A 46,577-nucleotide genomic window follows, 5' to 3' on the forward strand; every position below is an offset into this window, starting at 1 on the left:
TCTATGCCGGCCACATGAGCGAGGTGGCGCGCCGCCTCGGCATCGGCCGCTCGACCCTCTATCGCAAGGTCCGCGAACAGGGCCTCGAGGACCTGGTCAAGGGCGGCGAAGCGGCCGACGAAGCCGCGGCCTGATAAGCTATGTCATCCCGGAAAGCGTACAGCGCTTATCCGGGACCCATACGCGCGGGATTATCCGGATGAATCTGTGCCTATGGGTCCCGGCTCTCCGCTTCGCTGCGGCCGGGATGACACCCTAGGTCTCGGCCCTAGCTCCCCCAGACCTCGCGGTTGTCCGCTCGCTCGACGCGGCGGACGGGCTTCAGCTCGACCATCCGCGACAGCCCCGTCTCAGCCATCAGGGCGGCGGCGCGGGCCTGGTCGGCCGGCGCCATGGCGTCAAAGGCGTCCTGCACCTTCTGCAGCAGCCAGACGCGGTAGGGGAACACCCCCACGGTCAGCTTCACCCCGCGCCAATCAAACTCGGTGAAGCCGATCACCCGCTGGCCGGGCCGCCCGCCGATCACCGCGCCGGCCTCGACCTCGGGCGCGCCAGCCGCTGCGTTGAAGAAGGCCATGAAGGCCTCGACCTCGGGCAGGTAGTCCTCGGCCACGTAGGACAACAGCGCTTTCACCGTGTCCGGCACCGCGTCGCCCTCCACCAGCGCCTGCGCCACCTCGCCATACTCGCCGGCGTCCTGGTTCGGCGCATACATCCGCTCCACCCAGCGCCAGACCCGCCAGGCGGTGGTCTTCATCAGGGTCGCCGGATGCGGGTCGCGGGCCAGGTGGGCGTGCAGTGGGGCGAACAGCCCGTAGTCGCCCAGGCTCGGCGCCCCGCCCAACAGGTAGGGCTGGGTCTCCAGGTGCGCCTCGAACAGCTTCAGGAACTGGGCGTAGGAGGCCTCGATCAGCGGCGCGCTGTCGGCGTTCACCCCGAAGATCCGCGCGGCCTGGCGCATCCGCCCGCTGGAGGCCGCGAACGACTCGGCCCGCGCGGCGGCGTCGCCGCCCAGCACCATCGGCCCGGTGAAATCCTGGGACAGGAAGGGAATGTTCTCGGCGTCGAAGTTCCAGCGATAGTGCATGGCCGGCCTGACCATCCCCTCGCCGCCGAACAGCTCGAAGATCAGCCCCACCAGCCGCTGCACCGGCCCGCCCGCATAGGCGGGCAGCCGCGCGAGGCCTGCAGCCTCGCCATAGGCGATGATGTCGGAGCCGTCCTGGATGAAGCGACCGTCCGGAGTTTCCAGCACCGGGATGATCCAGCGCCCGATGCTCTTACGCGCCTCATCGAACCGCGGATGGCTGGGCGCCCGCTCCTCGAAGTCGATCCGCTGCTTGCGCAGATAGGCCCTGGCCTTGCCGGAATAGAGCGAACCCGGCATCGCGTAGAGATAGTGGGTCATCGAGGGCCTCCCTTATATTGGCGTTCTACGTGCCATTAAGGGGCGCGACAATGACCACCCGCCACACGGCCGCCGTCCCGCTAGCTAAGAAGGACCGCAAAGGACACGAAGGCGCGCTATGCGCGCGAGCTGAACCCTGGCGCGGCCTGGGCCCACAAAGACGCCCTTTGTGTTCTTTGCTGTCTTAGTGGCCTTTGTGTCCTGTCAGTGCGAGATGAAGCCCAACCCACTCTCGGGCTACTCGCTGTCCTCCCCCTCCGCCTCAGGCTTGCGCCCACGCCGCATCGGCCGGCGAGGCGGCTTGTCCTCGCCCTTGGCCTTGGCGGTGATTTCCTTGAGCTTGCGGTGCTGCATGGCCGATAGGGCCTGGCCGGGCGCGCCCTTCTCGGGATCTCCGAAGGCGCGGCCATAGGTCTTCACCCGGTCCTCGACCGAGCCCAGGAATTCACCTTCCCAGTCGGAGAGCTTCACGCCCGCGCGGTCCGCCTGGCGGCGCGCGCGGCGCAAGGCGTTCAGGGCCGCGCGCTTGGCGGCGGCCTTCTGGTCTGGCGGGCCGCGCTTCAAACCTCTCCGAGCGCCGACAGGTACAGGTCGAGGATGGCCTCTTCCTCCTGCCGCTTGGCCCGGTCCTGCTTGCGCAGGCGCACCACCTTGCGCAGCACCTTGACGTCGAAGCCGTTGCCCTTGGCCTCGGCGAACACTTCCTTGATCTGCTCGGCGATCTCGGACTTCTCCAGCTCGAGCCGTTCGATGCGCTCGATGATGCTCTTCAGCTGCGACTGGGCGGTCGAGTTCATCACATCGATGTGGCCGGCGTCGTCCATGGAAAGGAGCCTCTTTGAAGGTCTGGGCAGGGGCGCGGAACCTAGCCGCGAGGGCCTCGCCTGTCATGCGAGAAAAACGCGTCTCAAGGCGTGACAGCCGAAAGTGGCCGCCGGCCTCGGCAGCCCTCACGCACCGGGTTCTACAGGAGACCGTGAGCCTCGAGCGCCGGGCGCAGGGCGGCCGGATCCGTGAAGTGCAGCACGCGGAAACCCAGGGCCTGCGCCGCCTCGATATTGTGCGCGCTGTCGTCCACGAACAGGGTCCGGGCCGGGTCCAGGCCGAAGCGCGTGGCTGCCCGGCGGAAGATTTCCGGCTCGGGTTTGATCACCCCTTCGTCGCCCGAGACCACGAAGCCCGCGATATGGGCGAAGGCCGGGCTCATGGCGATGGTGCCCGCGAACGTCTCAGCCGACATGTTGGTCAGGCCGTATTGCGCCACGCCCCGGTCCGCCAGGGCGTGAATGGCCGCCTCGGTCTCGGCGATGGGACCAGAAAACATCTCCCACCACCGGGTCTCCCAGGCGTGGATCTGCTCGGCGTATTCGGGAAAGCGGGCCAGCAGGCCCTGCCGATTCTCGGCGAAGGTCACACCCCGGTCATGGGCGAGGTGCCAGTCCATGGTGCAGACATGGCTAAGGAACCGGTCGAGTTCGGCCGGTTCCTCAAAGACCTTTTCGTAGAGCGTGCGCGGGTTCCAGCGCACGATGACGTTGCCGACGTCCCAAAGCAGCGTCGTCGCCGCCGGGACGCCCAAGACGTCCTCAGCCCTGCTTGGCTTTGAAGCGCGGGTCGGTCTTGTTGATGATGTAAACCCGGCCCTTGCGGCGCACGAGCTTGCAGTCGCGGTGGCGAGTCTTGAGCGACTTAAGCGAGCTTCTGACCTTCATGACCGTATTCTTCTGCGGGGCCGTCGCCGGCCCGGTGGTGAAACAGGAGGGCGCGCATATACGGTCGCAGGCCTTTTGAGTCAACGGCGTCACGGGCTCCGATGACGATCTGAGAGGCCGCGCCTGGGACATCTATCCACGAACCACACGAACCACACCAACAATGTCATCACAGTCCGGCGCGCAGCGCCCATTTGGCGTTTCGCCCCCAAGAACCCACGTTCGTGTGGTTCGTGTGGTTCGTGGACCCACCCGTCTTGCTTCCCCCCTGACGGGCTTGTGATTGAGGCGCCCGTCCCCACCGGCTAGGGTCACTCCCATGGCCCGACGATCCTTTGACCGCCGAACCTTTGTCGCCCTGCTGCTGGCAGGCTGCGCGGACCCGACGCCGAACCTGGTGCCGCAGGTCACGCCCCTGCCGCAGACCCCGACGCCGCAGCAGCCCCAGCCGGTCGCCCCGCCCACCGAGTCGGGCTCGATGAGCTTCGACGCCTGGTCGCGGCAGTTCTATGAGCGCGCCGTCCGCGCCGGTCTGCCCGCCGACCTCTTGACCCGCGAGATGGCCGGCCTGGTCCCCGACCCGCGGGTCATCACCCTGGACAGCCGCCAGCCGGAATTCGCCAAGCCCTTCGGCGACTACATCAAGGGCGTCATCAGCGACGACCGCATCGCCATCGGCCAGCGCAAGCGCGTCGAGCTGGCCCCGATCACCGCCGACATCGAGGCCAAATACGGCGTCCCCGGCGACGTGGTGCTGGGCATCTGGGCCGTGGAGACCGCCTTCGGCGGGACCATGGGCAGTTTCGACGTCATCCGCTCCATGGCCACCCTGGCCGCCGACGGCCGCCGCCGCCAGTGGGCCGAGGACCAGCTGATGGCCGCCCTGAGGATCATCGGCCAGGGCGAGTTCCCCAGGTCCCAGCTCTATGGCTCCTGGGCCGGGGCCATGGGCCAGACCCAGTTCATCCCCACCACCTTCCTGTCCACCGCCGTGGACGAGGACGGCGACGGCAAGCGCGACATCTGGGGCTCCCGCGAGGATGCGCTGGCCTCGGCGGCCAACCTGCTCTCCAAGGGGGGCTGGGTGCGCGGCCAGGGCTGGGCCCGCGAGGTCACGGTCCCCGACGGCTTCGACTACGCCCTGACCGAAGGCCCGCGCGAGACCCCCGACTGGTGGGCGCGCCTGGGCGTGGTCCGCGCCGACGGCCTGCCCTGGACCACGGCGGACCAGACCGCCAAATGCATGCTGATCGCCCCCACCGGCGCCCAGGGGCCGAAGTTCCTGCTGCTGCCGAACCACTTCGTGATCCGCAAGTACAACAACGCCACCACCTATGCCCTGGGCGTGGGCCTGTTGGCCGACCGCTTCGGCGGCATGGGGCCGCTGGTTCAGGCCTGGCCGTATGAGACGGCCCTGTCCACCGCCGACCGCATCGCCTCTCAGAAGGCCCTGGCGGCTCTGGGCTTCGATCCCGGCCAGCCGGACGGGGTGATCGGGGTCAACACCCGCGCCGCCCTGCGGGCCTGGCAGAAGTCCCGCGGCCTGATCGCCGACGGCTATCTCTCGATGCAGATGGTCGGCCTGCTCAAGGCCGAAGTCCCCTGGGTCTCGCCCACGCCGCCGCCCGCGGATCCGGTTCCGCAGGCGCCGACGCCCGGCCCTGCGCCGCAGGCGCGGCGCTAAGGCGCCGAGCCTTAGGCCACCTACATCCCCCCCTCGTCCTCCTTCTCCAGCGTCGCCGCCGCCTGGTCTTCCAAAGTCGCGGGCTTGGGGTCGGCGTTGCGCAGCTGGGGGTTCACGAAGGCGTAGGCCAGCATGGCCAGCATCATGGTCATGTTCAGCAGGAAGGGCGCGGAGTGGTAGTGCTCGTAGAGCCAGACAAAGGCCGGGGCGAGCACCACATTGACGCCGTTCACCGCGGCGATGGCGCCGGCCACCCGGGCCTGTTCGCCCATGTCCACCGCCAGAGACGAGCCGGCCGTGAAGCCCGGCCGGGCGAAGCCGAAGCCCAGGCTTGAGATGGCGTAGCCCGCCACCACCGCCCAGTAGTCCGGCGCGAACGCCACCAGCAGATTGCCCGCCGCCGCCACGCCGACGCCCCAGCGCAGCAGCTGGCGCGGCGTCATGTCGAACATGCGGATGATGCCCCACTGGGCCAGCAGGCCGGCCACCGCGCCGAACATCATGGCGATGGCGATGAAGCCCTGGGCCTGGGTCGGCGACATGCCCAGCTTGTCGATGATCAGGAAGCCCAGAGTCTGGCCCTGGGCGGTCTGGCTGACCGCGACGATGAAGCCATAGATCAGGAAGGGCGTGATCCGCGGATCGCGCCACATGGGCCGCTCCTTCTCGCCGGCGAAGGCGTGGGTGCGGGCCTCGTACTTCGGCCGATGCTCGCTCTCGGGCAGCTTGCGCCAGACCACCACCAGCATGGTCAGGGCGATCAGCGAGAACATGGCCATCGGCCCGGCCAGGCCCAGGACCGGCAGGATGAACAGGGGCGCGAGGAAGGGGCCGATCACGGTGCCCAGACCGAAGGCGCCGGCCAGGCTCGACATCGACTGGGTCCGCTGGGCGACCGGAGTGTGCTCGGCCACATAGGCCTGGGTGGCCGGGTTCGAGGCCGCCCCGAACAGGCCGAATAGCGCCCGGGCCAGAAGGAACAGGACGAAGATCACCATCCAGTTGGCCAGCTTGTGCAGGCCCGCCGAGACCACGATGGCGCAGGCGGCCATGGACACCGCAAACCCGCTCAGGCCCAGCAGCATCAGCGGCTTTCGACCGTACTTGTCCGAGGCCTGGGCCCAGAAGGGCGACGAGAACGCCCACAACAGGGCCGACAGCGAGAACACCCCCGCCACCAGGAAGTCCGGAATGCCGATGGAGCGCCCGATGGCCGGCAGCACCGAGATCATGCCGGTATTGCCCATGGCCGTGACCAGGGACACGCAGAAGATGATGGCGAAGGACTGCTTCGGCAGACCTCCCGGGGCGGCGAGGGTCTTTTCCATGGGCCTAGGCTGTTAAGCCGCGCCGGGCCGGTGCGCAAATCTAGATGTCCTTACGACGCATTAAGCATTCCGCCCGATGCTTTAGCCTGTTCGGCTCCCGGGGACGTCTTCCGCATGTTTCAGATCATCGGCATCGTGCTGCTGTTCGGCCTGGTCTTCGGCAGCTTCCTCATGTCGGGCGGCAGCCTGGCGCCGATCATCCACGCCGCGCCGCACGAACTGATGGCCATCGGCGGGGCCGGCGTCGCCAGCTTCCTGATCGCCAACTCCATGACCGTGGTGAAGGGCGCGGGCGCTGGCATGGGCAAGGTCTTCGCCGGTCCCAAGTGGAAGGCCAGCGACTATCGCGACCTGCTCTCCCTGCTGTTCCTGCTGACCAAGACGATGAAGTCCAAGGGCGTCATCGCCCTGGAAAGCCACATCGAGAACCCGCACGATTCGACGATCTTCTCGCGCTACCCGAAGATCATGAAGGACCACTTCGCCATCGACTTCATCTGCGACACCCTGCGGATGATGACCATGAACCTGGAGGATCCCCACCAGGTCGAGGATGCGATGGAGAAGCAGCTCGAAAAGCACCACCACGAGGCCCTGGCCCCGGCCCACGCCATCCAGTCCCTCGCCGACGCCCTTCCGGCGCTGGGCATCGTCGCCGCCGTGCTGGGCATCATCAAGACCATGGGCGCCATCAGCGAGCCGCCGGAAGTCCTGGGTGAAATGATCGGCTCGGCCCTGGTCGGCACCTTCCTGGGCGTGTTTCTGGCCTACGGCCTGGTCGCGCCCTTCGCGACCCGGATCAACCAGATCGTCGAAGAAGAAAGCGCCTTCTACAAGATCATCCAGGCGGTGCTGGTCGCCCACCTGCACGGCAACGCCGCCCAGATCTCCGTCGAAATCGGCCGCGGCAACGTCCCCTCGGGTTCGCAACCGAGCTTCCTGGAACTCGAAGAAGCCCTCTCAGCCATCCCGAACGAGGCGTAACGCCTCCACAGCGTCACCGGCCAAGGCATAGACCCCAATCCGCAATTCATTCGCATTTGCGCGAATTGGGGTTCAATACCACTTCATCAAGCGGCTAAATCTGCGACGTCTCAGAGCGGCCGCAGCCGGTTCACATGGCCCATCTTGCGGCCAGGCTTGGTCTCGCGCTTGCCGTAGAGGTGCAGCCGCGCGTCGGGCTCACCGGCCAGCTTGGCCCAGTGATCGGCCTCTTCGCCCAGCAGGTTGATCATCTCCACCCGCGCCAGCGCCGCCGTCGGGCCCAGCGGCCATCCGGCCACGGCGCGGATCTGCTGCTCGAACTGGTCCACCTCGCAACCGTCCTGGGTCCAGTGTCCGGTGTTGTGGACGCGCGGCGCGATCTCGTTGACCAGCAGCCGTCCGTCGGCCAGCTCGAACAGCTCGATGCCGATCACGCCCACATAGTCCAGGCTGGTCAGGATCTGGTGGGCGATCCGCTCGGCCTGGGCCGCGGTGTCCGCGCTGACCTGCGCCGGCGCCATGGTCTGGCGCAGGACGCCCTTCTCGTGGTGGTTCTCACCCAGCGGATAGACCGCGATCTCGCCGTCGCAGCCGCGTGCGGCGATCACCGAAAGCTCGCGCACGAAGTCGGCGGGGGCTTCGACGATCACCGGCTTGCCGCCCAGGGCCGCAAAGGCGCGGCCGGCGTCGGCGGCGTGCTCCACCCACATCTGGCCCTTGCCGTCATAGCCGTCGCGGCGGGTCTTCATCAGCGCCGGCGCGCCGATCTGCTCCAGCGCCTGCGCCGCCTCCAGGATGTCGTCGGCCTTCGCAAACGCCACCGTCGGTGCGCCGGCCTCGTTCAGGAAGGTCTTCTCGGCCACGCGGTCCTGCGCCACCGCCAGCGCCTTCGCGCCCGGCGCCACGCGCACGCCCAGGGCCGTCAGCCGCTCAACTGCGCCCGCGGGCACGTTCTCGAACTCGAAGGTCACCACGTCGGCCAGCTCGGCCAGGGCCGTCAGGGCGCGGGGATCATCATAGGCGCCGACGATGGCGTGCGCGGCCACCCGCGCCGCCGGGCTGTCCGCCTCGGGCTCCAGGATCGCCACGTCGAAGCCCAGCCTCGCCGCCGCCAGGGCCAGCATCCGTCCCAGCTGGCCTCCGCCAAGGATGCCGATGGTCGAGCCCGGGGGAAGCGGCGTCATGCTCAGTCCTCGACCGTCTCGGCCACGCTGTCGGTCAGGGCCTTGCGGAACAGCGCCAGGCGCTGGGCCAGGGCGTCGTCGGACAGCGCCAGGATCTGCGCCGCCAGGAGCCCTGCGTTCTTGGCGCCAGGCTCGCCGATCGCCAGGGTGCCCACCGCGATGCCGCCGGGCATCTGGACGATGGAATAGAGGCTGTCGACACCCTTCAGGGTCTTGGACTCGATCGGCACGCCCAGCACCGGCAGGTCGGTCAGGGACGCCGTCATGCCCGGCAGGTGCGCCGCGCCGCCGGCGCCGGCGATGATCACCTTGAAGCCCGCGGCCTTGGCGCCCTTGGCGAAGGCGTACATCCGGTCCGGGGTGCGGTGGGCCGAGACCACCTTGGCCTCATAGGCCACGCCGAGCGCGTCCAGCATGTCGGCCGCAGCCTTCAGGGTCGGCCAGTCAGACCGGCTGCCCATGATGATGGCGACGGGCGCGGGCGAAGCGCTCATGAATTGGCCCCTTTCCGGAAAGGCGGGGAGTATAGGCGCCGGCTTTGCGCCCGCAACCAAGGACGGCTAGGATTCTTAATGGCCCGGCTTCCGGGTGATTCTGACGGAACAACGATCTGATGAAGGTCACCGGCGCCCGCAGCGAGACGTTCTCGGCGATCCGCAAGCGCGCCCTCGCCAAGGCGGGCGCCTACGCGACCGCCGCCGCGCCGGCGCCGGCGGACAAGACCGCCTTTCTGGGCCTGACCGAGGCGGACCTGACCCCGGCTGTCCAGCAGGCGGTCAAGACCTTGCTCACCGAGATCGACGACCTGCGCGGCGAGGTCTCGCGGCTGAAGGCTCGCCTCGCCGAGGCCGAGGAGCTGGCGGATCGCGACGCCCTGACCCCGGTGCTCAACCGCCGCGCCTTCGTGCGGGAGCTGGGCCGCATCCGCACCTTCGCTCAGCGCTACGGCTCGCCCGCCAGCCTGGTCTATTTCGACATCGACGGCTTCAAGGGCGTCAACGACCGCTATGGCCACGCCGCCGGCGACGCCGCCCTGCAGGCCGTCGCCGCGCGCCTGGCCGCCAATGTCCGCGAAAGCGACATCGTGGGACGCATGGGCGGCGACGAGTTCGCGGTCATCCTGGCCCAGGCCGATCGCGCCACCGCCGAGGCCAAGGCCCGGTCCCTGGCCCACGAGATCGAGAAATCGCCCATCGAGTTCGGCGACTGGACGGCCCCGATCCACATCTCCTACGGCGTGCGCGAGATCAGCCAGACCCAGGAGCCGGAAGAGATCGTCGCCGAGGCGGACGCGGCCATGTTCCTGCGCAAGCGCGAAGTCCGCGCGGGCTGAATCGCCTCAGGGCGCCGCAAAGATCTCGCCCGCCGCCGCCATCAAGGTTGAATAGTGCGACTGGCCGGTCAGGACCCGCACCTGTCGCCGCCCTGGATCTTGCGCCGCCAGGGCCTGGCTCATGCCCAGCGGCGCCCAGGTGTCGGCCGCCCCGTGCCAGAGGGTCATGGGCGCGCCTAGGCCGGCGAACCGGTCAGGCGGCGTGCGGACATAGGCGCGGAGATCCCGCCGGTAGCCGACCGCGCCCTGCCCCAGGCTCTGGTTCATCGCGGATGTCAGGATGCGGCGGAACTCCGCGCTGCGCGCCAGGCCGGCGTCTTCCCCCGCGGCGGAGGCGAACAGCTGGTCGAGCAACAGGTCCGGCGCGCCGCGCGCCACAAGACCCTGCGCCCAGGTCAGGACCCGGAACGCCATGGCGTTGTCCCTGGCCAGCCGGAAGACCGGGCCCCCCGCCATCTGGGGCAGGAAATCGCCAAGGCCCAGGGGCGCGGCGGGCGAGATCAGGTCCAGCGCGGGGTCGCGGTCGGAAAGCCTGAGCGCCACCTCACAGGCCACGAAGGCGCCAATGGAGAAGCCGACCAGCCGCAAGCCGCCGTCGGGCCAACGCCGCCGGATCTCCTGCGCCAGGTGGTCATAATAGCGCTCAGCCGAAAGTTCGGGGCGATCCCGGTTGCGGTCCGGGGCGAACAGGTCCGCGGGCAGCGGCGGCAGGAGCCCAAGCTCCAGCCGCGCGCCGGGCTGGCCATGGAAGTAGGCGGCAGGCCTCAAGCGATCAGCCCTAGGCGATGATGTCCGGGGTCAGCAGGTCCTTCAGACGCGCGATCTCGTCCTTCAGCAGCAGCTTCTTCCGCTTCAGGCGGCCGATCACCATCATGTCGGGCATGGTCATGGCCGCGATGGCCTGCACGGCCACATCCAGGTCCGCATGTTCCTGGATAGCCGTGTTGAGCCGGGCCCGGATCGCATCTTCGGGCTCGTCGGCCTGGTTCTCGTTCATACGCACGCCCCGCTACGCCAAGCTCAATGATGGGGAAACGTAACCGTTACGGCAAGCGGCGTGACACCCGGTTCAGGTGAGCGGCCCGGCCAGCCGCGCCAGGGCGTCCAGGGGCGCCGTGCGGCCCCAGGCGGCGGAGGCGGCTTCCAGGGCCGCCAGCGCCGGGACGCCGCCCTTGTGCTGGCCCACCAGGTCGGCGAGCGTCTCCATGAGCAGCCGTTCGGCGTGCAGTTCGGCGGCCTTGATGTCCTCGCGCAGGGCCAGGCGGGCGCCCGCGTCCACGGGCGCGAAGTCCGCCTTCAGCCGCCGCCGCACGGTGCGGATGGGCGACAGCACCTCGGCCTCCCAGGCCTTGGCGAGCGCCGCGCCCTTGGCCAGCACCTCGGCCGGCGGGCCCTCGGCCCAGATCGCCCAGAGCAGGAAGGGCGTGTTCTGGCCGTGGGCGTCCTGCAGGGCCAGGCAGGCGTCCGGCACGTCCGGCCGGGCATAGGCTTCAAGGGTCCAGGACCAGATCGACATCAGGCGTCTCCCGCGACAGGGCCCACGTCCTGGCCCCAGCGCTTCACGCCGCGCCAGGACAGGCCGAACAGATCCAGCGACCGGCCGACCGACTGGTCAACCATCTCCTCCAGCGACTGGGGCTGGGCGTAGAAGGCCGGCAGGGGCGGGGCGATCACCGCGCCCATCTCCGCCAGCCGCACCATGGTGCGCAGGTGGCCCAGGTGCAGGGGCGTCTCGCGCACCATCAGCACCAGGGTGCGCCGCTCCTTGAGCGTCACGTCGGCGGCGCGGGTCAAAAGCGACGAGGTCACGCCGGTGGCGATCTCGCTCATGGTCCGGACCGAGCAGGGCGCGATGATCATGCCCAGGGTCGGGAAGGAGCCGGAGGCGATGGAGGCGCCGATATCGCCGGGCTTGTGCGACACTTCAGCGCGGGCCTGGACCTCCGCCAGGGTCAGCTTGGTTTCCTGAGCGACCGTGAGGGCGGCGGCCTTGGACAACACCAGGTGGGTCTCGACGCCCAACTCCTTGCAGGCGTCCAGCACGCGAAGCCCATAGATCACGCCGCTGGCCCCGGAAATCCCCACCACCAGGCGCTGTGGTTCGGGGCGATCACGTCCGGATTCGGCCATTAAGGATGCTCCCGCGCCTGCAAATCGGGCGCCCGGTTCGCCGGGGCCTCTGCAAAGATATGTGATCTGACAGGCCAGACCAGCGGGTGTTCACTTCGCAGGTCGTTCAATGGAAGGAGACTTGTAGTCATGGCCGTTGAAGCCCGCATCCGTAACCTCGGAACCCGCCACCAGACCCTGGACGAGGCGATCCGAGACGAGACGAACCGGCCGGCGTGCGACGATGTAAGGCTCCGAGAGCTCAAACGGCAAAAGCTGAAGCTCAAGGAAGAGATGGAGGCCCTGAAGGCCCGCATCCACTAGGTCCAGTAAAGGCCAGGCGCCCTCCCCCCGCGCGGCGGCGGGAAGGCGCCTAAGGGCCCATCAGTCCTCTTCGCCGTCCTCGTCGTCGTACAGGGGCTCTTCAGCCACATAGGGCTGTTCCGCCTGATCGAGGGGCACGCCGGTCTCAGAGGCCGGCTCCAGGGTCGGGCCGTCGACGATCCCGCGGCGGGCGTCATCCTTGGCCTTCCTTTCCGCCGCCTTCTTCACCACCGCGTCCAGCTCCAGCTGGGTGGCGAGACCGAGGGTCACGGGATCCACCGGCTTGATGTTGGCCGAATTCCAGTGGCTGCGGGTGCGCACCTGGTCGATGGTGGCCTTGGTCGTGCCGAGCAGGCGCGCGATCTGGGCGTCCGCCACTTCCGGGTGGTTGCGGATGAACCAGGCGATGGCGTCCGGACGGTCCTGGCGGCGCGACACCGGGGTGTAGCGCGGCGCCTTCTTCACCGGCTTAAGCAGCTCGGCATGCCGACTCTTTTGGGCTCGCATCCGGTACTTGTCGTTGTTCTGGGCGGCGTCCAGCTCCTCGCGGGACAGTTGGCCATTGGCGATCGGGTCGGCGCCGCGGATGTCGCGCGCCACTTCACCGTCGGCGATGCCCTTCACTTCAAGCGGGTGCAGGCCGCAGAAGTCAGCGATCTGATCGAAGGTCAGCGAGGTGTTGTCGACCAGCCAGACGGCGGTCGCCTTCGGCATCAGAATGTCGGTCATGGCGTGTTCCTAAAATGACGGCGCCCGGCCTTTCGGCCGGGCGGTGCATTAAGCGGGTTCTCATATAGGCCGGTTTGCGCCCAAGGAAAACGCAGAATCTGAAAGCCTTTACGCGCGGCGACGCCGCCCCGTCGAGCGGTAGGCCTTGGCCATGGTCACCCGCAGGCCCGGAACCCCGTGGCGGTCGAACATCATCAGCCAGTTGGCGATCTCCTCCATGGTCAGGCCATAGCGGGCCTGGGCGGCCTCCAGGGTGATCAGACCCGATCGGATGGCGACCACCAACTCGGCCTTGCGGCGCGGCACCCAGCGGTCGATGTCCGCGGGCGGAAGGTCCTCGGCCTTCAGCCTCAGGCCGAGCGGGCCGATCACCGACATGGGTGGGGGTGCGACGCGCTGTTCAGAAACGGACACGGTGGCGCAGCTCCATGAGGATGTCGTCCCGGTGTCCGAAGATGACGCCGACGAAGGCGGTCAGGGCGGCGAGCGCGACCAGCACCCAGGCCGAAAGGGTGACCAGCCGGTCGCCGCAATCGCGCCAGCGCCGGCCGCGGGCCGACCGCGGGGGGGCGGCCGGCCCGGGCCCGCTTACCGGTCCCGGCGACTGGAGAGGTCCCGGCCGGGGCGGCGGCGCGGACTGGGGCGAGGCGTCGTGGCGAACGCCCCTCAGTTCCGCGTCGAGCAGCACCCAGACTTCGCGCAGGCGGGCGGCAGTCTGGAAGGCGGTGGTTTCGCCATCGAAGGCGGCCAGGCGGATGGAGGCGACCTCGTCCTCGATCTGCGGCCGCAGGGCCTGGACGCCGTTATAGGCGTAGAGCGCGCCCAGCTCGATCACATGGGCGCAGGCGTTCAGCACCCGCCGCGGGGGCTCATCGGCCACCCCATCGACGATCACCACCCGCCCGCGCACCGTCTCATGCAGCAGGGCCAGGCCCGCCAGGGCCCGGTTGGACGGGATCCAGGTCTCGCTGACCTCCGCGGACCTGAACCAGCCGGCGCTGAACTCCAGCACCCGCTCGGCGAACACGTCGACCACGCAGTACTCGATGACCTTCTGGTTATAGCCCCGGTATTGGAGCCGCTCGCAGAAGAACAAGGGGTTGCGCGGGAACACGGGGCTCACGCGGTGCAGGGGGAAGGGAATGACCTTGTCCGCCGCCGCGCTCACGAGGCGCCGCCCCCGGGACGCAGGCCGCGGGGCTGCAGCGCCTCCAGCAGGCGCCCGCGCTCGATCCGCACCGTATAGGAGGCGCCCGGACCGGCGGAGAGGACGCCGTTCTGCTCCAGGAGCCGCAGCTTACGCCGCACGGTCTCGCGCGGGATCCCGGTCATGTTGGCGATACTGAAGGCCGAGAGGCTGGCCTGGACCTCGGCCAGGGAGACCACCCCGCCGTGCGAGGCCTCGTTCACCGCCTCGGTGGCCGCGGCCAGGATGAAGGCCATGTAGACGAAGACGGCGTCGGAATCGTTGCCGCACCGCCGCCGCCAGGTCAGGGTCAGGTGAAAGAGCAGGCTGGCGTTGTGGTGAAACTCATAGGCCCTGGAGCCATCGTGGCGCGAGAGAAGGCCGTGCGTCGGCCCGAGTTCCGACAGCGCATTGAAGCCCATGACAACTCATCCCTCGCGAGAACTTTTCCCGTCTCGCGAGAAACCCGGATTGGGTATGCGTGGCAATAGGCTCGGCGCCCAACTTGGACAGATTGTCGCTCACAGTGAGCAGAATCAGGCTTTCGAAGCTAATTTTCTCAAGTACGCGGCGCCGCCGTATAAGAATTCCATAGGGATCGACCTGCCTATCGCCGCTTCCGGCGATACTGTCCCAGCCGCAAGCGCACCAAATATTGTGCGGCGACTCTTATGGCCAAGCTTGGCGCTTTGGGAAAGGCGCCACTTCTGGCGCCTGACCTCAAGTATGATCTGAACGACTTAGAAGAACGTCGTTCTTCGCATCCTCATCCCAGGGTCTGGCGACCCAGGATGCGCAGACCGTAACCGGCCGAGCCAGGCAGGACGGTGGAGGAGTTGGAGAGCAGGGTGATGTCGCGCACCCCCAGGTCGACCAGGATCTGGGCGCCGACGCCGTAGTCCCGCAGGACGTTGGCGCCGTGGTCCACATTGGCGCCGGCGCCATAGCGCTCGGACAGCCAGGCCGGGTTGCTGTCGCGGATGAACACCGCGACACCTGCCCCGTCATAGTCGGCGATGGCCTGCAGGGCGGCGGGCACATAGTCCCGGCGCGCCTCCACATGGCCCAGCATGTCGGCGGCGAAGTCGACGCGGTGCATGCGCACCAGGGTGGGCTTGTCCGCCTCGATCCGGCCCTTGGTCAGGACCACGTGCTCGGTGCGGTCCAGGATGTTGCGATAGATGACCATCCGGAACTTGCCGCCGAAGGCGGACTCGAACGGGGTCTCCAGCACCCGCTCCACCTGGCGCTCGGTGCGCCGGCGATAGGCGATCAGGTCGGCGATGGTGCCGATCTTCAGCCCATGCAGCTGGGCGAAGCCGACCAGGTCGGGCAGGCGGGCCATGGACCCGTCGTCCTTCATGATCTCGCAGATCACGCCGGCGGGGTTCAGGCCGGCCAGGCGGCTGATGTCCACGGCGGCTTCCGTATGGCCGGCGCGCACCAGCACCCCGCCGTCGCGGGCGACCAGCGGGAAGACGTGGCCGGGGGAGACGATGTCGTCCGGGCCCTTGGTCGGGTCGATGGCCACGGCCACGGTGTGGCTGCGGTCATGGGCCGAGATGCCGGTGGTGACCCCTTCCTTGGCCTCGATGGAGACGGTGAAGGCGGTGCCCATGCCCTCGCGGTTCTCCGCGGCCATGGGGGGCAGGCGCAGGGCGCGGGCGCGCTCCTGGGTGATCGACAGGCAGATCAGGCCGCGGGCGAAGCGGGCCATGAAGTTGATCTGGTCCGGCGTCGCGAACTGGGCCGGAATGATGACGTCGCCCTCGTTCTCGCGATCCTCGGCGTCGACCAGGATGTAGGGCCGGCCGTTGCGGGCGTCCTCGATGATGTCCTCGATGGGCGAGATCGCCGAGCGGACGGCGTCCTCGGCCGATTGGGAGATCGTCATCTGGGCCTTCCTTTACTGCTGCGCGGCCAGGCGCATCTTGGCGAACTCCAGCACCTGCTGGCCGACGGTGGCCAGCTGCCAGGCGTCCTTCGGATCGACGGGCTCGCCGTCGGGGCCGAAGGAGGAGGAGGTCGCGTTGAACGCCGCGCCATACGGCGTCGGCCAACCCCGCAGGGCATGTATGACCGACCGCAGGGTGGTCAAGGAGGTTCCCGCCGCCTGCCAGCCGTTGGCGGTGATGATGCAGCCCACGGCGCGGTCGGTGAAATAGGGCCGCTCGTCCTTGGCCAGGGCCTCCAGGGTGTCGAGGGCGTTCTTGATCACGCCGGAGATCGAGCCGTGATAGCCGGGGCTGGCGACAATGACCCCGTCGGCCATGCGCACCGCCTCGATCAGCTCCAGCTGCTCCGGGGTGGTTTCAGGCGCGGATGGGTTGAAGATCGGCAGCCTGGCCAGGAACTCGCCGCCCAGCAGAGTGGTCTCGGCGCCGTCGGCTTCCGCGGCCCGCAGGGCGACCAGGAGCGCGCGCTCGGTGGAGGAGCCGGGACGGATGGTCCCTCCGATGCCGATGATCTTCGGCCGGCGCGCGCTTGAGGTCATTCCTGCTCCTCGAATACCTTCTTCAGCTCGGTCTTGAGGATCTTGCCGTTGGCGTTGCGAGGCAGGGTCTCAGGCCAGAAGGCCACCTTGACCGGCACCTTGAACGCCGCCAGCCGCTGCCGCACCCAGTCGCGCAGCTCGGCCTCGGTGGCCGAACCGCCCGATTTCAGGTGCACCACGGCCGCCGGTTCCTCACCGAGCGTCTTGTGGGGGACGCCGACCAGGGCGGCGTCCATGACGTCCGGATGGTCGTACAGCACATTCTCGACCTCGACGCAGTAGATGTTTTCACCGCCCCGGATCAGCATGTCCTTGGCCCGGTCGATGATGAAGCAGAAGCCCTCCTCATCCACCCGGGCCAGGTCGCCAGTGCGCAGCCACCCGTCCTTGAAGGTCTCGGCGGTGGCCTCGGGCTTGTTCCAGTAGCCCTTCACCACGTTGGGACCCTTGACCCACAGCTCGCCGACCTCGCCGACGGCCAGCTCTGTCGCGCCGTCGAGGCTCAGGATCTTCATCTCGCCCGTAGGGGCGGCCGGTCCGCAGGACTCGGGGCGCACCTCATAGTCCTTGCCCAGGTGCGAGGCGAAGGTGGCCGAGGTCTCGGTCATGCCCCAGCCATTGCCCGGCAGGGAGCCGGGGAAGGTCTCGACGATCTTGCGCACCAGCTCCGGCGCCGAGGGCGCGCCGCCATATGTGACCTGGTTCAGGGAGGACAGGTCGAACCGTTCGCGGGCCGGATGCTCGATCAGCTGCCAGGCGATGGTCGGCACCCCGCCGGTGGCGGCGACCTTCTCGCGCTCGATCAGCCGCATGCCCTCCTCCGGCTCCCACTTGCGCATGAAGACCAGCTTGCCGCCGGCGTTCACCGCTGGCGACAGGGTCGCGTGGCACCCGGTGGCGTGGAACAGCGGCACCACCAGCAGGGTCACCCGCTGAGGCGCGGTCAGGGGATCGACCTCCGGCGGCTCCTCCCCGCGGCGCAGGAAGTTGCGGGCCGCGGCGATGCCGCTGGCCATGATGTTGGAGACGATGTTGCGGTGGGTGCCGAGCGCCCCCTTGGGCTTTCCCGTCGTGCCGGAGGTGTAGAAGATCGTCGCGTCGTCCTCCGGCTCCAAGGCCACGTCGGGAATGGGCGCGTCGGGCAGGTTGGTCCAGGCGTTCACCGGGCCGATCACGTCCTCCAGCCGCCGCACGATGGCGGGGGGCTTAGCGCCGGCCGGCAGGCGCGAGACATAGGCGCGCACGAGGTCCGGACAGTTGGCCAGGTGGTCGCCCAGGCGCTCCATCCGCTCGGCGTCCATCAGCACCACCTTGGTCCCGGAATCGGTCAGGCCGTATTCCAGCTCCGCGCCGGTCCACCAGGCGTTCAGCGGCGTGACGATCGCGCCCACCAGGGCGGCGGCGAAGAAGGCCACCGGAAACTCCGGCAGGTTGCGCATGATCACGGCGACCCGGTCGCCCTTGCCCACCCCGTCGGCCTGCAGCTGGCGGGCCAGCGTCAGGGTGGCGCGGGCGAAGGCGTCGAAGGTCGCGCGCTCATCCTCGTGCACCATGAACTCGCGCGGCCCAAAGGCGCGACCGTTCAGGAACACCTCGCGCAGGGTGGCCGGCGCGTTCTTCCAGGTGCGGGTGGGAATCCCGCGGATGACCTTCTCCTCCATCTCATAGCGCTGGCCCGGCGCGGTCAGGCGGGCGTGGGCCTCGGCGATGGTCATGGCGGGCCAGGCGGCGGTGTCGGCGGGCATTCGGCGTCCTTGAAATGCTCGATATCGAAAATGGCGGCTTTAAATGCAGAGGGCGGCCCCGCGAACGGCGCCGCCCTCCTCAGTTAAGCTTGGTCCGGCGTCGCCGGGAAGCCTCAGGCGTCGGCCTTGCCCCGCTGGGCGGCGTAGGCTTCCTTGATCTCGGTCAGTTCCTTGGCGTAGCGGGCCTGGGCTTCCTCGCGCAGCTTCGGGATGTGGTAGTTCGGGAACAGGTCGTTGTCCGGCCGATAGTCCTTGAGCACCTGCTTGGCCAGGGTGACCTTGTGCACCTCGGTCGGCCCGTCGGCGATGCCCATGACCAGCGAGCTGGTGACCATGTGCATGAAGGGCATTTCGTTGGAGACGCCCAGCGCGCCGTGCAGGTGGGCGGCCTTGGTGGCGATGTCGTTATAGACCTTGGGCATCGCGACCTTGATGGCGGCGATGTCCTTGCGGACCATGTTGTAGTCCTTGTGCTTGTCGATCAGCCAGGCGGTGCGCAGCACCAAGAGGCGGAAGCTTTCCAGGGCGATCCAGGAATCGGCGATCTGCTCCTGCACCATCTGCAGGTCCGACAGTCGGCCGTCGCGGGTGGTGCGCGAGACGGCGCGGCGGCACATCAGATCCAGGGCGTGCTTGCAGGCGCCGACGGTGCGCATCGCGTGGTGGACCCGGCCGCCGCCCAGGCGAACCTGGGCGATGACAAAGGCCGCGCCGCGCTCGCCCAGCAGGGCGTCGTAGGGGACCCGCACATTGTTGTAGCGGACATAGCCCTCGTTACCGCCGCCGATCTCGCCGCCCGCGCCCACGGCCACGTTGCGGATGATCTCCACCCCGGGGGTGTCGGTGGGCACCAGGAAGATCGAGGTGCGCCGGTAGGGGTCCTTGGCGTCCGGATCGGTGATCGCATAGACCACCAGCACCTTGGCCCACTTGGCGTTGGTCGAGTACCACTTCTCGCCGTTGATCACCCACTCATTGCCGTCCAGCACGGCGCGGGTCTTGAAGGTCAGCGGATCGGAGCCGCCGGTGGGCTCGGACATGGAGAAGGCCGAGCGGATCTCGCCGTTCAGCAGCGGCCAGAGGTACTGTTCCTTCTGCTTGTCGGTGCCGTAGTGGGCGATGATCTCGGCGTTGCCCGTGTCCGGCGCCTGGCAGCCGAAGATGGTGGGGGCCAGGCCGTTGCGGCCCAGCTTCTCGTTCATCAGGCCGAGCTTGAGCTGGCCATAGCCCTGGCCGCCGAGCTCCGGACCCAGGTGGCAGGCCCACAGGCCCTGCGCCTTCACCTTCTCCTGCAGCGGCCGGATCAGCTTCTCGCGGCCGATGTGGCCGTGGGCGACGATGCCGAGGTGGCTGATCGGCTCGACCTCCTCGCGCATGAACTCCTCGATCCAGTCGAGCTTCTTCTGGAACTCCGGATCCGTCTCAAAATCCCAAGCCATGACGACCTCCCATATCGCGCCGTTGAATCGGCAAAATTTAGAAAACTGGGTATGCAATGAAGCGCATGCATCCCAAAAAGCCTCGACCCGCCAGCCCCTTAAGCTTTCGGATCATACCCTAGTATCAAACCGTCGTTTGAAATGCGCAACGCTAGGGAAGCCGGAAAATCCACAAAATCGGCGCCGGCCCGTACCTGATCATTGAAAACTTGCGCGCCTTGGCCTCACCTCGCGGCCAACAAGACGAACAGGGAAGGAAGCCCCATGACCAAGCCCGAAGCCCTGGGCTTCTCCAGTGAACGCCTGCGCAAGCTCGACGCCTTCCTGGCCGCCAAGTACGTGGAGCCGGGCCTGATGCCCTGCGCCCAGGTGCAGATCGTGCGCAAGGGCCAGTTGGTCCACCAGACCGTGCTGGGCCACGCCGACCGCGAGCGGGGCCTGAAGGCGGCTGAGGATACGGTCTATCGCATCTATTCCATGACCAAGCCGATCACGAGCCTGGCCTTCATGATGCTGGTGGAGGAAGGCGCCGTGGCGCTGGATGATCCGGTCGCCCGCTTCATCCCGGAGTGGAAGGCGCTGGGCGTCTACGCGGCCGGGACCGGCCCCTATATGTCGACCCCGCCCGCGCGGCCCATGCAGATGGTCGACCTGCTGCGCCACACCTCGGGCCTGACCTACGATTTCCAGAGCCGGACCAACATCGACGCGGCCTATCGCAAGGCCAAGATCGCCCAGATGCATGGCCCCCTGGACTTCGACGGCACGGTGGCCGAGCTGGCCAAGATCCCCCTGGAGTTCTCGCCGGGCGAGGCCTGGAACTACTCCATCTCCACCGACATCCTGGGGATCCTGGTGGAGCGCATCTCGGGCCAGAGGTTCCAGGATTTCCTGGCGCAGCGGATCTTCAAGCCGCTGGGCATGACCGAGACCGGCTTCCAGGTCCAGGAGCATCAGCGCGCCCGGTTCGCCGCCTGCTACAACGCCGTCCCCGGCGGCCTGAAGCTGCAGGACGACCCGGCCACCAGCGCCTATCACAACACGCCCAGCTTCCACTCGGGCGGCGGCGGTCTGGTCTCCACCGCCCACGACTACATGCGATTCTGCAAGATGCTGGCGAACGGCGGCGAACTGGATGGCGCCCGGCTGATCGCGCCGCGCACCCTGAAGCTGATGGCCTCCAACCACCTGCCCGGCGGCCAGGACCTGACCCATCTGTCGCGGTCGCTGTTCTCCGAGGCCACCAACGCCGGGGTCGGCTTCGGCCTGGGCTTTGCGGTGACCTTCGATCCGGTCAAGGCGATGATGCCGTCCAGCCCCGGCGAGTTCTATTGGGGCGGCGCGGCCTCCACCGCCTTCTGGATCGATCCGGTGGAGGACATCGCCGTCGTCTTCATGACCCAGCTGATGCCCTCGTCGACCTATCCTATTCGGCGGGAGCTGCGGACCCTGGTCTATTCGGCGCTGATGGAGCCGAACCAATAAGCGCCTCGCGGGAGGCCTCGGCCGCGGCTTCGGCGGCCTCGGTCTCCTCGACGCCTCCGGGCAGGCTCTGGCCCAGGTCGGGGACCTCCCCGCGGGGCGTGGTGTCCAGCAGCCGCGCCTTGCGCCACGGCCCCCAGCGGTACCAGGACGTCGACATCAACAGGAGGGCGCCCGCGCCCACGGGGAAGCTCCACCAGATGGCGTTGGCGCCCAGGTGCGGCTCCAGCAGCATGGCGAAGGGGATGCGGATCACCCAAAGCGCGATCAGCATGGCCACCAGCGGCGGCGTCACCGAGCCGGTGGCGCGCACGATGCCCGACAGGACAAACGACACCCCCATCGGGATGAAGGCCCACAGCACGATCGAGTTGATGTGGATGGCGATGGGGATCGAGGGGCTGCCCGCCGGCAGGAACAGCCGCATGACGATGGGCTCGATCACATAGATGATCAGGATCGGCCCGGCGCTGAGCGCCGCGGCGTAGCCCGACCCGATCAAGGCCACGCGGTCCACCCGGTCCATCCGGCCCGCGCCGACGTTCTGGGCCGCCATGGACGACACCGCCATGCCCAGGGCCATGGCCGGCATTTGGACATAGTTCCACATCTGGATCGCCGCGCCGTAGGCGGCCGCGGTCTGCGAGCCGTAGCCGTTCACAAACCGGGTCATGATCAGGGCCGCGCCGGAGACCACCAGCATCTGCATGCCCATGGGCAGGCCCTTGGTGACCAGGCTGCGCATGATGGTGAGATCAGGCTTGAGCAGGGGCCAGTCCTGGCGCTTCAGGATCAGGATCGAGTCCTTGCGCCACAGCCAGGCGATGATCAGGCCAAGCGTGATGGTCTGGCTGACCAGGGTGGCGGTGGCCGAGCCGGCGATCCCCATCTGTGGGAACGGGCCGATGCCCAGGATCAGCAGCGGGTTGAGGGTCACCTCCATCGCCACGGCGAACAGCGAGAAATAGAACGGGGTGCGTGAATCCCCCGTCCCCCGCTGCGCCATCTGGATGAAGGAGAAGAAGTACATGAACGGGATCGCCATGAAGATGACGCGCAAATAGATGATCGCGTCGATCTTGGCGTCCGGCGGGGTCTGCATGGCCGTCAGGATGGCCGGGGTCAGGGTGTAGCCTAAGAGGCCCACCAGCATGGACACGCCCAGGAAGAAGACGATGGCCGTGCCGATCACCCGCTTGGCCAGCGACCGGTCTCCGGCGCCGATGGCCTGGCCGATCATCAGGTTGGCGGCCATGGTGATGCCGAACACGGCGCCCAGCATCAGGAAGAAGATGGTGTTGGCGTTGGTGGTGGCGGTCAGCGCCGCCGGCCCCAGGGCGTGACTGACCCAGACCGCGTTGGCGGTGCCGTTCATCGACTGCAGCACATTGGTGCCCAGCACGGGCAGGGCGAACATCACCAGGGTCCGGCCGATGGGACCGGTGGTCAGGTCCGGCATGCCGCGTCGACCACCAGGACCGCCGGGACGCATGCCATGGGGACCGCCCGGGCCGGGGGCGGCCGCTTCCTGCTTTACTGACGCGTTCAATCCCGTCCCCTTGCCGGCGCAGGTGCGCGCCACCCGAGGTCCGCGCACGTGATCGGCTAAATGTCCGCGGCGCGGCCGACTGCGCTTCGGATATGCGAAGGCCGGGCCGACGCTAAGTCTAGGCGCCCGCCCCTGTGGCCTCAAGCACGGGCGTTGCGAAAAAGCGTCCCACGGCTCTGCGGGGGCGTGGGATTTGAGCGCGGCCCCCAGACCTGTTAATGCCGCTAGCCCCTGGAAATCAGGTGGCAAAACCGTCGCCATCGCTTACGAAAGTCGGCATGAAAGTTCTGATCACCGGCGGCGCCGGGTTCATCGGGTCCGCGGTCGTGCGCCGCGCTGTCGCCGAGGGCCTGGAGGTCGTCAACCTGGACGTCCTGTCCTACTCGGCGAACCTGGAGAACGTGGCGAGCGTCGCGGACTCCCCGCTCTACGCCTTCGAGCAGGCCGACATCTGCGACGGCGAACGGGTCAAGGCGATCTTCGCCAAGCATCGCCCCGACGCAGTGATGCATCTGGCCGCCGAGAGCCACAACGACCGCGCCATCGACGGGCCGCTGGACTTCGTGCGCTCTAACGTCATGGGCACCGCCGTCCTGCTGGAGGCCGCCCGCGCGCATTGGCTGAGCCTGGAGGGCGCGGCCAAGGCGGCGTTCCGCTTCCACCACGTCTCCACCGACGAGGTGTTCGGGGCCCTGGGCGAAGAGGGCGCCTTCACCGAAGAGACCCCCTACGATCCCAATTCGCCCTATTCGGCCTCCAAGGCCGGCGCCGACCATCTGGTGCGCGCCTGGGGCCGCACCTTCGGCCTGCCGGTGGTGATCACCAACTGCGCCAACAACTACGGCCCGTTCCAGTTTCCGGAAAAGCTGATCCCGACCGTGGTGCTGCGCGCCATGGAGGGCAAGTCGATCCCGGTCTATGGCGACGGCCGCCAGGTCCGTGACTGGCTGCACGTGGACGACCACGCCGACGCCCTGCTCACCGTCCTGCGCAAGGGCCGACTGGGCGAGACCTACTGCATCGGCGGCGACTCCAACCTGCGCAATATCGAGATCATCAAGATCCTCTGCGCGCACCTGGACAAGCTGGCGCCGGCCAACGTCAAGCACGAGACCCGCATCGAGTTCGTGGCCGACCGTCCGGGCCATGACTTCCGCTATTCCATCGACGCCTCCAAGCTTAAGCAGGAGCTGGGCTGGGAGCCCAGGACCCCCCTGCCGGAAGGCCTGGAGGACACCGTGCGCTGGTACGTTGAGAACCGCGCCTGGTGGCAGGGCATCCGTGAGCGCGGCTTCCACTCCGAGCGCCTGGGCCTTACCCCCGCATGAGCCTGCGCATCCTGCAGTTCGGCGCGACCGGGCAGCTGGCGCGCGAGATGCTGGCCCGCGCCAGCGCAGGCGTCGAGGTGACCGCCCTGTCCCGCGCTGAGGTCGACCTGACGGAGCCCGACGCCATCGCCCGCGCCATCGGCGAGGCCGGCGATATCGACCTGGTGCTGAACGCGGCCGCCTACACCGCCGTCGACAAGGCCGAGAGCGAGCCGGACCTGGCCTATGCGGTGAACGCCTGGGCGCCCCAGGCGATGGCCAAGGCCTGCCAGGCCCGCGGCGTTCCCCTGGTTCACATCTCGACCGACATGGTGTTCTCCGGTGAGAAGGCCGGCCCCTATCTGGAGACCGACGCCCCGGCCCCCCTGCACGTCTATGGCGCCTCCAAGCTGGCCGGCGAGATGGCGGTGCTGGACGCCTGCGACCGCGCGGTCGTGGCCCGGGTCTCATGGCTGTTCTCGGCCTTCGGCCAGAACTTCCTGCAGATGATGCTGAAGCTGGCCCAGACCCAGCCCAAGCTGCGGATTGTCGACGACCAGCGCGCCCGGCCCACGGCCAGCGGCGACGTGGCCGCCTTCCTGCTCAGCCAGGCCCAGCGCCTGGCCGCGGCGCCCAAGGGCGCGCGCGAATGGGGCCTGCTGCACCTGGTCAATGACGGCGAGGCCAGCCGCTATGAAATGGCCCAGGCGATCTTCGAGCTGGCCTGGGCTGGCCGCGCTGCGCCGGTCATGGAGCCGGTGCCGACCTCGACCTTTCCCACCCCGGCGCGCCGGGGCCTGAACTGCGTTCTCGACGCCGGCCGACTGAAGTCGGTCTATGGCCTGTCCCTGCGCCCCTGGCGCGAGGCCCTCGAGGACGCCATCGCCGACCTGACGCCCGCGGAGGCCTGAATTCCATGAGACGCGGCATTGTCCTGGCCGGGGGATCCGGCACCCGCCTGCACCCGCTCACCCTGGCGGTCTCCAAGCAGCTTCTGCCCATCTACGACAAGCCGATGATCTACTATCCGCTGTCGGTGCTGCTGCTGGCCGGCACGCGCGAGATCCTGATCATCACGACGCCGGAAGACCAGGCGGGCTTCAAGCGCCTGCTGGGCGACGGCTCCCAGCTGGGCGTGCGCTTCGAATACATCGTCCAGCCCAGCCCTGACGGCCTGGCCCAGGCCTATATCCTGGGCGAGGAGTTCGTGAACGGCGACCCCAGCGTGATGATCCTGGGCGACAACATCTTCTTCGGCCAAGGCTTCTCGCAGATGCTGCGTTCGGCCGACGCGCGCACCGACGGGGCCACCGTGTTCGGCTACCAGGTGCACGATCCGGAGCGCTATGGCGTCGTCGAGTTCGGCGAGGCCGGCAAGGTGCTCAGCATCGAGGAAAAGCCCAAGGCGCCGAAGTCCAACTATGCGGTGACCGGCCTCTATTTCTACGACGGCAAGGCCAGCGAATACGCCAAGACTCTGAAACCCTCGGAGCGGGGCGAACTGGAGATCACGGCCCTGAACCAGGTCTATCTGGACGCCGGCCAGCTGAACGTCGAACTGCTGGGCCGCGGCTTCGCCTGGCTGGACACCGGCACCCATGACAGCCTGATCCAGGCCGGCGAGCTGGTGCGCACCTTTGAGCAGCGCCAGGGCCTGCGGATCGGTTGCCTGGAAGAAGCCGCCTATCGCATGGGCTTCATCGACCAGGCCCAGCTGGCGGACCTGGGCCGCGCCCAGGCCAAGAGCGAGTACGGCCGCTATCTGCGCCAGATCGCCGAGCGCCCGCCGGGCGTCGACGAACCGGGCGAGTAGGCCGGGATCAGGTCCCGGCCAGGCGACTGCGCGTGCGTCCGTAGGCCAGGTAGACGATCAGGCCGACGCCGTTCCAGACGAAGAACAGCACCTGGGTCACCGCCGCGAGGCTGGTGAACAGGTAGACGCAGCCCAGCACCGCCAGCGGCCCGACCAGGAACCACAGCGGCGTCTTGAACGGGCGCTCCAGGTCCTTGCGCTGCACCCGCAGCACCATCATGGCGATGGCCGTGGCGATGAAGGCCGCCAGCGTCCCGGCGTTGGCCACCTCGGCGATGAACTTCAGCGGCAGGAAACCGGCCATGGCCGCGGCGCAGACCCCGGTCAGGATGGTCACGGCGGCCGGCACGCCCCGGCTGTTCACCGCCGACAGGCTCTTGGGCAAGAGGCCGTCACGGGACATGGCGAAGAACACCCGGCTCTGGCCGAACATGAAGGCCATGATGACGGTGGGCAGGGCGATGACCGCGGCGGCGGCGATCAGCACCGCGGCCATGGAATGACCGTGCTCGCGCAGGATGAAGGCCAGGGGCTCGCCGGACTTGGCGAAGACCTCGAAGGGCGAAGCGCCCAGGGCCGCGGCGGCCACCACCATGTAGATGGCGGCGCAGACCAGCATCGAGCCGACGATGCCGATGGTCAGGTCGCGCGACGGGTTCTTGGCCTCTTCCGCCGCCGTGGAGATCGCATCGAACCCGTAGAAGGCGAAGAAGATCACCGCCGCCGCCGCCATGACGCCGCGCTTGACCCCGTCGGCGTCCACATGGGCGTTGAAGCCATAGGGCATGAAGGGCTGGAAGTGCCCGGCGTTGAACTCCGGGAGGGCCAGGATGACGAAGGCCGCCAGGGCGATGACCTTGAAGATCACCAGGTAGAAGTTGATGGTCGCGCTCTCCCGCGTGCCCACCAGCAACAGGCCGGTGACCGCCAGGGTGATGACCACCGCCGGCAGGTTTACGAGGCCGGGAACATCCCCCCAAGGGCCGGCGGCCAGCGCGGCGGGCAGGCCCCAGCCGTGGCTGACCAGGAAGCCCTGGGCATAGCCGGACCAGCCGACCGCCACGGTGGAGCAGACCACGGTGTATTCCAGGATCAGGCTCCAGCCGATGATCCAGCCCACCAGCTCGCCCATGCCAGCGTAGGAATAGGTGTAGGCCGAGCCCGCCTGGGGCATCAGGGTGGCCATCTCGGCGTAGCAGAGCGCGGCGAAGGCGCAGACCGCGCCGGCGACGGCGAAGGACAGGATCACCGCCGGACCCGCCTGGCCCGCGCCGACCCCGATCAGGGTGTAGATGCCGGTGCCGATGATCGCGCCCACGCCCAGGGCCGTCAGGTGCGGCCAGGACAGGGTCGCCTTCAGGCGATGCTCGCCCTCGTGGTGATGCGGCGCAGAGATCGGCTTGCGCCGGGTGATGAAGCTCATCGGGATCGTCCCCCCAACTCCCAGACAGGGGCGGAGCATGAGCAGCGTTTCACGCCGCGGGCAAGGGGCCGATGCGAAAGGAACGCCCACCGAAACCGCCGGGCGGGGGCGCAAAACTTCTGTCTGGAGCCTAGGAGAGCGGAAATTCTCCCGCCTATTCCGGCCACAGCTCCTGGACGTCGCCCTTGCGGTTCAGGACCCGGACGGCGCGTTTGACCACGGTCAGCAGGCGGTCGCGGCGGGCGGCCTCGTCATACATCAGCGCCCCCTTGGCCAGGCCCTCCAGCAGGAAGCGGCCAAGGTCGCGGCTGGTCTGGAAGCGGGGGTCGGCGCCGGCCTGGGCCAGGGCCAGGAAACGGTCGCCCACCTGCAGACGGTCGAAGGCGGCCTGGGCGCCGGCCAGGCGCTCGCGCAGCATCTGGTCGGTGCGCGCGGCGGCCTCCAGCTCGGCGAAGGCCACGAAGGGGATTTCGTGCAGCAGCGACCAGTAGGCGTCGATGGCGTGTTCGGCGGCGTCGACGCCGGGGCCGGGCGGGCTGGCGGCCTGCTCGAACAGGCGGGCGCGCTCGACCTCGATATAGGCCACCGCGGCCTCGACCAGCTCTTCACGACTCGCGAAATGGTAGAGCATCGCGCCGCGCGTCAGGTTCGCGGCGTCCGCGATCATGGCGTTGGTGGCGGCGTGGTAGCCGACCTCGGCGAACAGCCGCATGGCGGCGTCAAGAATACGCGCGCGAGTTCGCCGAGACTTCGGCGTCTCCTTCGCAGGATAGGTACGGGCGTCCATAGGGACCTGATGTTACGTAAGGCTCGGGGAGGATGAGCCTGGGCAAATCCTTACTCCCTAAGGTGGCGACGCAAAAGGGCCTGCGACGATTTCACGAGACTGACATGCAAACAGCCTAACCGGCGGGCAGACAGATGCGCGCCAGGGAGGCCAACTTGGGCGAGGTCGCGTTACGCCGTTATCGGACGGTGTTCATTTCCGATGTTCACCTGGGCACCAAGGGCTGCCAGGCCGAGCTGTTGCTCGATTTCATCCGGCATGTGGAGTGCGACACGCTCTACCTGGTGGGCGATATCATCGACGGTTGGAAGCTGCGCAACGGCTGGTACTGGCCCCAGGCCCACAACGATGTCGTGCAGAAGATCCTGCGTCTGGCGCGCAAGGGCGTGAACGTCATCTATGTCCCCGGCAACCACGACGAGATGGTCCGCGACTTCTGCGGGGTCCATTTCGGGGGCGTGGTGGTGGCCCGCGACGCGGTGCACGAGGCCGCGGACGGCAAGCGCTATCTGGTGGTGCACGGCGACGAGTTCGACGGGGTGGTGCAGCACGCCAAGTGGCTGGCCCTGCTGGGCGACTACGCCTACCGGGCGCTGATCAGCGCCAACACCTTGTTCAACCGCGCCCGGCGCAGGCTGGGCTTCGGCTATTGGAGCCTCTCGGCCTTCCTGAAGACGCGGGTGAAGAACGCCCTCCAGTTCATCGAGAACTTCGAGGCCGCTGTCGCCGATGAGGCCCGGCGCCGGGGCGTGGACGGGGTGATCTGCGGCCACATCCACAAGGCCGAGATCCGCGACATCGACGGGACCGCCTACATCAACGACGGCGACTGGGTGGAAAGCTGCACCGCCCTGGTGGAACATGCGGACGGCCGGTTCGAGATCCTGGAATGGGCCAAGATCCGCTCCTGGTCGGCGATCGACCGCGCCATGAAATCCAGCCCCGCGGCTACGGACCTCGAGCCTGTAGCTGCGTGAAGTTGTTGACACTGCTCGCGCATTGACGGCAGGCTTACTGTCATGACCCTGCCGCCTTCGAAGTACGTCTCGTCCCTGCGTGACCGCCAGAAGGCGGAGACCCACGACCAGATCCTGCACGCCGTCGGGCGCAAGCTGGAGTCCGGCGGTTTCGAGGAGATCTCGTTCGCCGAGATCGCCGAGGAGGCCGGTGTGGGCGAGCGGACAGTCTATCGCCACTTCCCGACTCGTGAAGCCCTGATGGGCGCCTTCTGGGCCTGGCTGCAGACCCAGGCCGTGGCCCCGACCCGGCCCGCCAAGGCCCGGGTCCGCGACGCGGTGCGCGCCGCCCACGACGGCCAGAAGCCGATGCGCATCCTGGTGGCCACCGACGCCTGGGAGCCCCAGGTCAACGGCGTGGTCCGCACCCTGACCCGGGTGATCGCCGAAATGCGGGCCATGGGCCACACGGTCGAGGTGATCAGCCCCGACCAGTTCAAGACCTTCCCCTTGCCGACCTACAGCGAGATCAAGGTGGCCGTCGGCGCCTATGAGCCGGTGCAGGAGCGGTTCAAGGCCTTTGAGCCCGAGGCCATCCACATCGCCACCGAAGGCCCGATCGGCCTGGCCGCGCGGCGCATCTGCGTGGAATGGAAGCTGCCCTTCACCACCAGCTACCACACCCGTTTCCCGGAATATGTCTCGGCCCGCCTGCCCCTGCCGCTGGCCGCCGGCTACGCCTATATGCGCTGGTTCCACAAGCCGTCCGGGCGGCTGATGGTGGCCACGCCGACCATGCGCGACGAGCTGTCCCAGCACGGCTTCCGCAACATCACCGCCTGGTCGCGCGGCGTGGACACCGAGCAGTTCCACCCCAAACGGGACGACGAGCCGGATGTGTTCGCCGATCTGCCGCGGCCCATCTTCCTGTCCGTGGGCCGGGTGGCGGTGGAAAAGAACATCGAGGCCTTCCTCGGCCTCGACCTGCCCGGCTCCAAGGTGGTGGTCGGCGACGGCCCCCAGAAGGAGGAGCTCGAGGCCAAGTACCCGGAGGTGCGCTTCACCGGGGCCAGGTTCGGCGATGAGCTGGCGGCGCACTTCGCCTGCGCCGACGTCTTCGTCTTCCCCTCGCTCACCGACACCTTCGGCCTGGTGATTCTGGAGGCCATGGCGGCGGGCACGCCGGTGGCGGCCTATCCGGCGCCGGGTCCCATCGACATCATTCCGAACTCCGGCGCCGGCGTGCTGGCGTCCAGCGCCACCGAGGGCCTGCGCGAGGCCTGCCTTGAGGCCCTGAAGCTGGACCGCAAGCGGGTGCGCCAGTTCGCCGAGGGCTTCTCCTGGCGCGCCTGCGCCGAGGACTTCGTGCGCAACCTGCAGCCCTATCCGGAGCCGGAGAAGACCCGCTTCTGGCGCAAGCTTCGCCGTCTGGCCCGCGTGCGCCGGCGTCGTCCCGAAGCGGCCTAGAAAGGAATCGCGCGGCGCCCCAGCCTCGGGGCCATGCGCATCCTCGCCATCTCCGGCAGCCTGAGGGCCGCCTCCAGCAATTCGCGCCTGATCGAGGCCCTGCCCCGGCTCGCGCCCGCTGGCGTCGAGGTGGTGATCTGGCGCGGGCTTGAGGGCCTACCCTATTTCAACCCGGACCTGGACGTGGATCCGCCCCCCGCGCCGGTGGCCGAGCTGCGCCGCCAGATCGGCCTGGCCCAGGGCCTGGTGATCTGTTCGCCGGAGTACGCCCACGGGGTGTCGGGCGCGATGAAGAACGCCCTGGACTGGCTGGTCTCCAGCCTGGAGTTCCCGGCCATCCCCCTGGCCCTGATCAACGCCGCGCCCCGCGCGGTGCACGCCATCGCCCACCTGCGCGAGACCCTGGCCACCATGTCCGCCGCCTTCGTCGAGGAGGCCTGCGTGACCGTGCCGCTGCAGGGACGGGACCTGACCGCCGCCGACATCCCCGGCGCGCCGGGGATCGGCGACCTGCTCACCGACGCCATGGCCAGGTTCTGTAAGGCCCTGCCGGCCTTGCAGGCCGAGAGACTGTTCGGAAACGGGGCCTGAAAACGGAAATCGCCGCGGCCCCTAAGGACCGCGGCGCTCTCCTCGGACGCTGGGTGTGGGTCCAGCGAACCTTTGTGTCTGGCTTAGGCCGCGGGACGCGCCATCGGCGACAGCTTTTGAGCCGCCTGCTTCTGGGCGTCGTGCTGGCCGGCCGGCAGCGGGATCAGGCCCCGCGACTGCAGGTAGCCGCCACGACCCGTCGCCGCGTCGGAGACGAACTCGTTGACGAATTCCTGCAGGCCCTGGGTCACCCCGATATTGGCCTTCTTCACGTAGATGTAGAGCGAACGCGCCAGCGGATAGGAGCCGTCGGCGATGGTGTTCGGCGAGGGCTTCACGCCGTTCACCGAAGCGCCCTTGATCTTGTCCATGTTCTCTTCGAGGTAGGACCAGCCGAAGACGCCGAGCGAGCCCGGGGTCTTGGTCAGGGTGCCGACGATGGCGTTGTCGTTTTCGCCGGCGTCCACCCAGCCGTCCTTGCGGAGCGGGTCGACCAGTTCCTTGAACTTCTTCTCGTTGTCCGAGCGGATCGCGTCGGCGGTCGGGAACTTGCGCGCGCCGGCCTCGATGGCCAGTTCGACGAAGGCGTCACGGGTGCCGGACGACGGCGGCGGGCCGTAGACCAGGATGTTGTTGCCCGGCAGACCGGCGCCGACTTCGTCCCACGACTTGTAGGGGTTCGGGACGAACTGGCCGAAGCGCAGGACCTTGGCCGCCAGGCCCAGGTACAGCTGCTCGGTCTTGAAGGCGTAGTCCGCGCCGTCCTTGTCAGTGGCGATCACGATGCCGTCGAAGCCGATCTTGATCTGGACGATGTCCTTCACGCCCTTGGCGGCGCACTGGTCGAACTCGGACTTCTTCATCGGACGCGAGGCGTTGGCGATGTCCGGGAAGGCGTCGCCGGTGCCCGAGCAGAACAGCTTGATGCCGCCGCCGGTGCCGAGGCTTTCGACCTTCGGAGCCTTCTTGCCGGTCTTCTTGGCGTAGTTCTCGGCCACGCGGGTGGCGAAGGGGAACACCGTCGAGGAGCCGGCGGCCCAGACGTAGTCGCGGGCGGCCCAGGCGTCGGTGCCGGCGCCCATCAGGGCGGCGGCGGCCACACAGCCGAGCAGCGCCTTGGTTTGCTTGGTCTTCATGACAAATTTCTCCTGATCGCCCGGACTTAGAAGTCCAGCTGGGCGCGCATCTGGAACTGGTTGATCTTCACGTCGCGGCCGGGGCCGGGATTGTCGATGTCAGCGCTGGTGTAGTTGGCCTGCAGGCGGACATAGGCGGTCGGGTAGTAGTTGGCGCCCAGGGTCCAGCCCTTGTACTTGCCGGCGTCCTGCGACAGCGTCTTGCCGGCCGCGGTGGTGGCGGTCGAGTAGGCGTCGGTCAGGTCGGCGTAGTCGTAGCGGGCCAGCAGTTCCACGCCGCCCAGGCCACCGGCCGTGATCGGGTCGATGATCTTCGGACGACCGAATTCACCCTTGGCCGCGTCGTAGTTGCGGCTTTCGCCGGTCGGCCAGAAGCTGACGAAGGCGTAGCCCACCTTGACGTCCGGATCGCCGCCCGCGGCGACGGTCTTGAGGCGGTTCACCTTGATGTCGGCGTACTCGCCCTGCACCGAGAAGTTATTGTGAACCCAGGCGCCTTCGACGCCGTAGGTCACGTCCGTGTCGCCGATGGCGCCGGTGGTGTAGTAGCGGCCCGAGTCGCCATAGCCGGTGCTCGGACGGCCGGCGAAGCTGAAGCCGCTTTCGTCACCGTGGTTGCGGTAGCGGGCGAAGGCGCCGAGGTGGACCTTGTCCATGTCGGTGAGGATCGGGGCGTAGGAGCCGCGAACCGTGTAGCCGATCCGCTCCTTGGAGCCCGGATTGGCGCCGGCGGTGTTGTTCACGTCACCCGAATTCAGCGAGTTGCCCTGGATGGCGCCCGTGAGGGTCCAGTTCAGGCCGTTCGCCTTGGCGACGACCGAGGCCAGGTAGCTGTCCGGACCCATGTCGCCGTACGGACCGCGGTCCATGAAGCTCAGGAAGCGGGTGGAGGTCAGGTTCTCAAGGCCGGCGGCCTTGATGTTGCCGACCATGATCGAGGTCCACTCGTTCGGCTTGAACTCGATGACCACGTCGTCCCACGACCAGGCCCCGCCGTTCACAGCGCCGCCTTCGGCCTTGTAGGCGATGTAGTTGTTCAGCTTGCCTTCGACGCCCAGGAACGCCTGGCGGCCGCGGATGTTGGAGGTCTGATAGTCGGCCAGCGGCGCGACCCGGTCGACGTCCTGGAACACGTAGTCGATCAGCAGACGGCCACGGACCTTGAACTGCACATCGTCATTGGTCCATTGCGGCGCGCCCTTCCAGGCCACCGTCGTGTCCTGGGCGCTGGCGGCGGTGGCCGCGAGCGCGGACACGCAAAGCGCCGCCCCGGCGCAAAGCGCGGTCTTGATATTCATCTGTCAGGATCCTTGTTGGCTGTCCCCGTGAGCCTCTTCAGGCTTAGGCGGGGCTTAGCGACGTCCTGTGACGCTCCGGACAAACATCCATGACAGTCCGACTGCGGTTATGTGACAGTTTTTCCGCACAAGGACGGACAGCCTGGGCGCAAAGGCGCACAGGTTGCCATTTTTCATATAAAAATCAGAAAGTTGGCCAATCAAGGCCAGCGACCGGGCGACCACGGCCTAGCCGTGGCGCCGCGGTCACACCCGCCGGCTCAGAGCAGGCGGGCGCGGATGGTCTGGCTGAGCAGGTCGATCAGGGTGACGGCGACCACGATGACGATGGCGATGGCCGAGACCTGGGCGTAGGCGAAGCTGTTGAGGCTTTCGAACAGGGTCTGGCCGATACCGCCCGCCCCGATCAGGCCGAGCACCGTGGCCGAACGCGAGTTCGATTCAAAGCGGTAGAGCGCATACGAGCTCCACAGCGGCGCGACCTGGGGAATGACGCCCCAGACCACTTCCTGCAGCGGGGTCGCCCCGGTGGCGCGGACGCCTTCGACGGGACCGCGGTCGATGGATTCGACGGCTTCCGAGAACAGCTTGGCCAGCACGCCGCCGGTGTTGAGGGCCAGCGCCATCACGCCGGCGAAGGGGCCCAGGCCCACGGCGACGATGAACAGCATGCCGATCACCAGGTCGGGGACCGAGCGCAGCAGGTTCATGAACAGGCGCATCGGCTGCTGCAGCCAGGCTGGCGAGACGTTACGCGCGCAGGCGAGGCCAAAGGGAATGGCCAGCACCACGGCCAGGACAGTGCCCCACAGGGCGATCTGCACCGTCAGCCACATCTGGGAGACATAGAGCTTCCACAGGCCGAAGTCGGGCTTGATCAGCTCCTGGCCGAACTGGCGCATGTTCTCGGAGTTGGTGAACAGCATCGGCAGCCGGCGCATCTCCACCGGACCAAAGGCCACGATCAGCATGATGATGACGCCGCCCCAGACCAGGGCGTCGGGCGCACGCTGCATCAGGGTGCGGCTGGGCGGCGGCGGGACCGCCGCGGTGGAGGTCTGCGAGCTCATCAGGCGTCCGGATTGGTGGCGCGGTGCTGGGCGGCCTTGGCCTGGATCTCGGCCAGGGCCTTCTCGGCGGCGGCGATCTTGGCAGGGTCGCCGGAGCGGCGGGCGTCGACCAGGGCCTCGGCGGCCTCCATCTCGCGCACGGGATCCAGATAGCTGCCGTCGGCCGGGCGGAAGCCGCCATAGGCGAGGCCTTTGAGGACCTCGCGCTGCTTGTCGGCCTTGGGGCCGGTTCCGGTCCCGTAGGTCAGGAAGAACTGGCGCATCTTCTCGCGGATGGCCGGATCCAGGTCCTTGCGGGCGACGATGGAGCTTTCCGGCAGGGGCGGCGAGGACCAGATCACCTCGACCTTCTCGGCGATCTGCGGATTGTCGCGCTTGGCGAAGACCAGGCCGACCGAATTGTTGGTGGCCACATCGAGCACGCCGTTGGCGACCGCGAAGACATTGGCCTGGTGGCTGCCCGAGCGGACCGTCTTGAAGCACTTGGCCGGCTCGATGTTGCGCGGCGTGAACAGGTAGGCCTTGGGGGCCAGGGTGCCCGAGGTCGACTTGGCGTCGCCCATGCCGAAGTTCAGCGACTTGTCGCACTTCAGCACCTTATCGAGGGTGACGCCCGCCCCCTTCCGCGCGATCAGCACGGATTCATAGGAATCGACGCCGCCCGAATCGACCACGCGGCCGAGGATCTCGCCGTTGGCGCGCTCGGTCGCCTCAAGGGCCGGCACAGCCGAGAACCAGCCCACCTGCACCTGGTTGAAGCGCATGGCCTCGATCAGGGAGGTGTAGTTGGAGGCGAAGAACGGCTTCACCGGCACGCCGATATAGGCGCTCATGTCGTCGATCAGCGGTTGCCACAGGGGGCCCATGGACTGCTGGTTCTCGGCCGACAGGATCGAGAAGGTCAGTTCCTTGGGGGTCGCCGTCTTGGGCGCCTCCGACTTGCCGCATCCGGCGAGGGTCAGGGCCGCGGCGACGCCGAGGCCGGTGATCAGGCTGCGACGGATCATTCGGGAGCTCCTTCCCAGAAGACGTCTTCGAATTCGGGACCGTAGATGTCGATCAGGCGCGCGCGGTCCAGGCCGCTGGCCGGGCCGTCATAGACCAGCTTGCCGGCCTTCAGGGCCACGACCCGCTTGCAGTAGCGGGTGGCGTAGTCGACCTGGTGCAGGGTGACGACCACGGTCAGGCCGTCGCTGGCGTTCAGGTCGGAGAGCAGTTCCATGACCTTGCGGGCCGAAACCGGGTCCAGCGAAGCGACCGGCTCGTCGGCCAGGATCACCTTGGCCTTCTGGACCAGGGCGCGGGCGATGGCGCCGCGCTGCTGCTGGCCGCCGGACAGGGTGTTGGCCCGCTGGCCGGCGTAGTCGGCCACGCCCACGCGGGCGAGCGCCGCCATGGCCGCCTGCTTGGTCTCCTTGGGCCACAGGCCGAACAGGCCGCGGACCACCGGGATCCGGCCGAGCGACCCCAGGGCCACATTGCTGAACAGGGTCAGCCGGCCGACCAGGTTGAACTGCTGGAAGATGAAGCCGATGCGGATGCGCACGTCGCGCACCTTCTTGGAGACCTTGCCGGCGCTCTGGACCGGCTGGCCGAAGGCCTCGATCACGCCGGGGCCGGCGTCGATGGTCTGCAGGCCCGTGATCGAGCGCAGCAGAGTCGACTTGCCCGACCCGGAAGGGCCGATCAGGGCGATCATCTCGCCACGGGAAACATTGAGGGAAACCCCGTCGAGCGCCTTTCGGGCGCCGAAGCTCTTGGAGGCGTTCCGCACGGTCAGGACGGCGGCGTCAGACATGGATGGCGAGGGTTCCTCGGGATCGTCGCGCGACAGGCCAAGGGGGCTAGATCGCCCAAGCCTGCGACGGCTTCATGACACGGCGCCCCGCCCCCGGTCCAGCGTCCGTTAACGTGGGGGCGGGCTGCGACGTCAAAGGACTTTACATCGGGCGCAATAGACCCTATCTCGCGCGCTCCGGCGGACCCGATGTCCTCAAAAGCGCTGCTAACGCCGGCTAGGTTCAACAATCCGTTGGGGGTTGCGTGAGGTGCAAAGGTACCATACGCCCCTGGACCTGGTCCGCATGCGGGCGCCCGAACGACCTGTCGCCATCGCGCGACCGGACGCGGTGTCTGTAGCGGCGCGCTGGTTCCAGGACAATTTTAAAGGCGACGTCTTCTACGCTGTTAAGGCGAACCCTTCGCCGTGGGTCATCGAGACCCTGGCCGCGAATGGGGTGACGTCATTCGATGTGGCTTCGATCCGCGAGATCGAGCTGGTCGCGCAGCACGCGCCGGGCTCCCGCATGGCCTTCATGCACCCGGTCAAGAGCCGCGCCGCCATCTCGGCCGCCTATTTCGACCACGGGGTCCGCACCTTCTCGCTGGATTGCCACGAGGAGCTGGACAAGATTCTCGACGCCACCGGCGGGGCCAAGGACCTGAACCTTATGGTTCGCCTGGCCGTCTCGGCGGACGGCGCGGCCTATTCCCTGGCCGGCAAGTTCGGGATCGACCCCCTGCAGGCGCCAAGCCTGCTCCTGGCCGCGCGCCGCGCGACCCAGGAGCTGATGGGCGTGGCCTTCCACGTGGGCAGCCAGTGCATGCGTCCCACCGCCTATCAGGCGGCCATGACCCAGGCCTCGCGCGCTCTGGTCCGCGCCGGCGTGTTCGCCGACGTGGTCGACGTGGGCGGCGGCTTCCCCTCGGTCTATCCCGGCATGACGCCCCCGGCGCTCGAAGACTATATGGACTCCATCGAGCGCGGCTTCGCCGAGATGATGGTCCATGAGACCACCGAGCTGTGGTGCGAGCCCGGCCGGGCCCTGGTGGCGGAAGCCTCTTCGGTGCTGGCCAAGGTCGAGCTGCGCAAGGGCGACGCCCTGTATCTGAACGAGGGCTCCTACGGGACCATGTTCGATGCGGCGCACGCCAAGTGGCCGTTCCCGGTGAAGATGATGCGTCGCCAGGACGACGACGCCCACGAGGTCGAGGGGCCGCTCAAGCCCTATCGCTTCTACGGGCCGACCTGCGATTCCATCGACCACATGCCCGGCCCCTTCTGGCTGCCCGAGGACGTCCGCGAGGGCGACTATATCGAGATCGGCATGCTGGGCGCCTATGGCGTGGCCATGAGCACCGGCTTCAACGGCTTCGGCGAGGTCGAGACCATCTCGGTCGAGGATGCGCCGATGGCCTCGATGTACGGCCTGGCCCGGCGTTCGATCGCCAAGCCGCGTTCTGACCTGCAGAACGTCGTGAAGCTGTCGCGCGCCCGAGGCAAGAAGCGTCGCAAGAAGTAGGCTGAAAGGCTGAACAGTTCAGGCGCGGCCGGTCGCTCCGTCCCGGTCGCGCCTTTCTATTTGGACGGGCGCTCAAACTCTTCGAGGACCCTAGAGAATGACCGCTGACGTCGTGAATTCGAACCGTAAGGCCCAACTGCTCTCCACCACTGTCGAGCATGTGGCCATCGACCAATACGATGCGCGCCCGGTGATCGACGCCATGCGCCAGATGAGCTTCACCAGCCGCGACACCGCCCGCGCCGCGGACATCCTGTCCCTGTCGTTGGAAGACGCCGGCTGCTCGACCTGGCTGATCCTGGCCGGCTCGACCAGCGCGGGCGGCTGCATGCACATCTATCGTGACATGGTGAAGTACGGCCTGACCGACGTGGTCGTGGCCACCGGCGCCTCCATCGTCGACATGGACTTCTTCGAGGCCCTTGGCTTCAAGCACTACCAGTCGGAAGCCCAGAACCCCGTCGACGACCGCGACCTGCGCGCGATGTATATCGACCGCATCTACGACACCTATATCGACGAAGAAGAGCTGCAGGCCTGCGACGAGACCATCTTCCAGCTCTGCAACGCCCTGGAGCCGCGCCCCTATTCGAGCCGCGAGTTCATCCACGAGATGGGCAAGTGGCTGGCCGACGGCAACGCCAAGAAGCCCGACAGCCTGATCGAGACCGCCTACAAGGAAGGCGTGCCGATCTTCTGCCCGGCCTTCGTGGACTCTTCGGCCGGCTTCGGCCTGGTCAAGCACCAGGTCGAGCGCATGAAGGAAGGCAAGCCCTACCTGACCATCGACGCCGTGGCTGACTTCCGCGAACTGACCGACATCAAGATCGCGGCCGGCACCACCGGCCTGTTCATGGTGGGCGGCGGCGTGCCGAAGAACTTCGCCCAGGACACCGTGGTCTGCGCCGAGATCCTCGGTCACGAGGTCGACATGCACAAGTACGCGGTCCAGATCACCGTGGCCGACGTGCGTGACGGCGCCTGCTCGTCCTCGACGCTGAAGGAGGCCTGCTCCTGGGGCAAGGTCGACGTGACCTGGGAACAGATGGTGTTCGCCGAAGCCACCACCGTGGTGCCGCTGATCGCCTCGGACGCCTGGCATCGCGGCTCGTGGAAGACCCGCGAGCGCCGCCGCTGGGCCAAGCTGTTCGTGAAGGCCTGAACCTTCGCTAGGACCTGATCGAGGGCCCCTCTTCGGAGGGGCCCTTTTTTTCGTTCAGCCGCGCCCCTGGTCGGATCCGCGGCCCCAAGCGTCCAGCAGGGCGCCGAAGCTCAGCATCAACAGGGCCGGATTGACCCGGAAGCGCCCGGGCAGGAACACCCCCACCGACAGGACCAGCAGGATCAGGGGCGAGACCAGGATCAGCAGCGGCGCGGCCAGGGTCCGGATCGGAAGCGATCGCCGGGCCTGGGCCACGCGGCGCCACCGCAGGCGCTCGGCCCGCTCCGCCATGGCCGCGAAGCCGCCATCGCGCCGCGGCAGGGCGGGCGACGGAACGCTCAGCGACTTGGAAGGCTCGTGGCTCACGCGGGTCTCCGAAAGGCGAAACGCAGTCTAGCGGAAACGCCGTCGGCTCGCAGCCCGATCCGGGTCTGGTTCGCCCTGGCCTTGGCCGCCTGCGCCGGGCATCATGAGCCGCAACAAATAGGGCGCAAGCTTTGCGGGGGAACGACATGCAGCGGAAACACCTGGTCACCGGAACGGCCCTGCTGCTGACCGCCGCCCTCGCCGGCGCGGCCATCGCCCAGGGCCAGGCCCCCAAGCCGCCCAGCGGCGGATATCTGGGCGCCGCCGCCCCAGACACCTATCGCATCCTGCCTCAGGCGCCGGTCGAGGGCACGATCCGCTATGACGCCGACCGCAAGGCCTTCGCGAACACCCGCAAGCTGAAGGACACGCCGCGCTGGGACCTGGCCATCACCGACGTGAACCAGTTCGCCATGCCCAAGCACATGGCCTGCGCCCTGGGCGTCGAGCTGACCGCCCAGAACGCGCCCAAGACCCTCGCCATCCTGTCCAAGATGGCGCCGGACGTCGGCTACGCCACCAACCATCCCAAGGACATCTACCAGCGCAAGCGCCCCTACCTGATCGATGAGGGTCCGATCTGCGTGCCCAAGGATCCGCTGCTGGCCGCCAGCCCGGACTATCCCTCCGGCCACGCCACCTGGGGCTGGACCGTCGCCCTGGTCCTGGCCGAACTGGCCCCCGACCGGGCCACAGAGATCCTGATCCGCGGCCGGGCCTTTGGTGAAAGCCGCATGGTCTGTGGCGTCCACAATATGAGCGCCGTCGAGGCTGCCCGCACCAACGCCTCGGCCCTGGTCGCCGGCCTGCACGGCTCGGCCCAGTTCCGCGCGGACATGGAGGCCGCCCGCGAGGAGGTCGCCAAGGCCCGCGCCGCCGGCCCCGCCCCGGACGCCGCCGCCTGCGCCAAGGAAGCCGACCTGACCAAGTCCTCGCCCTACTATTGAGTCTGGCCGGCCAGGTTTGACGTCAACATGGACGATGGGGTTTCCGCAATGGCGCAATCCCACTTTGTGTATTTAATACAATAGCTTAATACCGTTCTACTTGCCGCACAGGGGACCCACCATGCTCACCGGAAGCTGCCTGTGCGGCGGGGTGGCCTATGAGGTCGAGGCGGAGCTGGACGCCATCGCCCACTGCCACTGCGAGACCTGCCGCAAGGCCCATGGCGCGGCCTTCTCCAGCCTGGCGGCGGTTCCCAAGGCCAAGTTCCGCTGGACGCGGGGCGAGGCGCTGCTGGGGGCCTACGACTCCTCGCCCGGCAAGACCCGCCGGTTTTGCACTCGCTGCGGCTCCCAGCTGGTGGCGGATCGGGCGGGCGGCGACCAAGTGATGCTCCGCCTGGGCTGCCTGGACACGGCCGTCACGGTCGAGCGCCAATGGCACATCTGGCGATCCGACGGCGCCAGCTGGTACGACCCCGAGGCGGACCATCCGATGCTGCCGGAAGGGCTGCAGCGGGGGTGACCGATCAAGCCCCTCACAACAACGTCCCATGCAGCACCACCAGGGCGACGCTGAAATAGATCACCAGGCCGGTCACATCGACGAGGGTGGCGACGAAGGGGGCTGAGGCGCTGGCGGGATCGAAGCCCAGGCGCTTGAGGGCGAAGGGCAGCATGGAGCCTGACAGGGAGCCGAAGGTGACGATCCCCACCAGGCCCGCGCCGACGGTCAGGGCGATCAGGGTCCAGTGCGGCCCGTAGTCATAGATGCCCGCCGTCTGCCACAGGGCGATCCGGCCCATGGCGATCGCCCCCAGGATCGCCCCCAGGGTCAGGCCGGTCGGGACCTCCCGCAGGGCCACCTTCCACCAGTCGGCCAGGCGCAGCTGGCCCAGCGCCAGGGCGCGGATCAGCAGCGAGGTCGCCTGGGACCCGGAATTGCCGCCCGAGCTCATGATCAAGGGGATGAACAGGGTGAGCACCACCGCCTTGGCCAGTTCGTCCTCGAAATGCTGCATGGCGCTGGCGGTGAGCATCTCACCCAGGAACAGGGCGCACAGCCAGCCGGCGCGCTTGCGGATCATCTCGGCGAAGCTGATGTGCAGATAGGGCTCGGCCGTGGCGGTGACGCCGCCGAACTTCTGAACATCCTCGGCGCTCTCGGCCAGGATGGCGTCGATCACATCGTCCACGGTGACGATGCCCAGGACCTGACCCCGCGCATTGAGCACCGGGGCGGACAACAGGTCATGGACCGAGATCAACCGGGCGACCTCCTCGCGGTCCATGTCCGGCGTCACGGCGATGGGCGCACGGTCAGGGCCGACCGCCTCAATCGGCGTCTGCGGCGCGGCGGAGATCAGCTGGCGCAGGGTGACGATGCGCACCAGGGCCCGGGTCGCGGGGTTCAGCACATGGATGGCGTAGACCGTCTCGCGGGTTCGCTCGACCTCGCGCAGGTGGGTCAGGGTCTGGGCGGCCGTATAGCCCACCGGCACGCTGACAAACTCGGTGGTCATCAGGGCGCCGGCCGTATCGGGGGCGTAGGCCAGCAGCTGCTTGAGGCCGGCGGCGGTCTCGAAATCGAGGCGGGACAGCAGCGCCGTGCGGTCCGGTCCGTCCAGGTCGCGCAGGGCGGCGGCGGCGCGGTCGGCGGACATGGCGGTCAGCAGCGCACCCGCATTGGCGAGGCTGGTCAGCAGCTGGCCCACCCGGGCCAGTTCGGCGCGGTCCAGCACCTCCACCGCCCGGTCGAAGGGCAGGCCTTCGAGGGCGGTGACGGCGTCGGCCAGGGTGAGGGCGTTCAGGCGCGTGACGATATCGGCGATGTGTTCGCCGCCGGCGCGCAGGGTGTCTTCGGTATGGGTCATGGGAGCTCCTCCGTCCGCCGCCGCGGCGGGACGAAGGCGCCGACCCCTATGAGGTCAGGCCAGGTCCGGCCGCGACGGCGCGGGTGATCGACTGTCGCTGGGCATAGGGGTGTGGGGTCCTTTGAAGACCGGACGGCAGGCGCCCGGCGAAGGCGGCATGGTCCTGCGTTTGGGGCGGCATTGAGGCGGGGCCGTCGCCCGGAAGAAGACCAAGTTGAGCCGCCGGGCAGCTGACAGGTTTTGGCGGCGAGCGCGATAGGATGGCGCTGGACAGGACAGGAGCCTTCCCATGCCCCAACGCCCGGACTTCATCGCCCACTGGTCAGAGCTGGAAGCGGCGGAGCCGCATCGCTATGCGGGCGACGACGAGCCCATGGGGATCGACGCCTCGCTGGGCCGCAAGCTCGGCCTGACCCGGATCGGCATCCACCATGTGCGCCTGCCGCCCAGCCGACGCACCTCCTACCCCCACGCCGAGAGCGCCGAGGAGGAGTTCATCCATGTGCTGTCGGGCACGCCGGACGCCTGGATCGACGGGGTGTTGCACCGCCTGAAGCCCGGCGACAGCGTGGCCTTCCCGGCCGGGACCGGCGTCTGCCACAGCGTCCTCAACAACACTGACGAAGAGGTGACGCTGATGGTGGTGGGCGAGGCGCGCAAGCCGGAGAACCGGGTCCGCTATCCGCTCCACCCCGAGTTTGAGCGCGATTGCGGCTTCGGATGGCCCGACGCCCCGGTGCGCGAGCTGGGACCGCATGATGGCCGGGCGAGACGGCCCGGGGACTGACCCCTGCCGGGATCCAGCCCTCAAGAAGATTGAACCACGAACCACACGAAAAACACGAACGCGCCGGGCTTATCGAGGGGGCTGACGGAGCCATCTGGCGAACAGGTCCTCCAGGCCCTCGCGGCGCGCCTCGACGTCCTCGACGCCATGGAAGACGATCACGCCCCGGTCGGGGGCCAGCCAGGTGGCGAGGCCTGCCGGGTCGCTGAACTCAAAGCCGGCCACGTCCTTGGGCTTGGCCCCGCGGTGGAGCACGACGCGGACGCCGCCCCGGCGTTCCAGGCCCAGGGTGATCAGATCGGTGTCTCCCAGCGCGAAGCTGGGCGCGTTCCACTTGATGCGTTCGGACAGGTCCCTGTGCGCGGCCCTGATGATCTGCCGCAGACGGTCGACGATCTGGAGCGTGGTCGCATCCAGGCCCGCTCTGAACTGGTCAATCGACGACACGGCGCTCTCCAGGTGACGTGCTGAGGACGTCCGGGCCGGGCGCGGGCCGACAGGGCTGGTTGTCTGCAGGAAGACAGGACCACGAAAGACACGAACGGGTCGGAGGTGAAGAGCCCTTCCACCCCACCGCTCATTCCCGCGAAGGCGGGAATCCATGCTGACTTGCCTCCCCCATAGATCAGAGGGCTCCCGAGTGGCGGCGCCGAAGGCCGCTAGCCAACTCACTCCGCTTGGATTCCCGCCTTCGCGGGAATGAGCGGGAGGGGCTCAAATCCCCGCGTACCACTCATACCCCCGGTCCTCCCAGAAGCCGCCCTTGCCGCCGGAGATGTGGCTGAAGTCGGCGACGGCCTCGATGCGGGCGAGGTACTTGGCGTGTTTGTAGCCGAGCTGGCGTTCGACCCGCAGGCGGACCGGGGCGCCGTGGGCGACCGGCAGGGGGCGGCCGTTCATGGCGTAGGCGAGGATGGTCTGGGGGTGGTGGGCGTCGATCAGGTCGATGCTCTCGTAGTAGCGGCCGAGCTCGCCGGCGCTCTCGTCCAGGCTGTCGAAGCAGTGGAAGACCAGGTAGCGGGCCTCCGGCTTCACCCCGGCGCGGTCGAGCAGGGGCGAGAGCCGGGCGCCGGTCCACTGGCCGATGCTGGACCAGCCCTCGACGCAGTCATGGCGGGTGATCTGGGTGCGGGCGGGCGCGGCGCGGAGGTCGGCGAGGCTTAAGGCCTGGGGCCGCTCCACCAGGCCGTCGATGACCAAGCGGTAGTCGGCGAAGCCCGCCTTAAGATGGGCCTGGTAGGCCGGATCGCGCGGGCGGATCGAGCCGTTGGCGCGGAAGTCCTTTGAGATGTCGGCCGGGGTGAATTCCTGGGCCAGCGCCATGCGGCCCTGCAGGCTGCGCTGGGACCGGTAGGTCAGGCCCTCGGCCTTGGCGATCACGCCGGTGACCTTGCGGTTGGCGTTCAGCTTGTCGACCACCCGGTCGCAGGCTGAGGTGGCGAGCGCCAGGCCCGAGGCGGCCAGGCCCTGCAGCCAGGTGCGGCGAGGTAGGCCAGTGAGGGGCAGGCTCATGCGGGCTCTCCCGTGCGGCCACGGACAGCGACGGCCAGCACCATGGCCAGGTGAACGAGGACAAAGACGACCACCAGGGTCGCGCAGATGAAGTGGAGCGAGCGGGCCGACTGACGCCCGCCGAACAGCTCCACCAGCCAGGGCCAGGCGGCGTTCATGCCGGGCGACATGGTCAGGCCGGTGAGCACCATCAGCGGCAGGACGATGGCGACGACGCCCAGATAGGAGAGTTTCTGCAGGGTGTTGAGGCCAGGGGCGAAGCGCAGGCGGGCGTGCTCGGCGATCTCGCGCGCCAGGTGGCGGGGGGCGAGCTCTGAGCGGGCGGGGACGAACCGGCGCCAGCGGCCGCCGGCCGCATTGGCGGTGAGATAAACGGCGCCGTTCAGCACCAGCACCCAGGCGAAGAAGAAGTGCCAACGTCGGCCGCTGGCCAGGTCACGATAGCTGGGCAGGGTCGCCCAGGCGGGAAAGCCGCGCGGCTCCTTGCGGCCCTCCGCGCCCGAATAGCCGAGCAGGCCGGTGGTGTCGAAGCGCGCCTGGCCGATTTGGGTCACGCCATAGACCCGGTCCTGGCCCTCGATCATGCCCATCTGCAGCCAGGGGGCGTCGAAGGTCGACTTGTGACCCCAGTAGAGGGCGGGGTGGGCGTTGAAGACCTGCAGGCCGCTCATCACCAGGACCAGGATGGCGAGCGCGTTCACCGCATGGGTGAGACGGACCAGAAGCGGCTTTTCGCCGGGCTTTCGCATGCGTCCTCCCTCGGTCTCCAAACGACAGTTCGCGCGAACGGTGCGGTCGGTTACACAGCCTAGATGATTTTGAGGGGATGGGCGTGAGCGAAGGCGCGGAAGTCTGGAGCGGCGGGGTCAACACCTGGGAATGCGACGAGATGGGGCATCTCAATGTCCGCTTCTGGGTGGCCAAGGCGTTTGAGGGGCTGGGCGGCCTGGCGCGGCTGTTGGGCATGCCGCGGGCGTTCGCCGCCGACGGCGAGGCGACCTTGGTGGTCCGCGAGAGCCACATGCGATTCCTGAAAGAGGCCCACGCCGGCGCCGCCCTGACCATGACCGGAGGGGTCGTGGAGATGGGGGAGACCGAGGCCCGCATCCTGCTGGTGATCCGGCATCCCACAGGCGCCCCGGCGGCGACCTTCCAGATGGTGGTGGCGCACGCGACCAGCCGCGACCTGCGCCCCTTCCCCTGGCCGGCGCGGGTGCGGGCGGCGGCGGGCGCCTTGAAGATCGAGGTTCCCGGCTTTGCGGCGGCGCGCAGCATCGACCTGTCGCCGGTGGCCGAGCCCACGGCGAGCTTCCCGCGTGCGGAAGAGCTGGGCCTGCAGCGAATCGGCATGGGCACGGTCCAGGTCCAGGAATGCGATGTGTTCGGCCGCCTGCGCGGCGAGATGTTCATCGGCCGGGTCTCCGACGGGGTCGCGCGGCTGTTCGGCGACAAGCGGCCGGGCCCGGCCCTGGCCGAGGGGGAAAAGGCCCCCAGGGTCGGCGGGGCGGTGCTGGAATACCGCGTGCTGCACCTGGGCTGGCCGCGGCCCGGCGACCATGTGGAGCTGCGCTCCGGCTTCGGCGGCGCCGAGACCCGGACCCGGCGGGTGTTCCACTGGATGGTGGACCCGGTGAGCGGCCGGCCCTGGGCCAGCGCCGAGGCGGTGGTGATCAGCTTCGACCTCGACGCCCGCAAGGTCATCGACATCAGCCCTGAGGCCCTGGCGGAGTACCAGGCCCAGGCGATTCCCGGCATTGGGCTGTAGAGCTTCTCCTCCCCCGCAACGCGGGGGAGGATAGGTTGTTTGATCACGGGTCCGTGAGTTCGGGGGTTGCCGCTGTCACAAACATGGCCATAGTCCGCGCAGCGCCGGGCTCGCGGGTCGAGGCTGGCGTTCCAACGTCACTTGGCAGGAAACCCTGGACATGACCTACCTCCGCACGTTCCTGGTGGCGGGCGCCGCCATCGCCGCCCTCTCCACCGCCGCCTGCAGCAAGCCGGCCGAGAAGGCCGACGCCGCCGCGGCTGAAGCCACCACCGAGGCGACCACCGCCGCGGCCGCCGCCGACACCGCCACCGACGCTGCGGCCAC

The 46,577-nt window shown here is 68.3% G+C and carries 51 protein-coding genes and 1 pseudogene (1 of these 52 only partly in view); 19 read left to right on the forward strand and 33 right to left on the reverse strand.

Translation table 11 applies throughout. The annotated features are described in order from the left end of the window. Nucleotides 1–134: the end of a sigma-54-dependent transcriptional regulator gene (locus ACFQ27_RS05920; protein ID WP_374348424.1), read on the forward strand. Its footprint begins 1,345 nt before the window's first position; the window shows 134 of its 1,479 coding nt (coding positions 1,346–1,479); its start codon lies off the left edge, out of view; the stop codon is at nt 132–134. A 134-nt stretch (nt 135–268) separates the two neighbouring features. Here the strand turns inward: ACFQ27_RS05920 and ACFQ27_RS05925 are convergent, their stop codons facing one another. The 5 genes from ACFQ27_RS05925 to ykgO form a co-directional block, all read right to left on the reverse strand. Beyond that, on the reverse strand, nt 269–1,408 hold the full coding sequence (locus tag ACFQ27_RS05925) for a glutathione S-transferase N-terminal domain-containing protein (RefSeq protein WP_377352954.1): 1,140 nt from the start codon (nt 1,406–1,408) through the stop codon (nt 269–271). Nucleotides 1,409–1,645: 237 nt separating this feature from the next. Next, nucleotides 1,646–1,972, reverse strand: coding sequence for a hypothetical protein (locus tag ACFQ27_RS05930; RefSeq protein WP_374348429.1), 327 nt, complete (start codon nt 1,970–1,972; stop codon nt 1,646–1,648). After that, nucleotides 1,969–2,232, reverse strand: a complete 264-nt coding sequence (locus ACFQ27_RS05935) for a DUF2312 domain-containing protein (protein WP_374348432.1) — start codon at nt 2,230–2,232, stop codon at nt 1,969–1,971. The genes ACFQ27_RS05930 and ACFQ27_RS05935 overlap by 4 nt, the downstream gene beginning before the upstream one ends. Before the next feature lie 140 nt (nt 2,233–2,372). Continuing rightward, a complete protein-coding gene (locus ACFQ27_RS05940; protein ID WP_374348434.1) occupies nt 2,373–2,987 on the reverse strand; it encodes an HAD family hydrolase in 615 nt (204 codons plus the stop codon). 7 nt (nt 2,988–2,994) lie between these two features. After that, nucleotides 2,995–3,120: a type B 50S ribosomal protein L36 gene (gene ykgO / locus ACFQ27_RS05945; RefSeq protein WP_111513452.1), complete on the reverse strand. Its 126-nt coding sequence runs from the start codon at nt 3,118–3,120 to the stop codon at nt 2,995–2,997. Nucleotides 3,121–3,439: 319 nt separating this feature from the next. Between ykgO and ACFQ27_RS05950 the strand changes: the two genes are divergently transcribed. After that, complete coding sequence (locus ACFQ27_RS05950) at nt 3,440–4,804, forward strand: lytic murein transglycosylase (RefSeq protein ID WP_377352955.1); 1,365 nt, start codon at nt 3,440–3,442, stop codon at nt 4,802–4,804. A gap of 20 nt (nt 4,805–4,824) precedes the next feature. Here the strand turns inward: ACFQ27_RS05950 and ACFQ27_RS05955 are convergent, their stop codons facing one another. Then, a complete protein-coding gene (locus ACFQ27_RS05955) occupies nt 4,825–6,132 on the reverse strand; it encodes an MFS transporter (protein WP_377352956.1) in 1,308 nt (435 codons plus the stop codon). Between the two features lie 114 nt (nt 6,133–6,246). Between ACFQ27_RS05955 and motA the strand changes: the two genes are divergently transcribed. Next, nucleotides 6,247–7,116, forward strand: a complete 870-nt coding sequence (gene motA / locus ACFQ27_RS05960) for a flagellar motor stator protein MotA (protein ID WP_374348441.1) — start codon at nt 6,247–6,249, stop codon at nt 7,114–7,116. Between the two features lie 110 nt (nt 7,117–7,226). Here motA and ACFQ27_RS05965 read toward each other — a convergent pair whose 3' ends face one another. After that, nucleotides 7,227–8,306: a 5-(carboxyamino)imidazole ribonucleotide synthase gene (locus tag ACFQ27_RS05965; RefSeq protein ID WP_377352978.1), complete on the reverse strand. Its 1,080-nt coding sequence runs from the start codon at nt 8,304–8,306 to the stop codon at nt 7,227–7,229. Beyond that, the gene (gene purE / locus ACFQ27_RS05970; RefSeq protein WP_374348448.1) at nt 8,303–8,794 is read right to left on the reverse strand and encodes a 5-(carboxyamino)imidazole ribonucleotide mutase; all 492 of its coding nucleotides are present in this window, start codon (nt 8,792–8,794) and stop codon (nt 8,303–8,305) included. The genes ACFQ27_RS05965 and purE overlap by 4 nt, the downstream gene beginning before the upstream one ends. Before the next feature lie 119 nt (nt 8,795–8,913). On the opposite strand from purE, the gene ACFQ27_RS05975 reads away from it, so the two are divergent. After that, nucleotides 8,914–9,633: a GGDEF domain-containing protein gene (locus ACFQ27_RS05975; RefSeq protein ID WP_374348450.1), complete on the forward strand. Its 720-nt coding sequence runs from the start codon at nt 8,914–8,916 to the stop codon at nt 9,631–9,633. Nucleotides 9,634–9,639: 6 nt separating this feature from the next. Here the strand turns inward: ACFQ27_RS05975 and ACFQ27_RS05980 are convergent, their stop codons facing one another. The 4 genes from ACFQ27_RS05980 to ACFQ27_RS05995 all read right to left on the reverse strand — a co-directional run bounded on the left by ACFQ27_RS05980 (nt 9,640) and on the right by ACFQ27_RS05995 (nt 11,763). Further along, entirely contained in the window at nt 9,640–10,401 is a 762-nt protein-coding gene (locus ACFQ27_RS05980) for a thioesterase domain-containing protein (RefSeq protein ID WP_377352957.1), read from the reverse strand. Between the two features lie 10 nt (nt 10,402–10,411). Then, nucleotides 10,412–10,630 carry a YdcH family protein gene (locus ACFQ27_RS05985; RefSeq protein WP_374348454.1) on the reverse strand — a complete coding sequence of 73 codons (219 nt, stop codon included), beginning with the start codon at nt 10,628–10,630 and terminating at the stop codon, nt 10,412–10,414. A 72-nt stretch (nt 10,631–10,702) separates the two neighbouring features. Next, a complete protein-coding gene (locus tag ACFQ27_RS05990; protein ID WP_377352958.1) occupies nt 10,703–11,149 on the reverse strand; it encodes a TIGR02444 family protein in 447 nt (148 codons plus the stop codon). Further along, a complete protein-coding gene (locus ACFQ27_RS05995) occupies nt 11,149–11,763 on the reverse strand; it encodes a UbiX family flavin prenyltransferase (RefSeq protein ID WP_374348458.1) in 615 nt (204 codons plus the stop codon). Before ACFQ27_RS05995 ends, ACFQ27_RS05990 begins: the two co-directional genes overlap by 1 nt. A gap of 129 nt (nt 11,764–11,892) precedes the next feature. On the opposite strand from ACFQ27_RS05995, the gene ACFQ27_RS06000 reads away from it, so the two are divergent. After that, the gene (locus tag ACFQ27_RS06000) at nt 11,893–12,066 is read left to right on the forward strand and encodes a YdcH family protein (RefSeq protein WP_374348459.1); all 174 of its coding nucleotides are present in this window, start codon (nt 11,893–11,895) and stop codon (nt 12,064–12,066) included. Between the two features lie 60 nt (nt 12,067–12,126). Here the strand turns inward: ACFQ27_RS06000 and ACFQ27_RS06005 are convergent, their stop codons facing one another. The 8 genes from ACFQ27_RS06005 to ACFQ27_RS06040 all read right to left on the reverse strand — a co-directional run bounded on the left by ACFQ27_RS06005 (nt 12,127) and on the right by ACFQ27_RS06040 (nt 19,659). Next, entirely contained in the window at nt 12,127–12,795 is a 669-nt protein-coding gene (locus tag ACFQ27_RS06005; RefSeq protein ID WP_377352959.1) for a DUF1013 domain-containing protein, read from the reverse strand. A gap of 108 nt (nt 12,796–12,903) precedes the next feature. After that, nucleotides 12,904–13,209, reverse strand: a complete 306-nt coding sequence (locus ACFQ27_RS06010) for a DUF1153 domain-containing protein (protein ID WP_377352960.1) — start codon at nt 13,207–13,209, stop codon at nt 12,904–12,906. Then, the gene (locus tag ACFQ27_RS06015; protein ID WP_377352961.1) at nt 13,196–13,963 is read right to left on the reverse strand and encodes a hypothetical protein; all 768 of its coding nucleotides are present in this window, start codon (nt 13,961–13,963) and stop codon (nt 13,196–13,198) included. Before ACFQ27_RS06015 ends, ACFQ27_RS06010 begins: the two co-directional genes overlap by 14 nt. Continuing rightward, nucleotides 13,960–14,403: a hypothetical protein gene (locus ACFQ27_RS06020; protein WP_374348467.1), complete on the reverse strand. Its 444-nt coding sequence runs from the start codon at nt 14,401–14,403 to the stop codon at nt 13,960–13,962. Before ACFQ27_RS06020 ends, ACFQ27_RS06015 begins: the two co-directional genes overlap by 4 nt. A 344-nt stretch (nt 14,404–14,747) precedes the next feature. Continuing rightward, nucleotides 14,748–15,875: a 3,4-dihydroxy-2-butanone-4-phosphate synthase gene (gene ribB / locus ACFQ27_RS06025; RefSeq protein WP_374348469.1), complete on the reverse strand. Its 1,128-nt coding sequence runs from the start codon at nt 15,873–15,875 to the stop codon at nt 14,748–14,750. 12 nt (nt 15,876–15,887) lie between these two features. After that, entirely contained in the window at nt 15,888–16,475 is a 588-nt protein-coding gene (locus ACFQ27_RS06030) for an NADPH-dependent FMN reductase (RefSeq protein ID WP_377352962.1), read from the reverse strand. Then, entirely contained in the window at nt 16,472–18,220 is a 1,749-nt protein-coding gene (locus ACFQ27_RS06035; RefSeq protein WP_377352963.1) for a class I adenylate-forming enzyme family protein, read from the reverse strand. Before ACFQ27_RS06035 ends, ACFQ27_RS06030 begins: the two co-directional genes overlap by 4 nt. A gap of 113 nt (nt 18,221–18,333) precedes the next feature. After that, nucleotides 18,334–19,659 (reverse strand): acyl-CoA dehydrogenase family protein, encoded by a 1,326-nt coding sequence (locus tag ACFQ27_RS06040; protein WP_374348475.1) that lies wholly within the window; start codon nt 19,657–19,659, stop codon nt 18,334–18,336. Nucleotides 19,660–19,923: 264 nt separating this feature from the next. Here ACFQ27_RS06040 and ACFQ27_RS06045 point away from each other — a divergent pair, with 264 nt between their 5' ends. After that, a complete protein-coding gene (locus ACFQ27_RS06045; protein WP_374348478.1) occupies nt 19,924–21,144 on the forward strand; it encodes a serine hydrolase domain-containing protein in 1,221 nt (406 codons plus the stop codon). Here ACFQ27_RS06045 and ACFQ27_RS06050 read toward each other — a convergent pair. Then, a complete protein-coding gene (locus tag ACFQ27_RS06050) occupies nt 21,086–22,690 on the reverse strand; it encodes an MATE family efflux transporter (RefSeq protein WP_374348481.1) in 1,605 nt (534 codons plus the stop codon). The genes ACFQ27_RS06045 and ACFQ27_RS06050 overlap by 59 nt on opposite strands. A 278-nt stretch (nt 22,691–22,968) precedes the next feature. Between ACFQ27_RS06050 and rfbB the strand changes: the two genes are divergently transcribed. From rfbB to rfbA, 3 genes are read left to right on the forward strand one after another with little or no spacing between them, the layout of a single operon-like run. Continuing rightward, nucleotides 22,969–24,018, forward strand: a complete 1,050-nt coding sequence (gene rfbB, locus ACFQ27_RS06055) for a dTDP-glucose 4,6-dehydratase (RefSeq protein ID WP_377352965.1) — start codon at nt 22,969–22,971, stop codon at nt 24,016–24,018. After that, entirely contained in the window at nt 24,015–24,908 is an 894-nt protein-coding gene (gene rfbD, locus ACFQ27_RS06060; protein WP_377352966.1) for a dTDP-4-dehydrorhamnose reductase, read from the forward strand. Before rfbB ends, rfbD begins: the two co-directional genes overlap by 4 nt. Nucleotides 24,909–24,913: 5 nt before the next feature. Beyond that, complete coding sequence (rfbA, locus tag ACFQ27_RS06065) at nt 24,914–25,810, forward strand: glucose-1-phosphate thymidylyltransferase RfbA (protein WP_377352967.1); 897 nt, start codon at nt 24,914–24,916, stop codon at nt 25,808–25,810. 7 nt (nt 25,811–25,817) lie between these two features. Here rfbA and ACFQ27_RS06070 read toward each other — a convergent pair whose 3' ends face one another. Both ACFQ27_RS06070 and ACFQ27_RS06075 read right to left on the reverse strand, forming a co-directional pair. After that, nucleotides 25,818–27,233: an amino acid permease gene (locus ACFQ27_RS06070; RefSeq protein WP_374348490.1), complete on the reverse strand. Its 1,416-nt coding sequence runs from the start codon at nt 27,231–27,233 to the stop codon at nt 25,818–25,820. A gap of 154 nt (nt 27,234–27,387) precedes the next feature. Then, nucleotides 27,388–28,020, reverse strand: coding sequence for a TetR/AcrR family transcriptional regulator (locus ACFQ27_RS06075; RefSeq protein WP_377352968.1), 633 nt, complete (start codon nt 28,018–28,020; stop codon nt 27,388–27,390). 134 nt (nt 28,021–28,154) lie between these two features. Between ACFQ27_RS06075 and ACFQ27_RS06080 the strand changes: the two genes are divergently transcribed. The 4 genes and pseudogenes from ACFQ27_RS06080 to ACFQ27_RS06095 all read left to right on the forward strand — a co-directional run bounded on the left by ACFQ27_RS06080 (nt 28,155) and on the right by ACFQ27_RS06095 (nt 31,034). After that, on the forward strand, nt 28,155–28,997 hold the full coding sequence (locus ACFQ27_RS06080) for a UDP-2,3-diacylglucosamine diphosphatase (RefSeq protein WP_374348496.1): 843 nt from the start codon (nt 28,155–28,157) through the stop codon (nt 28,995–28,997). 42 nt (nt 28,998–29,039) lie between these two features. Further along, nucleotides 29,040–29,234, forward strand: a pseudogene (locus tag ACFQ27_RS06085) (TetR/AcrR family transcriptional regulator); the annotation flags it as partial. Between the two features lie 111 nt (nt 29,235–29,345). Continuing rightward, nucleotides 29,346–30,443, forward strand: a complete 1,098-nt coding sequence (locus ACFQ27_RS06090) for a glycosyltransferase family 4 protein (protein ID WP_377352979.1) — start codon at nt 29,346–29,348, stop codon at nt 30,441–30,443. Nucleotides 30,444–30,476: 33 nt separating this feature from the next. Beyond that, nucleotides 30,477–31,034, forward strand: coding sequence for an NADPH-dependent FMN reductase (locus ACFQ27_RS06095; protein WP_377352969.1), 558 nt, complete (start codon nt 30,477–30,479; stop codon nt 31,032–31,034). Nucleotides 31,035–31,117: 83 nt separating this feature from the next. On the opposite strand, the gene ACFQ27_RS06100 is transcribed toward ACFQ27_RS06095, so the two are convergent. The 5 genes from ACFQ27_RS06100 to phnC all read right to left on the reverse strand — a co-directional run bounded on the left by ACFQ27_RS06100 (nt 31,118) and on the right by phnC (nt 36,336). Beyond that, nucleotides 31,118–32,170, reverse strand: coding sequence for a substrate-binding domain-containing protein (locus ACFQ27_RS06100; RefSeq protein WP_377352970.1), 1,053 nt, complete (start codon nt 32,168–32,170; stop codon nt 31,118–31,120). Between the two features lie 26 nt (nt 32,171–32,196). Beyond that, nucleotides 32,197–33,468, reverse strand: a complete 1,272-nt coding sequence (locus ACFQ27_RS06105) for an OprO/OprP family phosphate-selective porin (protein WP_377352971.1) — start codon at nt 33,466–33,468, stop codon at nt 32,197–32,199. Between the two features lie 260 nt (nt 33,469–33,728). Next, nucleotides 33,729–34,538 carry a phosphonate ABC transporter, permease protein PhnE gene (gene phnE / locus ACFQ27_RS06110; protein ID WP_377352972.1) on the reverse strand — a complete coding sequence of 270 codons (810 nt, stop codon included), beginning with the start codon at nt 34,536–34,538 and terminating at the stop codon, nt 33,729–33,731. Then, a complete protein-coding gene (gene phnD, locus ACFQ27_RS06115) occupies nt 34,538–35,545 on the reverse strand; it encodes a phosphate/phosphite/phosphonate ABC transporter substrate-binding protein (protein ID WP_374348704.1) in 1,008 nt (335 codons plus the stop codon). Before phnD ends, phnE begins: the two co-directional genes overlap by 1 nt. Then, nucleotides 35,542–36,336 carry a phosphonate ABC transporter ATP-binding protein gene (phnC, locus tag ACFQ27_RS06120; protein ID WP_374348706.1) on the reverse strand — a complete coding sequence of 265 codons (795 nt, stop codon included), beginning with the start codon at nt 36,334–36,336 and terminating at the stop codon, nt 35,542–35,544. The genes phnD and phnC overlap by 4 nt, the downstream gene beginning before the upstream one ends. A gap of 250 nt (nt 36,337–36,586) precedes the next feature. Between phnC and ACFQ27_RS06125 the strand changes: the two genes are divergently transcribed. Continuing rightward, nucleotides 36,587–37,840, forward strand: coding sequence for a type III PLP-dependent enzyme (locus tag ACFQ27_RS06125; RefSeq protein ID WP_374348708.1), 1,254 nt, complete (start codon nt 36,587–36,589; stop codon nt 37,838–37,840). Between the two features lie 97 nt (nt 37,841–37,937). Further along, a complete protein-coding gene (locus tag ACFQ27_RS06130; protein ID WP_374348711.1) occupies nt 37,938–39,002 on the forward strand; it encodes a 1,9-bis(guanidino)-5-aza-nonane synthase in 1,065 nt (354 codons plus the stop codon). Nucleotides 39,003–39,056: 54 nt separating this feature from the next. Here the strand turns inward: ACFQ27_RS06130 and ACFQ27_RS06135 are convergent, their stop codons facing one another. Beyond that, nucleotides 39,057–39,368 (reverse strand): hypothetical protein, encoded by a 312-nt coding sequence (locus tag ACFQ27_RS06135; RefSeq protein WP_374348713.1) that lies wholly within the window; start codon nt 39,366–39,368, stop codon nt 39,057–39,059. A 146-nt stretch (nt 39,369–39,514) separates the two neighbouring features. Between ACFQ27_RS06135 and ACFQ27_RS06140 the strand changes: the two genes are divergently transcribed. Continuing rightward, entirely contained in the window at nt 39,515–40,315 is an 801-nt protein-coding gene (locus ACFQ27_RS06140) for an acid phosphatase (protein WP_377352973.1), read from the forward strand. A gap of 121 nt (nt 40,316–40,436) precedes the next feature. After that, the gene (locus ACFQ27_RS06145) at nt 40,437–40,838 is read left to right on the forward strand and encodes a GFA family protein (RefSeq protein WP_374348718.1); all 402 of its coding nucleotides are present in this window, start codon (nt 40,437–40,439) and stop codon (nt 40,836–40,838) included. Nucleotides 40,839–40,851: 13 nt separating this feature from the next. On the opposite strand, the gene mgtE is transcribed toward ACFQ27_RS06145, so the two are convergent. Continuing rightward, the gene (gene mgtE / locus ACFQ27_RS06150) at nt 40,852–42,186 is read right to left on the reverse strand and encodes a magnesium transporter (protein WP_377352974.1); all 1,335 of its coding nucleotides are present in this window, start codon (nt 42,184–42,186) and stop codon (nt 40,852–40,854) included. A 289-nt stretch (nt 42,187–42,475) separates the two neighbouring features. Between mgtE and ACFQ27_RS06155 the strand changes: the two genes are divergently transcribed. Then, nucleotides 42,476–42,973, forward strand: a complete 498-nt coding sequence (locus tag ACFQ27_RS06155; protein ID WP_377352975.1) for a cupin domain-containing protein — start codon at nt 42,476–42,478, stop codon at nt 42,971–42,973. Nucleotides 42,974–43,042: 69 nt separating this feature from the next. Here the strand turns inward: ACFQ27_RS06155 and ACFQ27_RS06160 are convergent, their stop codons facing one another. The 3 genes from ACFQ27_RS06160 to ACFQ27_RS06170 all read right to left on the reverse strand — a co-directional run bounded on the left by ACFQ27_RS06160 (nt 43,043) and on the right by ACFQ27_RS06170 (nt 45,234). Then, nucleotides 43,043–43,420 carry a DUF1801 domain-containing protein gene (locus tag ACFQ27_RS06160; protein WP_377352976.1) on the reverse strand — a complete coding sequence of 126 codons (378 nt, stop codon included), beginning with the start codon at nt 43,418–43,420 and terminating at the stop codon, nt 43,043–43,045. Nucleotides 43,421–43,687: 267 nt separating this feature from the next. Then, nucleotides 43,688–44,485 carry a molybdopterin-binding protein gene (locus ACFQ27_RS06165; protein ID WP_377352977.1) on the reverse strand — a complete coding sequence of 266 codons (798 nt, stop codon included), beginning with the start codon at nt 44,483–44,485 and terminating at the stop codon, nt 43,688–43,690. Further along, nucleotides 44,482–45,234: a cytochrome b/b6 domain-containing protein gene (locus tag ACFQ27_RS06170; protein ID WP_374348729.1), complete on the reverse strand. Its 753-nt coding sequence runs from the start codon at nt 45,232–45,234 to the stop codon at nt 44,482–44,484. The genes ACFQ27_RS06165 and ACFQ27_RS06170 overlap by 4 nt, the downstream gene beginning before the upstream one ends. An 83-nt stretch (nt 45,235–45,317) precedes the next feature. Between ACFQ27_RS06170 and ACFQ27_RS06175 the strand changes: the two genes are divergently transcribed. Next, on the forward strand, nt 45,318–46,250 hold the full coding sequence (locus ACFQ27_RS06175; RefSeq protein ID WP_374348732.1) for a thioesterase family protein: 933 nt from the start codon (nt 45,318–45,320) through the stop codon (nt 46,248–46,250). The last annotated feature ends 327 nt before the right edge of the window (nt 46,251–46,577 follow it).

This window comes from Phenylobacterium conjunctum (assembly GCF_042679085.1).
GTDB classification, from domain to species: domain Bacteria; phylum Pseudomonadota; class Alphaproteobacteria; order Caulobacterales; family Caulobacteraceae; genus Phenylobacterium; species Phenylobacterium conjunctum.

Bases quoted from the DNA above. Each gene is read 5' to 3' on its own strand.
- ACFQ27_RS05925 (WP_377352954.1), bottom strand. From the start codon at position 1,408: ATGACCCACTATCTCTACGCGATGCCGGGTTCGCTCTATTCCGGCAAG.
- ACFQ27_RS05935 (WP_374348432.1), bottom strand. From the start codon at position 2,232: ATGGACGACGCCGGCCACATCGATGTGATGAACTCGACCGCCCAGTCG.
- ykgO (WP_111513452.1), bottom strand. From the start codon at position 3,120: ATGAAGGTCAGAAGCTCGCTTAAGTCGCTCAAGACTCGCCACCGCGAC.
- ACFQ27_RS05950 (WP_377352955.1), top strand. From the start codon at position 3,440: ATGGCCCGACGATCCTTTGACCGCCGAACCTTTGTCGCCCTGCTGCTG.
- ACFQ27_RS05955 (WP_377352956.1), bottom strand. From the start codon at position 6,132: ATGGAAAAGACCCTCGCCGCCCCGGGAGGTCTGCCGAAGCAGTCCTTC.
- motA (WP_374348441.1), top strand. From the start codon at position 6,247: ATGTTTCAGATCATCGGCATCGTGCTGCTGTTCGGCCTGGTCTTCGGC.
- purE (WP_374348448.1), bottom strand. From the start codon at position 8,794: ATGAGCGCTTCGCCCGCGCCCGTCGCCATCATCATGGGCAGCCGGTCT.
- ACFQ27_RS05975 (WP_374348450.1), top strand. From the start codon at position 8,914: ATGAAGGTCACCGGCGCCCGCAGCGAGACGTTCTCGGCGATCCGCAAG.
- ACFQ27_RS05985 (WP_374348454.1), bottom strand. From the start codon at position 10,630: ATGAACGAGAACCAGGCCGACGAGCCCGAAGATGCGATCCGGGCCCGG.
- ACFQ27_RS05990 (WP_377352958.1), bottom strand. From the start codon at position 11,149: ATGTCGATCTGGTCCTGGACCCTTGAAGCCTATGCCCGGCCGGACGTG.
- ACFQ27_RS05995 (WP_374348458.1), bottom strand. From the start codon at position 11,763: ATGGCCGAATCCGGACGTGATCGCCCCGAACCACAGCGCCTGGTGGTG.
- ACFQ27_RS06000 (WP_374348459.1), top strand. From the start codon at position 11,893: ATGGCCGTTGAAGCCCGCATCCGTAACCTCGGAACCCGCCACCAGACC.
- ACFQ27_RS06005 (WP_377352959.1), bottom strand. From the start codon at position 12,795: ATGACCGACATTCTGATGCCGAAGGCGACCGCCGTCTGGCTGGTCGAC.
- ACFQ27_RS06020 (WP_374348467.1), bottom strand. From the start codon at position 14,403: ATGGGCTTCAATGCGCTGTCGGAACTCGGGCCGACGCACGGCCTTCTC.
- ribB (WP_374348469.1), bottom strand. From the start codon at position 15,875: ATGACGATCTCCCAATCGGCCGAGGACGCCGTCCGCTCGGCGATCTCG.
- ACFQ27_RS06030 (WP_377352962.1), bottom strand. From the start codon at position 16,475: ATGACCTCAAGCGCGCGCCGGCCGAAGATCATCGGCATCGGAGGGACC.
- ACFQ27_RS06035 (WP_377352963.1), bottom strand. From the start codon at position 18,220: ATGCCCGCCGACACCGCCGCCTGGCCCGCCATGACCATCGCCGAGGCC.
- ACFQ27_RS06040 (WP_374348475.1), bottom strand. From the start codon at position 19,659: ATGGCTTGGGATTTTGAGACGGATCCGGAGTTCCAGAAGAAGCTCGAC.
- ACFQ27_RS06045 (WP_374348478.1), top strand. From the start codon at position 19,924: ATGACCAAGCCCGAAGCCCTGGGCTTCTCCAGTGAACGCCTGCGCAAG.
- rfbB (WP_377352965.1), top strand. From the start codon at position 22,969: ATGAAAGTTCTGATCACCGGCGGCGCCGGGTTCATCGGGTCCGCGGTC.
- rfbD (WP_377352966.1), top strand. From the start codon at position 24,015: ATGAGCCTGCGCATCCTGCAGTTCGGCGCGACCGGGCAGCTGGCGCGC.
- rfbA (WP_377352967.1), top strand. From the start codon at position 24,914: ATGAGACGCGGCATTGTCCTGGCCGGGGGATCCGGCACCCGCCTGCAC.
- ACFQ27_RS06070 (WP_374348490.1), bottom strand. From the start codon at position 27,233: ATGAGCTTCATCACCCGGCGCAAGCCGATCTCTGCGCCGCATCACCAC.
- ACFQ27_RS06075 (WP_377352968.1), bottom strand. From the start codon at position 28,020: ATGGACGCCCGTACCTATCCTGCGAAGGAGACGCCGAAGTCTCGGCGA.
- ACFQ27_RS06080 (WP_374348496.1), top strand. From the start codon at position 28,155: ATGCGCGCCAGGGAGGCCAACTTGGGCGAGGTCGCGTTACGCCGTTAT.
- ACFQ27_RS06090 (WP_377352979.1), top strand. From the start codon at position 29,346: ATGCGCATCCTGGTGGCCACCGACGCCTGGGAGCCCCAGGTCAACGGC.
- ACFQ27_RS06095 (WP_377352969.1), top strand. From the start codon at position 30,477: ATGCGCATCCTCGCCATCTCCGGCAGCCTGAGGGCCGCCTCCAGCAAT.
- ACFQ27_RS06100 (WP_377352970.1), bottom strand. From the start codon at position 32,170: ATGAAGACCAAGCAAACCAAGGCGCTGCTCGGCTGTGTGGCCGCCGCC.
- ACFQ27_RS06105 (WP_377352971.1), bottom strand. From the start codon at position 33,468: ATGAATATCAAGACCGCGCTTTGCGCCGGGGCGGCGCTTTGCGTGTCC.
- phnE (WP_377352972.1), bottom strand. From the start codon at position 34,538: ATGAGCTCGCAGACCTCCACCGCGGCGGTCCCGCCGCCGCCCAGCCGC.
- phnD (WP_374348704.1), bottom strand. From the start codon at position 35,545: ATGATCCGTCGCAGCCTGATCACCGGCCTCGGCGTCGCCGCGGCCCTG.
- phnC (WP_374348706.1), bottom strand. From the start codon at position 36,336: ATGTCTGACGCCGCCGTCCTGACCGTGCGGAACGCCTCCAAGAGCTTC.
- ACFQ27_RS06130 (WP_374348711.1), top strand. From the start codon at position 37,938: ATGACCGCTGACGTCGTGAATTCGAACCGTAAGGCCCAACTGCTCTCC.
- ACFQ27_RS06140 (WP_377352973.1), top strand. From the start codon at position 39,515: ATGCAGCGGAAACACCTGGTCACCGGAACGGCCCTGCTGCTGACCGCC.
- ACFQ27_RS06145 (WP_374348718.1), top strand. From the start codon at position 40,437: ATGCTCACCGGAAGCTGCCTGTGCGGCGGGGTGGCCTATGAGGTCGAG.
- mgtE (WP_377352974.1), bottom strand. From the start codon at position 42,186: ATGACCCATACCGAAGACACCCTGCGCGCCGGCGGCGAACACATCGCC.
- ACFQ27_RS06155 (WP_377352975.1), top strand. From the start codon at position 42,476: ATGCCCCAACGCCCGGACTTCATCGCCCACTGGTCAGAGCTGGAAGCG.
- ACFQ27_RS06165 (WP_377352977.1), bottom strand. From the start codon at position 44,485: ATGAGCCTGCCCCTCACTGGCCTACCTCGCCGCACCTGGCTGCAGGGC.
- ACFQ27_RS06170 (WP_374348729.1), bottom strand. From the start codon at position 45,234: ATGCGAAAGCCCGGCGAAAAGCCGCTTCTGGTCCGTCTCACCCATGCG.